The organism is bacterium (assembly GCA_039961635.1).
In the GTDB taxonomy this organism is placed as follows: Bacteria; 4484-113; 4484-113; order JAGGVC01; family JAGGVC01; genus JABRWB01.
The window spans coordinates 1-47,711 of record JABRWB010000019.1 but is presented as its reverse complement, the minus strand read 5'-3'; the positions used below and the strand labels follow the sequence as shown (position 1 = coordinate 47,711).

Sequence of the window (47,711 nt, the reverse complement as noted above, 5' to 3'; positions counted from 1 at the left end):
AATCCTGCATCTCGAACGGATCAATCAGGTCCCCGCCGTCCAGCCCTTCCCCGCCCCCTTCCGGCTCGTCGTCTCCGCCGAATCCGGGATCGATCGCCGGGGTGCGCTCCGAGCCGATCGAGCCGCCGGATTGGTTCGTGCCGCCCTCGCCCGCGTCCCGCGCGGACGCGGCGTACTGCTTCCCTTCGCCCCTGCCGCAGCTTGTGAAACTAGCCGCGATCATGGCGAGCACCGACAGGGAGAGGATTATGGCAATCCCAGCCCCCCCCCCATGACCAGATTTGTCAGCCGCTTAACCATTTGCGCTACCTCCAAGAATGTTGAGATTTGCTATCGAAACAGGGGCGCGAGGGTGCCTCCGTGAAACGGATCCTGTCCAAAAGCCCCTTATTCTTCGTGTCATTGCTTCCGCCTCCGGCGGATAGTCCGCGGCCGTCCGAAGCCGTTCGCGTGCATTATACCCCGATCCGCGGAAAAAATCACGCGCGGGGGGAAACAAGCGCGGGTGAAAAACACGCGCGGGTAAAATCACGCGCGCTGAAAAATCACTCGCACGGGAAGGTCACGCGCGGCGGAGTTTTTTGCGAAATCTCGCAATTATATCGGAATACAGGTGCGCAATTACCGGCATTTAACTGCCGGTGCCAAGGCGCTGGACCAGGCTATAATGCGCCGATCAGGCCGCGCTGCGGCATGCTTACCACTCGAAAACGACAGTATCGGCGAATATACCCGGCCGGCTATCCCCTCGCGGGCGCTTCCTTCGCGGCTTCCGCGGGCGGCGGTGCGGATTCCGCGGGGGGTGGGATGGGGGTTTCGCCCTCCGCCGGTGAGGCTTCGCCTTCCTTGGGCAGTTCCGGCATCTGCTGCACGTTCTGGCCGGGCATCAGGTCGTCGCCCCCGCTACCCTGGCGCTCGCTTTCGTAAAGCATAAGAATATTACCGCTGGCGTACTGGATAACGCGGTAAGGCTCGGCAAGCTCCACGAAATAATGCTCCTTGACGCGGTCGTCCTTGTTGACGTAGCCGAAGTCGAAAACGAGATGTGCGCAGGAGTATTTTTTAAAATCGGCGGCCTTCACTTCTACGTCATCCTCGCGCGTCACGCGCACCTGGTAGCTTTCTTCGAGCGTGGGCACGTTGACGCTCATAAGCCGCCAGCCGGAAAGCTGGCCGATGTCGATCTGCCGGACTATCCAGATGAGCTGGTCTATGTCGAAGCTCGCGGGCGGATTGGGAATCGCGTTGTGATAGAAAACGGTTTCGCCCTCGTTGCGCACGAATATCTGGTCGTAGTAATAGTCGGCGGTGAATTTTTTTTCCTCGTCCCCGAACTGGTAGGTCATCCAGCTGAACAAAGGAGTCGCGCCTTCCTTGCGGTAGGCCATCCGGATGACGCGCTGCGGCGGGAACATGTATTCCTTGTCCAACACCACAAGCCGCCCGAATCGCAGGTCGTCCGCCTCGAACTTTCGCACTATCATCCTGCCGCGAAATTCCCGGTCGGCGTCGAACACCTTGTACGTGTAAGTCCAGTTGGGCAGATTGCGGCCCTTGACGAACTCGACGCGGGAGTACGCAACGTCCGTGGAATCCGGGCCGGCGATGTCGTGCCGCGGCGCGGGCGCGATGGACAGGTCCACCGGCTCGTCCTTGCCGCCCTCGGCGACCGGGCCTCCCTTGGCGTTTCCGTCCTCGGGCGGCGCGGTTCCCTCGCTTTGGGCGAAAGCGGCGCCGATCGAGAGCGCAAAAATGAATGCGAAAACCGAAATTAAACGTGAAATCATCGTACCTCGCTATCCGGCGGGAATTCGAACCGCCGGACAATTGGAGAACAGGAGCAGAGTCCCGGCGATTATACCAGCCAGCATCACTATTTGCCAGAAAATGTTGGAGATCCGCTCGCCCACGCAAAGGAAGTCCGACGGGGCGCGGTCGCCGCGAAAGTCGATCGCGGCGAACGTTGCGCAGGGATTGAATTCCCCGGCGCGTTCGCCGCGTTTGACGGTAGGCGCCGCATCGTCCGCGCGGGCGCGCAATCCCGCGCCTGCCTGCTTTGCGGCCGCATCCCCGGCATACGCCGCGTCGTCCGCCGCCCTCTCGGGGCGCTCGGAGCTTCCGACTTCAAGGTAATGACGATCGTCCACCGACACAGGGCATCATTCCGACAGAAAAACCGTACCCGATGTTCAGCCGGAGGACGCATTATAAGCTGGTATACTCGTTTCGTGCACGGAGGAATCGGCTCCGCGCCGCCGGAAGGCGGTGTCGGGCTTCAAATTCTGCTGGCCCTGGTTCTGGTTTTAGGCTCCGCGTATTTCGTCGCGGCCGAGACCGCGCTCGTCGCGCTTCGCGGCAGCAGGCTGAAGCAGCTGGAGGAAATGGGGAATCCCCGCGACCGGTTTCTTTTGCGGCTTACGCGCAAACCCAGCGAATGGCTGGGCGCCGTCCAGCTCGGAATCACGATCGTCAACTTCGTCGGCGGCGCGGCGGTGATCGCTGTGATCGCGCCGATTATCGCGCCGGCCATCGAGAAAATCGCGCCCGGTTACGGGATGGCGATCAGCTACGTACTCGTCACCGTTGCACTGACCTACGTTTTTCTCGTTTTCGGCGAGCTGGTTCCCAAAATGCTTGCGATAGTGTTTCCGGAAAGGATTTCGCGCCTTTCCGCGCCGCTCCTGGTCTTTTTCATTTGGATTACCTATCCGTTCGTCTGGCTGATTTCGGTGTCCACGCTCCTTTTCAGCAGGCCGTTCACGAAAGGCAAGGTGACCCAAAGCGAAGTGACGGAGCAGGAAATCGAGCATATGATCCGCGGCCATGAAGCGATCCCGCATTTCGAAAAAGAACTGGCGCGCCGGATTTTCAAGTTCGGCGATACGCTGGCGCACGAGATAATGACGCCGCGTCCGGACGTCATCGCGGTCGGCGCGGACGCGACGCGCGCGGAGCTCTGCTCGGCGGCGCGCGCTTCGGGCAAAAGCCGCCTGCCGGTGTACAAAGGCAGCATCGACCAGATAATCGGCATCGTCGTGCTGAAAGACGCTTTGCTTGACCCGGAGGCGACGGACGATTCGCCGGTCACGCGCTGGCTTCGCCCTGATATTCCGTTTGTCCCCGAGACATTGCCGATTCTCAGCTTGTACAAGGAGCTCGAGCACGGACGCAATCACTTTGCGGTCGTTATTGACGAGCATGGCGGGACGGCCGGGATTGTTACACTTGAGGATGTGGTCGAGGAGGTTTTCGGCGACATCCAGGACGAGCATGATCCCGCAGGGCTGCTCTGGACGGAAAACGCGGACGGCAGCGTTATCGCGCAGGGAATCGCCGCGGTGCGCCATCTCAACCACGAGCTCGGATGCGGGCTGCCGGAGGGCGAGGGCTACGAGACCGTCGCCGGGCTGGTGATGGACGGGCTGGGCAGGCTGCCGTCTCCGGGCGATGTGCTCCGGCTGGACAATGCCGATATCGAGGTTACTGTCATGAAGGGTATGAGAATTTCAAAGGTGAAAATTACGCCGCGCGCGGGCGAGGCCGCGGGCGCGGCCGGGAGTGACAGGAAATGAGCTTTGCGATTTGCGTTTACGTTCCGGAAGCGATCGTCCTTGCGAGCGACAGCCGCCAGATGATGCAGCTCGAGCGCCGGCCGATAGTGCCGGAGCACGGCCAGGAGCCGAAGGAGCCGCCCCAGAGGATACTGACCGTTGCCACCGACACGGCGGAGAAAGTGTTCTCTTTCTACGACCGCGTGGGCGTGGCCGCGATTGGCGAGCACGTGGTGGACGGCCAGCCGCTCTCCTTCGAAATCCGCAACTGCGTTTACAACGACTGCACCGAGAAGTCGAGCGTCCAGGAAGTGGCGGAGGCGCTTAGAAAGCACTTTCACGACATCCATCCGAACGCGAAGGCGCAGTTTCTGGTGGCCGGATTCGAGGAAGGCGCGGGCACGCCGTTTCCGGAAGTTTACAGCGTGGTCACGCACCAGAACACGTCCAAGCAGATCAATTTCCACGACGGGAGGCTGATTTACGGCTGCCTTTGGATGGGCGACGGGGACATACTCTCGACGATGCTGTCGGCCACCGAAATCCGGGACGGCTCCGGCGCGCACCACAAAATCGCGCTCCCTTCGCTCGGGTTCGAGGGGATGACGCCGCAGGACGCGCGCGACTTCGCGCGTTTCGCGGTCGGCGTGACCCGCACGCTTCAGCGGTTCCAGCTGCGCCCGAAAACGGTCGGGGGCAAGACGCAGTGCCTGATGATTTTCCCGGACGGCCTTGACTGGGCGGACAAGTGGGATCAGGTCGTGGACGCGGAAACGGAGCAGTAAGCGGGGAATTTACAACCTGCGGAAGCCGCGGAAACGCGCACAAAAAGCGGGTTGGCGGGTATTTACTTTGCAGTTGCGGGAATGCAGTCCGGGTGCTTTATCCGGCCCGCGGTACCCGCGGCGCGTTCTATCAATAACGACATCGGGGTGGATTTGGAATGGCCGGTTTTAGGAATTCCCTTTTCGCGTTTCTGATCGCATTGCCGTTCGCGTTGCTCTCTTGCGGCCAGCCCAAAAGCCGCGTTCCCGAGGAAAAGCTGGAAGCACCCGCGGAGGGATTCACCGCGGAGATACTGGCCGAAATCGCTGCGTTCGAGCCGGCGGAAGATTTCCGCGGAGACAACTCCGTCTTGGAATTGTTAAAAAGCGAATTGGCCAGGCAGATTGGGTCGGGGAGGCTTTTGTCCGAAAGAAAAATCTCGAAAGCTCCGACCGGGGCCGCGGGGACCGTAACCGACCTCTCCGGGACGCAAGTTGGGGAAGGGTTCGAATTGACCTGGACTTATAAAAACACGGGCGATTATGACCAAAGCGGTGAAGTTTCTGTCGCCGATATCACGCCCATCGCGTTGCACTTTCTACACAACAACGGCGCGGGGGCGTTTCCAGACGCCGCCGACGTTTTGATAGACGGAGATGGAAACGGGGAGGTGGGGGTATCCGACGTGACCAGTATCGCGATAAATTATCTCGGCACGGTAAGCGGATACGACATCGAGTACAGCTACGACGGGATTGAATTCGACTGGATCGACTCGGCGTACTTCGACCCTTAATCGGCTCCCACCGGAGGGGGGGCTATTGTTTTCAGTCATTTGATTGCCGCGGCGAGCGACGGCCATTACCGCGTCGTTCCGTTCGACGAAAGCGACGACTCCTACGGAGGCCCAAGCAATGTAATTTCAAAAGGAATCGGAGGTACGCCGACCTCGTTGGGCGGATTCGCCAGCCTAGGCCCGGGGGGAGGGGGAGCGTCCTATTCGGCCGCGTTTCACAATACGAACTCCGATGTTTTTCTTGTGGGCCAGGATGTAGGCGGAATATTCAAAACGACCGACGGCGGGCAGACCTTCAGGCACGTAAACAGCGGTATCACCGGCCCGGATTTCACGACAAGCACATACGGCATTTCGGGCATCTTCGCTGATCCGCTTGACGACGCGGTCTTTTACGCTGCCGCTTGGAACGGGTTGTTCAGATCTGCGGATACGGGAGAAACCTGGACTGCCGTCGCGCCGGCCTTGCCGTGGAATCCCGCGGCGGGCGATGTGCCTTTCGACTGCGTCGCATCCTCCGCCCTTGATCCCAACCTTGTGGTCGCCGGCACCGGCGACTGGCACTATCCCGACACAGGCCAGGGAGTTTACCGTTCGACGAACAATGGAACGAGCTTCGAGCTTGCGGATGCGGTAGGGATAAACGAAGATGCGGTGATCAGCTCGCTCGCTTTCGATCCGGAAACCGGAGAGCTTTACGCGGCGACAAGTGCGGGATTGTTCAAGTCTTCGGACAACGGCGACACCTTTACTCCGGTCGGAGGGCCGTTTGCGCACGACCACGGACACTGGATTTCGATTACGGGAACCGGTTCCGCCAAGAATTTTTGGTACATCCTGCATGTGCTTGGCGACGACGGAGACGTTGCCAACTGGAGCGGAGGAATTTACCGTTCAACCGATGGCATTTCTTGGACGGAGGTGCCCGGAATACCAAAGGAAATCGAGGTTGGAGGGGGGGGAGCTGCTTCGGCCTCAGGGGGCGGCGCTGCATCCGCTGGACAGCTCGATTCTGTACCTGAATTTGCGAACGCACGAATTCCGCGGCGGAGTATGGAAATACGACGGCGCGTGGACGGACCTGACTTCAGGCTGGGTTAACGACACATACGCCACCGATTGGCAGATTTCGCCAGAGGGAATCGCGATATCAAAGTCCGATCCGGCGAAATTGATTTCGTGCAACGATGTTGCGGTTCTTTTGAGCGACGACGGCGGCGCGAGCTGGCGCCAGGCTTCCACAAAAAAGGTCGGTGACAGGTGGATGGGCACGGGAGCGGAGCTCGTTTACGCGTACGATATCGAGAGCGGCGGCGGCGCGCTCTACGGCGCGTTCGAGGACATAGGCCTTTGGCGCTCTGACGACCAGGGGCAGACATGGAAGCAAATCTGGTGGTACACGGACGACACCGGCCAGAGGGTTGACCCAGACAATGACGCGGGGGGCCGGGTGGTTGTCAATCCCGCCGATCCGTCGCGATTTTACTTCACGGCCACCTCATGGAGCGGCGGCATCAGAGAAACAGCAAATGCAAAGGTGTTTCACTCCGTTGACGGCGGAGAGACCGTAGTGGAGATAACTCCTCCATCGTCTGCAGACAATGCGGGTCGACCGGCGATTGATGTTGTTTGGGGGCCGACTCGGCAGTCCGACGTTGTTTATGTCGCGTTTCACGGCGACACGATTTACAAATCGGACGACGGCGGAACCGGTTGGACTGAAATCTCGACGGGAATTCCCGCGGAAAAAAAATCACTAGCGTTCGCGCTCAAGGCGAATCCGGAAAACCCCAGCGAAGTCTACGCGGGACTCTCGACTTGGTTCGGAGAATACGGAGCTTCTGCCGGGCTGTACCGCTCGTCGGACTCCGGCGCGACCTGGACGCAGGCGGCGGGATTCCCGGAAACCGACGTGGCTTCGATAGCCTTCGCGGGATCTCCCAGGCGCTTGTTCGTATCGGGCTGGACGTACGACGGCTCGATTTCGCAAGGCAGGCTTACCGTATCGGACGACGGGCAGGTCTTCACGGAAGTGCTTTCCCAGCCGTATGTAATGGACGTGACAGCTCTTCCGGCTGCGCCGTCCTCGCTTGTCGCGGCTTCAAGCTCGATGTACCAAGCCGGGTCGGGACAGGATGCGGGAATCTACTATTCCGGCGACAACGGCCAGACTTGGTCGAAACTCGGAGGCATGCTGACGCATTCAAGGATTTTCGCGCTGCATGTAATGCCAGAATTTCCAAGCCGTCTGCTGATGGCGACCAGCGGCGACGGCGTGGTGGCGGCTGTAATGAATTAGCAATCAGGGCAATCCTGGCATTTTATATTTGGTTGCAATTGCATGAGCGGCCCATGTAACCGTTCACCGGCCTATGGAGAACCCTGTGCTATCATTTTCAAGTGATTGCGACGGTCGCGCTGTTCGGCCTGCAGGTGGCCAAAGGTCCCAGAAAAGACATCCTTGACTGGGCCGCGGCATGCGCCCTTTCGGGCCGAAGTTCGCACGTCGTGACGCTGAACGCTGAAATGATCGTCCGCGGCGCGCAGGACGTCCGGTTTCGGATGCTTCTGGAGAGGGCGGAGCTGCTTATCGCGGACGGGCAAAGCATCGCAAGGAGCGCGCGGCGCATCGCGGGAGAAGCCGTGGAGGTTTATCCCGGCATCGAATTCGCGTTCGACCTCGTCCGCGAAAGCCGGGAGCGGGATTTCTCCGTCTTTCTGCTCGGCTCCAAGCCGGGCGTGGCGGACGCAGCCGCGGCGAAGCTGCGCGAAACGCTTCCGGGATGCCGCATAGCGGGCGCGCATCACGGCTATTTCCGCGGCTTTGACGAGAAGGTCGTGGAGCGGATAAACGCCAGCGGCGCGAAAGTGCTTCTTGCGGGAATGGGCAGCCCGTACCAAGAGCTTTGGCTGGACGAGTGGCGTCCGAAGCTGTCGGCCGGGCTGGTTGTGGGTGTGGGCGGCAGTTTCGAGGTGTGGAGCGGCGCTTTCCGCAGGGCGCCCGGATGGATTAACGCGGCCGGGCTGGAATGGCTGTACCGTGCGATGCTCGATCCGCGGCGGATCGCGCGGCTGGAGTTCATTCCGCACTATCTTTCGATGGAGCGGGACGAGGCGTTTCGGGCGAAGTTCGATGCGGGTGGAAAGCGGTGAACCGCAGGTGGATCCCCTGCGTCTTACCCTGCTCGCCAGGAACAAGAAATATTATGAATACGGTGTCAGGCAAATGATCAGGTTGGTCGAGGCCTGCCTTACTTACGGAAACATGGTCGGCTCCCTTCGGGAGGTCAATCTGCACATTCCGAAGCAGGACTTCGTCTTTATCGTCGGCCCGACCGGCGGCGGCAAATCGAGCGTGCTCAAGCTCGTTTACCGCGATGTGATCGCGACGTCAGGCAGCGTTTTCGTCTTCAACAAAGACGTGGCCAAGTTGCGGCCGCGCGAAATTCCATACTTCAGACGGCGTGTAGGGGTGATTTTCCAGGATTTTCTTTTGATGCCCAACAAGACCGCATGGGCAAACGTCGCGTTCGCGCTTCAGGTTCAGGGTATGGGCGCGCGGCAGCAGCGCTCGCTGGTTCCGGAGACTCTGGAGCTGGTCGGGCTGGGCGGCAAGTTCGAGCGCAAGCCGGCCGAGTTGTCGGGCGGCGAGCAGCAGCGCCTGTGCATCGCGCGCGCGCTTGTCGGAAGGCCGAGCCTTCTTCTGGCGGACGAGCCGACGGGAAATCTCGATCCGGACACCAGCATCGGCATCATGGAGTTGCTTTTGGACATCAACAGGCGCGGGACGACTGTCGTGGTCGCCACCCACGACGAAAAAATAGTGGACGTGCTGCGCAAGCGCGTCGTCAGAATCGAGCACGGGCGAATCGTAAGCGACACATCCGCGGGGGGCTACCACGATTAGGAGGGCGCGGAAATAGGCAACCTGGGATTCTATTTCGCGGAGTTCTTCTCCAGCCTGCGGGAAAACAGGTTCATCGTGCTCACCTACGGCTTGCAGGTGACCATTTCGCTTCTGGTTCTCGGATACTTCCTCGTTGTAATCGTCGGAATCAGCAATTTCATCGGCCGGCTGTCGAAAATGGTCGAGATTCATGCCTATCTGTCAAAAGATCTCGCGCCGGAGGATTTCCTGCGCATAGACAAGGAAATAAAGGCGCTCGAAGGAGTGGAAAAAGTCAAGTTCATAAGCGCCGAGGAAGCCGCCGAGAACTGGAACAAGACGACCGGAACCGACCTCGAAAGTCTGCTCGAATACAATCCTCTGCCCGCGAGCTACACGGTCAAAGCGAAGCGTTTGGACAAAGTGAAGGAGCTTGCGGAGCAGGTCAGGCGCATCAATGGAATTGACGATGTCCGCTACGGCCAGGATATCGTCGTCAAGCTCTCGCGCGCGTTGTTCGTCGCGCAGCTGATATTCGGCGTCACGATTCTTTTGCTGTTGGGAGCGAGCTTTTCTTCCATCAACAACATAGTCAGGCTTTCGATTTATTCGCGCCGGCGCGAAATCAGGATTATGCAGCTCGTCGGAGCAACCAAGTGGTTCATCCGCTGGCCGTTCCTGCTCGAGGGGATGCTGGTCGGGATGCTCGGCGGCGCCGTGTCGGCGGGGCTCGTATGGGCCAGCTACTACGGCCTGGCCAACCTGATAGGCGAGCTTAAAGTGCTTTCCGCGGGCGCGCAAATGGAGCCGGCCCGTTTAGAGTTCATAGTATTGGCGCTGGTCGCGCTCGGCTCGGCGGTCGGCCTGGCATCAAGCTTCAGCGCGCTCAACAGGTTCCTTTACGAGGACGAAAAGATGCTGATAGAGACCGCCAGAATCCGCCGCGAGCTGGAGGACAGGAAGTGAACGGCTTGAGTGTTATTATTAAAGGCGTGTTCAGGCGGCTGTTGGGAGGCCGGGCGGCGGCGGTTTTCGCCGCGCTGGCGCTTGTCATCGCTTTCGCGGGGCTCCAGGCGGCCCCCGCGTCGGCAGCACGCAGCTACAAATCCAGGCTGCAGGACATCCGCGAAAGGAAGAAGCGCATCGAGGCGGACATCCGCAAGCTGCGCGAGGAAAAAGGAAGCCTTTCGGAGGAGCTTCGCAAGCTGGACGGAGACCTTTTGAAGTCGCAGGAGGAGCTTGAAGGCGTTCGGGCGGAGCTGGCCGAGCAGGAAAAGGAAAAGGCGCGGCTTGAGGAAGAGCACGAGTCGGCCAAGGCGGACCTGGAAGACAAGCGCGGCCTTCTCGCCGACCGCAGCGTGGAAATCTACAAGCAGGGCGACATGACTTATCTGGACGTCGTCCTGGGCGCGCAAAGCTTCTCGGATTTCATCGACAGGCTGTTCTACCTGCAGGTGATAGTCGAGAACGACGGACAGCTTATCGAGCAGGTGGAGGACAAGATCGCCGAAGTGGTGATGATGCGTGTCGCGGTCGAGCAAAAGATCAACGAGGTGAAGGAGATAAAGGAGGAGATCGCTGCCCGAATAGAGGAGATAAAGGCAACGCGCAGCACCAAGCAGGACGCGATTAACGCGATTTCCAGGGACGAGGCGCTTTACCTGAAGCAGGTAAAGGAGCTGGAAGAAGAAAGCAAGCGGATTCAGGCGGACATCAGAAGGCTCACGTCGTCCGGTGGCGGTTACAAAGGAGAATGGAAGGGCAGCTTTCTGCGGCCTGCGCCGGGGCCGATTACTTCCGGCTTCGGATACCGCAGACATCCGATCTTCGGCGTGACGAAGATGCACACGGGGGTGGATATCGACGGCGAGACGGGCGATCCGATAAAGGCGGGAGGCGACGGGAAGGTTATCTGGGCGGACTGGCGCGGCGGATACGGCAAATGCATAATCATCGATCATGGCAAGGGCGTGAGCACGCTCTACGGTCACTTATCGGCATTTGGCGTGAAAACGGGCGATGTGGTGAAGGCGGGACAGGTTATCGGGCGGATGGGCTCGACCGGCTACTCGACGGGCAGCCATCTGCATTTCGAAGTGCGGATAAACGGAGACCCGGTGGATCCTATGCGCAAGTTGTAGATATGGAATACGGATTCATTTATTCTGCCAATTGAACGTTTGTACTAAACTCTCCGCTCCTGCGGGCTTCGGGAATCGCCTGATGTGCGGCTTTTAGCCGTTTCAATCGGATCGTTTGAGGATTGATGAATATGAATTTAAAATTCGAATCAAAATCGCGAAGCCAATACATATTGGACCGGGCGCTGTCCATCGCGATATTCGTATTGATCGCGGTGGTGGCATTCGGCGCGGGATATATGAAAGGCTCGAATCCCGGCCAGACCGCGTTCGGCGCCGACGAGCTGCAGGTCGGACTGATAGAAAAGACTTACGCGGAGCTGAACCGGAGATACGTCAAGCCGCTGAAGGATTACAAAAAAGACCTTTTGTACGGCGCAATGCGCGGAATGGTGGAGGTGCTCCACAGGGAACCTTTTCTCGATCCCTATTCTAGCTTTCTTGATCCTTCGGGATACCGCGGTTTGAACGCTGAAACTACGGGAAGCTACGCGGGCATCGGGGTGCGCATAGAGATCGATCCGGACAAGATGCTTCCGCGGATATCGAGCGTGTTTCGCGGCTCTCCGGCCGCCGATGCCGGGCTGAAGGTGAACGATTACATAACAATGATCGCCGGAGCGTCGACCGAGGGGCTGACATTGGATGAAATCGGAAAAAGGATCACCGGCAAAGAAGGCACGAAGGTCTCGCTCACCGTATCCGACGCGGTTACCCACATCACCCGCGATGTAGAAATAACGCGCAAGACTGTGACGATTCACAGCGTTGAGGATTCGCGGATAATCGCACCGCAAACAGGTTACATCCGCATCGCAAGCTTCAGCGAAAACACGACCAAAGAAACGCTTGAAGCTCTGCAGAACCTTGATAAGCTGGGGATGAAAAAGCTGATAATTGATTTGCGCGGCAACGGCGGAGGCACGCTGGACAACGCGATAGACATCGCCGGCATGTTTCTGCCGAAAGGCGCGGTGGTTACCAGGCTGGTTTACAGGAACGAGGCAAAAGAGCGAAAAGTCGAAAAGGATTTTCCCCGCTTCGAAATTCCCGTGATTATCCTTGTTGACATGAATACCGCGTCCGCAAGCGAGGTGCTTGCCGGCGCGCTGCGCGACCACGGCAAGGCCGTGCTGGTGGGCGAGAAAACTTTCGGAAAAGGAAAAGTGCAGGAAATCGTCGAGATAAAGAACGATGCCTCGCAGATGCGGCTTGAAGATTTCCGCGAGTCCGCAAACGTGATCGTATACGGGTACGAACTGCCGGACGGCTCGGTGCGGGCGACGGAAGTCAAGGCCGATCCGGATCCTGCGCGTGACACGGGCGAGGCGTCCGTCGAAGGCGCGATCACCGCACTCACCGACGACGGATTCAAGGTCGGGGACGTTCCCGTGCATGTTACGAATGCGACAAAGTTTTCCGGCGTGCAGTCCGACCAGCTTGCGATTGTGCTGACAGTTGCCACATACTTCACGCCGAACGGCCACGACATCGACGCGAACGGCGGACTCGAACCAGACGTGCAAATTTCGTTCGAGGAATACAAGAGCGAAATCCCGAGGCTGGCCGAAATCGAGGCCGAAGTGAACCAGATGCGCGACCGGATTATCAAGGCACGCCAGGAGTTTTTCGACAGCATGAGCGAGCGTGATGTGGTGTTGGGCAGGGTGCAGGACGCCTTCGACGATTATTTCGCGAAGGGTTCCGCCGCGCGCGATAAATCCGAAGCCGAGTTCGCGGCCAAACTGAAGGAGGACGCCGCCGAAAAGAATCCGTTGGAGCCGGAATCGGACGAAAACTCCACCAACCAGACACCCGGGGCGTCCGGCGGGTGATCCGGAGCGGTGCGGCCAAACGCCGCGCCAAATGCTTTCATCTCAAATTTCACAATTTTAAAAGGAGCTTAAAGGATGGAAAAAATCGTCAGCCCGTGGGACATGATGCTCGGACAGAGGGTGGCCGTGTTTATAGACGTGCAGAATATGTTTTACTCGGCCAAGCACCAGTACAATCGCAAGATAGACTTCGCGAAACTGCTTAATTTCATAGTCAACGGGCGCAACCTTACGCGGGCGATCGCGTACGTTATACAAGCGGGAGAAGTGGATCAAACGAGTTTTTTGAACTTTCTAAAGCTGAACGGCTTCGAAGTCAGATCGAAGGAGCTAAAAGTGAGGCCGGACGGAAGCTCGAAAGGCGACTGGGACATGGGGATGGCCTTGGACTGCCTGATGTTGTGCGACCGCGTCGACATAATCGCACTGGTCACCGGGGACGGAGACTTCTCCGAGCTTGTCAACGCCTTGAAGGCGCGCGGCTCGCGGGTCGAGGTGTACGGATTCCCGATGAACACTTCCGAGGAGCTTAAAAAGGCCGCAACCGAGTTCACCGCCTTGAACAGCGACGTTTTGCTATATGAGCAGTAGGATTTTTCTTTCGCTTTGCGGCATTTTCGCTTCGCTTATCGCAGGCGCGGCCGCGCAGGACGGTTCCGGAATCGCGGCCGGAGGCGCGTCCGCGTTTTCGGGGCCGATTAGGATAAGCGGGGGGGACTGGCGATGGGAGTTCGAGGGCGGCAAGGCGAAGGGGGTCGGCCGCGGCACAATCACGATCACTTGGGGAGAGCTGACCGCGAATGCCGAAAGCGTGACCTTGTCGAAACCCCCGGTGGTGGTCGAGTTGACGGGCGGAGTCAAAGCGCGCTGGCGGGATTCCGAGTTCCTGTGCGCGGAGCTGCGCGCGGACGAAGATGCGAACGCGGTTATGGCGCGCGATGTAGTCGCGGAGTTCGTCGAACCGGCGCTATCCGTGGCCGCGGACGAAGCTTCGCTTGCGGGCGCGTTTTCAAATAAAACGGAAAGGCGCGTGGCCGCGTTCAGAGGAAACGTCGAAATGAACGCGGCGGAATTCGGGAGTGTTGCAACCGGCGAGGCAAAATACTACCCCGACGAAGGCCTTGCGGAAATCCCGGAAGCCTTCTCCGGCGCGATTCCGATGTTTTTTGTTAAGGATCCCGAAAACCCGTTTTACGGCGAAACCGCATCCGTGTCGGGCGATTCGATTTCCGCGGTTATGGGGCCGGGCGGGGAAATTCTTGACGCCGCCTGCGAGCGAATCTCGATCGAGTCTCCTAGCGGCTCGCTATACGCGCCGACTCTCGCGCTTTCCACCGACAAAGGGCTCTTCGAGATTGTCGCGCGCGCTTCGCCTTCCGAAAAGATATCGGGTCATTTCATTGCCCCCGACGGCCGAAAGGCTGACTTTTCCTGCAGCAGGTTCTCTGCGCGGGAACGTTCGAGGCAGGTGTCGCTGTCGGGGCGAGTGGAAGTGACCGGGGAGGGAATTACGCTCCTTTCGGAATTCGTTTTGCTCGCCGCCGAAGGCGATGGTTTTCGCATTTTATCCACCGGCGGGAACAAGCTGTCGCTTGAGGATTTATTTATTGGGCAGGGCGCCTGAGCGCACGTGACGGCGACGAACGTGTGCTACAATTCTAGCCTGCTTTACTTCGGAGGTCCGCGATGGATGTTGATGTCCTTTTAAGATATATGGCTAGCAAAAACGCGTCCGACCTGCACCTAGGCGCGCGCAGGCCGCCGATTATCCGTGTGGACGGCGACCTCCAGTTCACGGACTTCCCCGTGCTGGACAACGAAACGCTTGAGAAGATCTGCAAGCAGCTGCTCACTCCGAAACGCGAGTATAAATTGGAGGAGCAGAACGAGATCGACTTCGCGTACCAGCTCGAAGGCGTCGGCCGCTTCCGTTGCAACATTTTCCGCAAGACCGGCGAGCTGGCCGCTGCGCTTCGTCTCATTCCCGACCGTATTCCCGGATTCGAGGAATTGAACCTGCCGTTGATACTGGAAGAGCTTTCGCTCGAACGGCGCGGCATTATCATCGTGACCGGCACCACCGGCTCCGGCAAGTCCACCACGCTCGCGTCGATGCTGGAATACGTCAACCACCGTCGTCCGGTTCACATCATCACGCTCGAAGACCCGATCGAATTCGTCCACCACGACAAGGAAGCGATCATCAACCAGCGTGAAGTCGGCGTGGACACCGACAATTTCATAGACGCCATCCGCGGCGCGATGCGTGAAGATCCGGACATCATCCTCGTAGGCGAGATGCGCGACCGCGAAACCGTCACAGCTACGTTCCAGGCCGCGCTCACCGGCCACCTCGTGCTGACCACCCTCCATACATTGGACGTAGTGCAGACCATAAACCGCGTCGTGGACTATTACCCTCACGACATGCAGAAGCAAGCCCGGCTTATGCTTTCGGAAACAATAAAGGCAATAATCTCGATGCGCTTGCTGCCGATGGTCGGCGGCGGCCGTATTCCGGCGATGGAGATTATGAAAACCACCGCCCGCATCCGCGAGTTCATCGAGGATCAAGAGCAGACCTACTCCATAAAGAACGCGATCGAAGAAGGCAACGCCGAAGGGATGATCACTTTCGACCAGTACCTGCTCATGCTCTATCACAAGGGCAAAATCACTTACGACACGGCGCTTAACGCGGCCACCTCTCCGCACGACTTCAAGCTGCTCGAACGTCAGGCGGCGGAGTACAAGGTGAAGGGCCAAAAGATTGAAGCGTACGAATCCGGCAGGCTCAAGAAAAGGGAAGATTTCGAGGCCGGAATCTGAATGCCTGCACTCCGTGTGCCGGTCTTGCTGCAAATGAGCCCCGAAGTCGCGCGCAAGCTCGCGATTGCCTCGCTTGCGGAGCCGCTCATTTACGCGGCTCTCGCGGTGTTCGGCTTGATTATGGGAAGCTTCGCCAACGTGCTGATATGGCGTCTTCCGCGCGGGGAAGAGGTGGTTCGCACTCCAAGCCACTGCCCGATATGCGGCAAGCCCGTCCGTTGGTACGACAACATCCCAGTGTTGTCGTGGTTGATTTTGGGCGGCAAGTGCCGGGATTGCCGCGGCGCTATCTCGGTTCGGTATCCGCTGGTGGAAGCCGGAACGATGCTGGTATGGCTCGGAACGTACCGGCTGGCGACCGGCGCCGGATATGAGCTTTTTCCCGCTTTGATAATCGCGGCTTGCGCCTTCGTCCTTTTCCTGGTTTTCGTCATCGATCTCGAAACCTATTTGATTCCCGACCAACTGGTCTGGTGGGGGATTGTACTTGCAGCCGCGTTGATTTTCTCCGGGGAAAGTCCTTCGGGAGGATGGATTTCAGCAATCATCGGCTATTTCGCGTTGTCGTTATTGCTTGTGATCATCGGAATGATCGGCAACGCTGTGGTTTTTCCGAAAACTTTCCGCGAAGAAGGCGGCCCGCTTGTGTTGCTCGCGTGGCTTTGGTACCTGGCGACGTTTCCGATCGCTTATCCGGTTAGGCATTTTCTCGGCAAAGACAACGCCGATAAAGACGAAGTGTTGGACGCGGAAAGCGCAACGGCAGAGCAATCCGCGATGGGCGGCGGGGACATCAAGCTAGCGACTTTCATGGGGCTTTTGCTAGGATGGAAGCTTCTGATCGCGGCGTTCGCGTACGCGGTGCTCGCGGGCGGGATCGTCGGAGCGGGATTGCTCGTCGCCAAGATGGCAACCGGACGGTACAAACGCGGGCTGAAGCTGCAGTTCGGCCCGTTCTTGGCGCTTGGATGCTTCGCCGCGATTTTCTGGGGCGCGGATTTGATAACGTGGTATTTGCGCTTTACGCACATCGCCGCCGCGCCTTGAGTTTGCAACAATCTTAATCGCTTTTCGGTGTTCGCGCGGGGTATCATGTTGTCCCGCCAAGGTTCAGGAGAAGTTGTATGAATTCACAATTCGAAATCAAAACTCTTGCGCAAGCCATCCCCGCCTATGATTGGTGCGCGGCTCGCACGGCGCAGGTGGTCGACAAAATCACGCCCGATATCGCGGACTGGAGCCCGCCAACACCCGACGGCAGCTATCATTTCAGGCTGAAGGACATCGTCGCGCACATCGGCGATTCGTATTTCCTAGGGCGCGGCCGGCTGGACGGCGTGTTTTCTTTCGAGAAGTTTTTCCTGCGCCCGCCGGAAAATTTCGTCGGACAGCACGTTACATGGACGCCCGTACTCGATTTCACTCTGAATGAGGCCAAGGCGCACCTGCAGGAAGCGCGCGATGTATGGGCCGAAGTTATGGCGCGACCGTTCGAGACCGCGCATGTTCCTTCGGATGGCGCGCTGCGCCAATTCGAGGAAATGAAAAAGCTGGTTGGCGAGGGCAAGATGCCGGAGCGATTCCTTTCATTCGGCGCGGCAAACGCGTTGCACGCGACCGCGTCGCTTATGGCGCATGAAACGGGACACAGAGGCACGCTCATCACGCTTCTTAGGCTTCATCACGGTGTTTCGTTCGCCGAAGATTAAGTTCCATCTTGGCGAACCGGATTTGTTGCAGTCCTTTTGCTCCCGCGGCTTTGGGGAATTGCTGCATAAATCTAATTTTGACGGAGGAATCATCATGGATTCGCAGGCTGCATCATCAAAAACAATCGCCAACGCGCTTCCGGCGTACAAATGGAACACCGAATTTACGGAAAAAGTGATAGCCAAGCTCACGCCGGAGCTTTTCGACTGGCGCCCCGAAACCAAGGACGGAAGTTGGCACTTTTCGCTCGGAGAGCTCGCGGCGCACATCGTGGACGCGGGATTGATGTTTTACGGCCAGCTTTCGGGCGACGAGTTTTCGGACGGCGACTGGTTCATGAAGCCGCCGGAAAACTTCGAGGGCGGTTCCGGCGAATGGATGCCTACGCGCGAGTTCACGCTGGAAGACGTCAAGGCCAAGTTCGCCGAAATGCGCGCCAAGTTCGCGGAAGTCCTGGCCTGGCCGATCGAGAAGGCGCACGAGCCCACTCCAGGCACCGAGAAGGCGTTCAAGGAATGGGAGAAACAGGTGGAGGAAGGCAAGTTCCCCAAGGAGTTTCTCGCGAACGGCCCGGCGACGCCGGTGCGCGTGATTGCCACGCTTATTTCGCATGAAGCCGCGCATCGCGGAACTTTGCTGACGCTGATGCGCGTTTTCCACGGGATTTCGTTCGCCGAGCGGGAATCGTAGTTTCCAGGCAGGCTGAATTGCCCCCAAGCCGCGCGACTTGGCCGAGACCGGAACTTTCGACGCGCGGAATGACGCGGTCGCAAGGCGGTTGCGCCCGGGTAGTATCATGCCCGCGTGCTTTGGATGATAGACAATCCTCTGGACGTAATTCCGCGGGTCGCCGGCCATCCGGCGATCGAGCGCTCGCTTGTTTCGTACTTCACAGCGAAGCACGAGGCGGGAGTTCCAATCGCGCTCGTGGACGATCCGCAAAATCCGCGCGTCCTTTTCGGACATCTGGGCGGATGGTGCAGGCTCGCGGCGAGCGATCCGTCGGTATGGCCGTCGGTGATGGAAGATCTTTTCCGCGAGCGCGTCGAACAATCCCCGCCGTGGCCGGACCCCGCGCTTGTGCATGACTGGGAGAATCCCCGCAACGACGGCGAAACCTCGAACGGCGAGCGCGGACTGTTTTTGGATCAGGCTCCGTTGCCCGCGTGGGAGGCGGCGATAGCCGCGGGATTCCAAGCCACCGGCGACGAGGAGGACAACAGGAACACCGCGCACATCTGGGCGATAACGGGCGAGCCGCGGTTCGCGCATTTGGTCAAGCATCCATGCCGCCTGGGAAAAGGACACGAGTTAAAAGAGCTGTTGATGCAGGGAATCCACTATGACGAGAAAGGAGAGTACACGGCGCGATGCCTTGACGCCGGCCCGTCGTTCGTGTGCGAGGTGGACGGACTGCCGGTCTGCTGGAGCTGCACGCATCTGTCCGGCGCGATGGGGATGATTTACACTCCGGAAGAGCACCGCAGAAAGGGCTATGCGCGTTCGCTCGCGGCGTTCCAAATCGACACGATGCTTGCGATGCACGGAATCGCGTTCTGCCACATCCTGGACTGGAACACGGCGTCGCAGGAACTGGTAAAGGGATTCGGCGCGGAGCCGAACGACGAGCCGCTCGTTTGGCGCGGCGTCGCGTGGCCGAAATAAAATTCACGAAAATCCTAGTGATGATGCTCCACCGGCGCGCCGGTGGCGATGTGGTAAATCGCGCGCGCGGTCAGCGCCGCGCCCAGAAGCGTGATTATCGAAGTGCTGATAACGGGCACGATCCGCGCCCACTTGCTTTCCGCGACCTTCGTTCCGATCAACCCCGCGGCCTTGACCAGCGCGATGCCGATCGCGACCATAACCGACGCCATCCCGATGCTGTGGATCACGACGAGAATCAATCCCTGGGCGAAACGCCCGTACGCGACGGCCGCCAGCAGCACCGTCATCGCGCCGGGGCAGGGGACGATTCCGCCCGACACTCCGAGCGCGACGAGCTGCGCGAAAAGCGGCTTCTGCGCGGCTGGAGCGGCTTTGGTGTTTTCGCTTGAAAGATCGTGTTGATGCTCGTGTTCACCCGCGTGGGGATGGCCGTGCTCATGCCCGTGCGGATGCGCGTGGCCGTGGTGATGATGCGCGTGCGCGGCGACGCCGGTTTTCGCTTCGCGAACGCGCACGCCGATCATCCATCCGCCGACGAAAAGAATCAGCAGCCCGGATATAAGCTCAAGCGCCCTCTGCACCGTATCCGGAACGAAAAACTCCGCGGCGACGGTCGCGAGCACGCCGAGGATAATCACGCTGCCCGTGTGGGTGATCGTCGCGACTATTCCGAGCACTACCGCGTCGTACACGCGCCCCTTCGTGCCGACAAGATACGCGGCGATTATCATCTTCCCGTGGCCGGGTTCCAACGCGTGCAGCGCCCCGAGCCAGAAAGATGTGACGGCGAGAATCGCAAATTCCACGGGCGGGATTGTAGCCGATGAAGGCAAAGCAACTTCGAATGGTCGGCCCGGGGTATAATAGGCTGGGGTGATTATATGAAACCCAGGCAGGAAATCGTGTTCAACGTCGAGGAAGCCGAAGAAGGCGGCTACATCGCGGAAGCGCTCGGCGAAGACATAATCACGGAGGCCGACACGCTTGAAGAACTCAGGGAGAACATGCGAGAGGCGGTTGTCTGCCATTTTAGCAATGTCGACTCGCTTTGGATTGTGGTTCGAAAGTGCTGAATTCCGCTATCCCGGAAATGGCCTATAATCTATACGTATGTTGGCATTGACAGGTTTTTTTTTTTCTGATAGTTTCCAATCCCGCCACAGTGACGGGAATACACTTAAGGAGATTTGTATGAAACAGCTTTTTACATTGCTTGCGGTTTGCACATTGGTTGCCGGTCTGGCGATGCCGGTGCACGCGGATGACCCGATTGGTTTTGCGGTATATACCAAACCGGGCTTTCAGTCAATTGTAATTCCCATTTACGACGGAGATGCGAATGCCGCTGGCTGGGCGCATTATTCGGGTTCAGGCTACGATGCATGGGTTTCCGTTTGGGGCGGCGATTGGGCTGACGTTCCCGCAAAAGCAACAGGTCACTATTACTGCGTGATTGATGAAGGACCGGGTTGCAGGTCAAGATGGGATTGTGGATCTGACTCAACAGGGACTTGCTCGCTTGAGGCTCCCAATTGTCATGCTAGCTCGACCTGCGCATAAATTCGGCTTTACGGTCATTGTGATGGAGGATAAAATGCGAACATTTCATCGCATACCTTTGTTCGCCCTGCTTGCATTGTTCTTTGCGCTGATATGCGCAGTCTCAGCACATGATACGACCGCAAGCACCGAGAATACAACCAGCACTCAAACTGGTTGTTGCGGAATCGGCGGAGCCTTGATTTGGGAAAGATGGGTTGGCGGAGAACTCAAGGACTACGGGAAATGGTATTACGGCAAAAATGTTGTCAGTTGGCTCGAGTTTCCTTCTTCAGAAGGCGGGATGCTGAAGCTGATTGCCATAAACTACCCGCTTAAAGAAGGCCAGGAATTTCCAAAGCTAGAGCAGGGCCACCTATGGTACAAGGTCATGAAACCCGGTGTGATGATGGTTCTTGCCGAACAAAAGACACCTGGCGAAGAGTGGATTTTTCGCAACGGCGCATGCGGATTGATAGCGGACACGCCATTCGATCCTGATGCTTACACCGACTACTCAATTCGTTATATCTGGAAGGATAAATGGGACAGGCAAGGCCAATTGAGCCTCGGGCATGGATTTTGGGCGTATTTCAAATCGGGTTTAATGCCGGAAGCAATGGTTTCGACTCCGGGAAGCTACCCGTTTGAATGCGATCCCGAATGGGCTAAACTGACTTGGGTCAACGTGCCGATCCCGCCTGAATATGGCAAATTTTACGGACGCGCGCATGCCGCCGGTGAAGTCTGGACAGTCACGATTAACGGAGTTGATTACAGCGCGACTGCAACAGAAGGCGACCCACTCATCGATCCGGACAGTTTGAAGTTTCAGTGTCCCAACCCAAACTACGAGCCTTAGCCCGATTAACCGCGTTTCAGCTTGAACGCGCCGACGGTTTGTTCAATCGTGAGCGCAAACTTCACCGCCGCGTTAGTATAGCCGTCGGATACGTATGCCGCGCCGTCGCGCACGAGTCCCGCGTCGTCCAAGTTGTGCACGCCCATGTCGCCGTCCGCCTCCGCGCGGATTCCCGCTCCTTCAGGGATCGCTAGCTTCACCTTTCCCGCGTTGTTCGACACGCTGACCGCGACTTCCGGTACGAGCGAGCCGAGTTTCGCCGACACTCCGCCCAGGCTGTTCTCGATAACGAGGCTGCGCACGCGGATATCGCGCAGATCCAGCTTCACCGCGCCCGCCCCAGTGTCAACTTCGACGTCGTAAAGTGCGCCCGGATGCAGCGTGCAATCGAGCGTTCCCGCCTCGGTTTCGAGCAAAAGCGTTCCCTTCGACGCGTCGTCCGCATCCGCATGGAACGAAATTCCGTCCGGCGCCACGCCCCTGCGCGTGCCCGACGCGAGCAGGTCAGGCGCATCGTGCGCGCCGCGGATCTTCACCGCTCCGACCTTGGCGGATACGATCACTCTCGCTTCGGCCAGGCCTTCCGGCAGCTTGACGCGGAAGTTTTTTTCGCTCGAATACGCGCTCACCACCTTGTCCTTGCCTTTCGCGAAAATGACCTTGCCCTTCACACCCGCGGCCTTCGCCGCCTCGGAGAGCGCGCCGTACACGTCCTTCATATTGCGCACGACCGCGTCGGGTAGCTCGCGGATGAACTCGCGGAATTCGCCCGCGCCCGCCGCGTCCGGCGATGGGTCTTCGTTGACCAGCTTCAGAAGCCGCTCGGCCTCCTCGACCGAAATCTTTCCGTCTTTCAAAAGGTTGAGAATCTTCACATGCGCACTGCCCATTTTTTCACCTCGATTAAGCGCGGCGTTAATGCCGCGGTTCCCGGTAGCTCAACTTCGCAATTCCGATAACCTTCGCTCGGCCTCTTCAGCGGTTATCTCGCCCGCCGCGAGCAAATCGAGAACCTCGTCGCGCCGCGCCGCAAGCTCGGCTTCCAGAGCGCCCCGCTCCGCCTTCCCCGCGCCCAGACCCAGCCGTACGATAAGGCGCTCCAGCCGGCCGCGCACAGTCGGATATGAGATTCCGAGAGCCGCTTCGACGTCCTTGATCACGCCGCGCGCCCGCAGGAACGCCCGCAGGAAGTCGAGATCCTCGCCCGAAAGCGAGGCGAACTCGCTCTGCCGGAACCTTCCCGACAGCTCCGAGCCGCACCCGTCGCACGAGAGCCGGGAGACCGCCATCGCCCCGCCGCACACCGGGCAGGGCCCGCCGAAATCGTAAGTCTTCTTCGCCATAACATTAAGGATTTTAACATAGATATTAAGATTGTCAAGTTGTTGTGCCTCGGCAATTATATATTGTAATTTAGTGTGCCGTTCCCAAAACGCCTGGATCGATCCCTTGCACTCTTGGTTGTAGCTTTTCTGCGGTGATTGTTTGACGAATGCGAACAATTGCCGTAAAATAGCTAATCGTCGGGTTGATGACCCGAATGTATGGATGTTCGAATGAGGCAAACTATGTCCGGAAACAATCTGCTCCGAGCCGGTTCTCGAATGGACCTCGTCAGATGCCTGGTGAGCGAAGGGGATCGCATATTCACTCTGGCGCGCGCCCGCGAGCTTGCCGGGGAAGCTGGGATTTCCGACGGCTATCTTCGGCAGGCGCTCCACCACCTGGCGAGGACGGGCTGGGTGATACGATTGCGCAAGGGCATTTACGCGATTTCGTCCGCCGTGCCTGGAAGCGCGCCGGTTCATGAGTTCGAAATCGCAATGTCTCTGGTAAAGCCGGCCGCCATCTCGCATTGGTCGGCATTGAGCCATCACGGCTTGACTGAACAGGTTCCGGGCATGGTATTCGTTCTAACGACGACCGATGCGTCGGTGCCGCGGTTGCGCGATGCGGAGGCCAAGCATGGCGGTGGAATTTTCGGCGTTGGTGACGTTTCTTTCCGTTTCGTACAGGTAAAGCCCGAACGTTTTTTTGGAACCGTGAATGCGTGGATCGGCGAAGCGCGAGTGAAAATTACGGATCCCGAGCGGACGCTGCTTGACGGACTTAATATGCCTCAATACTGCGGCGACTTTGCGAATGTGCTCCACGCGTTTCGAGTGCGCGGCGCAAGCCTCGATATAGAAAGAATCGTGGATTACGCGCTGAGGCTCGACGCCGCAACCGCCAAGCGGCTCGGCTGGGTGCTCGAAAAGCAGGGAATTGCGTACTCCAAGCTGAAACGGCTGGCCGCACTTCCGATAAAAGGCTACCGCAAGCTCGATCCGAAGGGGCCTCGCAGGGGACCCACCAACTCGCGCTGGATGATTCAGGAAAACCTCCCCGGAAAGGTGAATGCATGAAGCCGTTGCGCACGCGGCTCCAGGAAGCGCGAAAGCGTCTTGGGCTCCCCTGGGAGATATTGGAACGCGACTATCTGCTGTCTTGGATTCTGGCAGGTATCGGGCATGTCGAATCGCTTCGTGACACGCTTGTATTCAAAGGCGGCACGGCGCTAAGAAAATGCTACTTCGGTGACTACAGATTTTCGGAGGACCTGGATTTTTCAGCCCTTCCCGGCGTTCCAACTGGAGGCAAAATGGAGCATGCAATTCGCGATGCGTGCGATGCCGCGTCGTCTTTGCTTGACGAATATGCGCCGGTGGACATCGCCTGCGAGCGTTACACGGAGAAGGAACCGCATCCGGGCGGCCAGGAGGCGTTTATTATCAGGGCTCGATTCCATTGGCAAAGCCAGCCCAATACGCGCGTGCTGATCGAGACGACCATAGATGAAAGGGTTGTTATGCCCGCGCCAAAAAAGAAAATAATACATGAATATGGAGAACCGCTCGACGCGGAAATCCAGGTCTATGCGCTGGAGGAAATTGTTGCGGAAAAGCTCCGCGCGATTCTCCAGCATGCAGCGATGCTCGAAGAGAGGGGATGGAGCCGATCCCGCGCCCGGGATTTCTACGATATCTGGCGGGTGATCGAAACCTATGGAGGCTCGATGGACTTTGCCCATTTCCCGTCCTTGCTGAAGGAGAAGTGCGCAGCGCGAAAAATCTTTTTCAATGCTCCGGAGGACTTTTTCGAGGAGCGAATGCTTGCTTATGTCGAGAAAACGTGGGATCAGTTCCTTGGACCGTTGGTGCCTGAGTTGCCTGACTATCATACCGTCATTGGCGCATTGCGCCCGATAGTCAAATCAATCGTTTCTGCCGATAGGTGATTAGGCGAACTCACGAAAGATTTTTTCTCTTGGCTGCTGGTCTATCCCTACCCCCCTTCGTACGCCTTTTGGAGCTCGGCCATGTCGAGCTTGACCATTCCCATCACCGCCTCCATCACGCGCTCGGTTGCCTCGGGGCCGCCGGCGGTGAGCATCGTTTCGATGGACTCGGGATCGATCTGCCAGGAGAGCCCGTAGCGGTCTTTCAGCCAGCCGCACTGGATTTCCTCTCCGCCGTCCGTCAGTTTCTCCCAGATCCGGTCTATTTCCTCCTGCGTCTCGCAGTGGACCATGATCGAAACCGCCTGGTTGAACTTCTGCGACGGCCCGCCGCCCATCGCCATGAACTTCTGCCCGCACAGCTCGAAGCACACAAGCATTGCGCCGCCGGTCTCGCCCGGCACGTTTTTGGGCCTGCGCGCCACGGAGGTTATCCTCGAATCCGGAAAAATCGAAACGTAAAACTCCGCGGCCTCTTCCGCATCGGTGTCGAACCAAAGGAACGTCGTCATCCTCATCGCATACGCCTCGCTTTTCGCAATCGGGAAATTGGATTGGCGCGATTTGCGGCGCGCCCGCCAGAATTGGTACCTGCGCGGCGGGATTGTTATCTCGCCGTCAGGATTAGGCGCCGTATATCGGGGTAAATCTGTCTGCTCACTTTCGCACTTTCCGCATCCGGCTTGACTCATCCGCCCGCGCGGCGTACCTTCGAAGCGATTTCCTTTTAAGGAGGTCGTATGGCAGGCGCACCAAGGATTCTGGTTCTAAATATCGGCGGCACCTCGACGAAGGTAGCCATTTTTTCAGGCGAGCGGTGCCACGCCGAGGCGTCGGTGCCGTTCCATCCGGGAAAGCCGTACGCGAACCTTGCGGACGAGGTGCCGGATCGAACCGCGCAGGTGCGGGCGTTCCTTGCCGAGCAGGGCATAGGCGGGCAGGCTGCATCCGATCACGCGTCGTTCGCCGCCGCGTTCGACATCGTGGCGAGCCGGGGCGGGATTCTTTCGCCGCTTCCCGCAGGCGTGACGCGCGTGAACGAAGCGATGCTTTCCGACCTGCGCGAAAACAAATTCGGCGCGCACGCGAGCAATCTTTCAGCGCAGGTGGCGCATGCGCTGGTCGGCGACGAGGTGCCGATTGTTATTGTCGATCCGATAGTCGTGGACGAGTTCGACGACGTCGTGCGCATATCCGGCGTGCCGGGGATCGCGCGTGCGTCGCGGCTGCACACGCTCAACATCCGCGCGGTTGCCAAGCGCGCCGCATCCGAGCTGGGCAAGCCGTTCGCGGAATGCAGCTTCGCGGTGGCGCATTTGGGAAGCGGATTTTCGATCGCCGCGATAGAGCGCGGCCGCATAAAGGACGTGACCGACGCGCAGCTTGGCGAGGGGCCGTTCTCGGTCAACCGGGCTGGCGTCCTGCCGTTGCGCGGGCTGATGAAGCTGTGCTACTCGATGCCCGAAAACGAAGTGAAAGACCTTCTCTCGAACAAGTCCGGGTTCCAGGGCTACCTTGGGACGAGCGACTTCCGGGAGGTCGAAGCGCGCATCGACGCGGGCGACGCCGAGGCGAAACTGGTTTACGACGCGATGGTGTACCAGGTGGCGAAGAACGCGGGCGCGTACTGGACCGCGCTCAAAGGCAGGGGCGACGCGATACTTTTGACCGGCGGGATGACGAAGAGCGAGCGGCTCGTGCGCGACTTGCGGGAGTACCTCGATCCGCTTGCGCGCGTGATGGTTTTTCCGGGAGAGGACGAGATGGGCGCGCTGGCGCGGGGCGCGCTGGCCGCGCTATCGGGCGAGGAGCCGATACGCAAGTATCCCGGCGGCGAACCGGAGTAGCGGGTATAATCAAATGTGCCGCGAACCAATTGCTGGCGCGGAGCCGAAATGAAATACATCGTCACCTAAACGCCGGACGAGGACGGCGGATTCATCGCCGAGTGTCCGAACCTGCCCGGGTGCGTTTCGCACGGAGATACAAAAGAGGAAGCGAGGAAAAATATCCGCGAGGCCATCGAGCTGTGCCTCGAAGTGCGCCGCGAACTCGGTATGCCGGAGTACGTATAATTCGGAATTAAAGGCCTGCAATCGATTGCTTAAGGCCGCTTGCCCTTGAAAAACTCCCGAAGCAGCGCAGCGGATTCCTCCGCCAGTACGCCCTCCGATACTTCCCAATCCGCGAAAAACGGGTGCTCCTGCAGGCCGAACCTGCCGAACAGACCGCCGAACTTTTCGTCGCGGACGCCGAAGACGACGCGCCGGATGCGCGCGTGCGCGAGCGCGCCTAGGCACATCAGACACGGTTCGATTGTCGAGACGCATGCTACATGGCCGAGATGGTCGAGGCGGAAGTCGCCAGCCGCGCGCTCGGCCTCCCGCAGCGCGAGTATCTCGGCGTGCGCGGATGCGTCGCAAAGCTCGCGCGTGCGGTTGCCGGCACGTGCAAGAAGCAAGCCGCCGGGCTCGCCGTCCGGAAACGCAACCAGCGCCGCGCCGACGGGCACCTCCCCGCGGTCAGCCGCGCCGCGCGCTTCGTCAAGCGCGATTCGCATCCAGGCTGTCCAGTCGGGAGAAGGCATGTATGGATTTTACAGCAGGTGCAAATAGCCGTATAGCGGTTATGAATCAAGCATTTCGACTGCAGGCGGGGTAAACCCGCCCGTACTTTTTCTAATGCTTCATCCCGCTCTTGGTTTCGTAGGTTATTCCGAGTTTCAGCTCGATTATCCGCGCCCAGGCGTACAGCACCGGAATTACGATCAATACCAGCACGGTGCTTGAAAGCAACCCGCCGATAAGCGGCACGCAAATCGGTTTCATCACTTCGCTGCCCGTTCCGTGCGAGTACATTATCGGGAAGAGCGCGATGACCGACGTCGCCACCGTCATCAGCTTGGGGCGCAGCCGCAGCGCCGCGCCCTCGTACGCGGCCTTGAATATCAGCGCGGGCGTCATCACGCCGCCGTTCTGGTCGCGCACGCGCAAAAACGCTTCCTCCAGGTAGACGACCATCAGGACGCCGGTCGATACCGCCAGCCCGAACAGAGCGATGAATCCCACCCACACCGCGACGCTTATGTTCATGTTGTGCCAGGCCAACAGCCACACTCCGCCGATGAACGCGAAAGGTACCGACAGCATCACGATCATCGTGTCCGTGAAGTTGCCGAAAGTGAAATACAGAAGCACGAAAATTATGACGAGCGCGAACGGAAGGATTATCGCAAGCCGCGCCCGCGCGCGCACCAGGTTTTCCCACTGGCCGGAAAGCCGGTAGTAGTAGCCTTCCGGCAGTTCCAGGTTTTCGGACAGCGCTTTGTCCAGCGCGTTCACGGTGCTACCCATGTCGCGGCCGCGGATGTTCAGGTAAACGAGCGAGCGCAACATGCCGTTCTCGCTCGACACCATCGGCGGCCCGTCTTCGTAGTAGACGTCGGCAACCATCCGCAGCGGAATCTGCCCGCCGTCCATCGTCGGTACGAGCGTGTCCATAATCCGGTCGGTGTTGTCGCGGAAATCGCGCGCGTACCTGACGCGGATACCATAGCGCTCGCGGCCTTCCACCGTGGTCGTCTGCGCCATCCCTCCGAGCACGCTGTCAATCACCATCTGCACGTCGCCGACGTTCAGTCCGTAGCGCGCCGCCTTTTCGCGGTCGGGCTTGATGTTGATGTACCGTCCGCCCATGACGCGCTCGGCGAACACGTCCACCGCGCCGTTGACGCCCTTCGCGATTTTTTCGGCTTCCAGAGACAGGCGCGCCAGGGTGTCCAGGTCGTTTCCGTAGATTTTTATCCCGACATCGGTGCGCACGCCCGTCGCGAGCATCTGGATGCGGTTGATGATGGGCATCGTCCAGCCGTTCTGCAGGCCGGGCACTTTAAGCATCGCGTCCAGCTCGCTGCGGATGTCGTTTATCGTCTTGCCCTTCGGCCAGGTTTCCTCTGGCGTGAACTGGACAAACGTTTCGATCATGTTCATCGGCGCGGGGTCGGTTGCGGTCTCCGCGCGTCCGTCCTTGCCGAGTACCCGCGCGACCTGCGGATGCTGCATCATTATTTTGTCCGTGAGCTGCAAAAGCCGCTTTGCTTCTGTCGTCGTTATTCCGGGCATAGTAACCGGCATGTAAACAAGCTCGCCCTCGTTAAGATTCGGCATGAATTCGGTGCCGAGCTTTTTGTAAATCGGGTATGTGAGGGCGACGATCGCGAACGATGCCGCGATTACGAGCCAGCCGAACTTGAGAGCGCCGCGGACGAGGGGCGCGTAAAGCCAGTCGAAGAACCGCGTTATCGGATTCGCGCTGTCGGGACGCGCGCGCCGCCCCATAATGAATGTGAGCAGCACCGGCTTGAATGTGATTGCCAGAAACGCGGATGCAAGCATCAGCCCGCTTTTGGTGAGCGCCAGCGGAATGAACAGCTTTCCTTCCTGGCCGGTAAGGAGAAACACAGGAACGAAGCTTGTAAGCACGATGAGCGGCGTGAAGAGCAACGCCTTTCTTATCTGAATGCACGCGCCTCGAACCGCCTCGAATTTCTCCTTGTAGGTGAGAGTTCTTTTCCCGCCGTCGGACGCGTTCACGATCCACCTGTGCGCGTTTTCGACAAGCACGATTCCGTCGTCCACGATCACGCCTATAGTTATCGCGATGCCCATCAGGCTCATTATGTTCGCGTTCAGCCCGAACTGGCGGAGCACGATGAATCCCGCCAGCACCGCGAGCGGCATCGCGATAGTTATCACCAGGCTCCCGCGCCAGTCGAGAAGGAATACAAGTACGACGATTATGACGACGATTATTTCCTCGAACAGCGTGTGTTTGAGGTGGTCTATCGCCTTTTCGATGAGCGCGCTGCGGTCGTGCACGATCTCGATGGACATGCCTTCGGGCAGGCCGCGCTCGACTTCCTTGATTTTCTCCTTGACGCGGTCTATGACGGCCTTCGCGTTTTCGCCGAAACGCATCACGATAATTCCGCCGACGACCTCCTCCTCCCCGTTCAACTCCAGAAGACCGCGGCGCATGTCCGTGCCGAGCTGCACCTTCGCCACGTGCTTTACGAGCACCGGCACGCCGGTCATGGTCGCTTTGATTACTATGTTGCCGATGTCCTCGATGGATTCCACGTATCCGCGGCCGCGGATGTAGTACTCCTGGTCGCTTTGCTCGAGAACGCGAGCGCCGACTTCGCCGTTGCCCATCTTGATCGCGTTGACGACGTCGCTTGAAGTCACGCCGTACTTTCGCAGCAGGTCGGGGTCGAGATCCACCTGGTATTCGCGCACGAATCCGCCCACGCTTGCGCACTCGCTGACGCCGTCCACCGCCGCCAATTGATATCGGATGTAGTAGTCCTGGATGCTGCGCAAGTCGGCGAGCGATTTTCCTTCGCCCTTGATTATGTACCACAAAACGTGTCCTACGCCGGTACCGTCCGGGCCGAGCTGCGGCGTCACCCCGGGGGGGATAAGTCCCTGCGAGCTGGCGAGCCTTTCCAGAACGCGGCTTCGCGCCCAGTAGATGTCCACGCTGTCGTCGAAGATTACGTAAATCAGGCTGAATCCGTAAAAGCTCTGGCCGCGCACGTCCTTGACATGCGGCAGCCCCATCATCGCGGTTTCGAGCGGGTAGGTGACCTGGTCTTCGACAGTCAGCGGCGCCTGGCCCGCCCATGGCGTATAAATGATTACCTGATTGTCCGACAGGTCGGGCAGCGCGTCCACAGGCGTTTCGCGCAACGTAATCACGCCCCAGACGAAAAGCGCGACGGCGGCCAGGATCACGATGAACCTGTTCTTAAGGCAGTATTCGAGTACGCTTTCGATCATCGGATGTCGCTTGCAAAACGAATGCGGAATTCGCGGCTAATGCACGTGCCCGGGCGGATTATCTCCCCCCCCGTCTTTTTCTGACGGCCCGCCGGCCTCCGCCGCCGAGTCCGCGGCCGCGCCCACGTTCATCAGCTCGGCCTCGCTGTCGATGAGGAACACCGCGCCCGAAAGCACCGACTGGCCCTTTCGCAGCCCGTCCAGCACCTCGATCCACTCGCCGTTGTCGCCCAAAATACGGCCCGCCTTGATCTCTTTCGCGACGTAAGTGCCAGGCTCGTCCACGGTGGGTATCCACACCTTGGCGCCTTTGCCGCTCCACAGAACGCTGTCGCGCGGCACGACGAGCACTTTTTCGGACGTGCGCTTTTTGATTTTTCCTTCGACGAACATTCCGGGGCGAAGCGCGAGGCCGGGATTGTTGACTTCGGCGCGCACCATCAGCGTGCGCGATTCGCCCATCACTTCGGGAAGAAGCAGCGTAACCGGGCCGTTCAGTTTCACTTCCCCGCCGAGGCCGGTCGCGGTCAGCTCCACGCGGTCGCCCACGGCGACCCTGGGGATGTCCTGTTCGTAGACGTTAAGCTCCACCCAGATCGGCGAAAGGTTCGCGACTTCCAGGATTTCCCCCCCCTCCATCATGTACATCCCCTGGGTAGCCATCAGCCGCATCACGATTCCGCCGGCGCGCGCGTAAACCGTAACTTTATCCACGACGGTTCCGTCCGATTCTAGTTTCGCAATCTGCTTGTCGGTCATTCCCATAAGCGACAGCTTGCGCCGCCCGCTTTCGATAAGCTTGTCGGTGTTGCTGCCCAGGCTTTGGTTGCCGCTTTCCGCGAGCTTCTTTTTGGCGCGCACCGATACAAGGAACTCCTGCTGCGCCTCGACCAGCATCGGCGAATAAACGTCGATCAGCGGCGCGCCCTTTTTCAGGTAGACGCCGGTTTCCTGAACGTAGAATTTTTCGATGCGCCCCTCGACCCAGGTCGTCAGCACCTGGAAACCGGTTTCCGGAGCTACGGCGGTTCCGTAGGTCTTGATTTCGGGCGAAATCGTGATCTCTTCAACGCGGGAAACCTGCGCGTTGGACGTCAGCCGGTCTATGGGCGAGAGCGACACCTTGGCCACGCCGCTCTTGACGGCTTCCTGCATCTTCTTTGCGTCTTCGCCGGACACCTTGATAAGCTCCATCCCGCAGATGGGGCAAGTTCCGGGCTTGTCGCTGGTTATCCAAGGATGCATGGAGTCTATGTAAATGAAATCGCCCGACTCCCCCCCTCCTTCGCCGGAAGCAGGCATTACATAACCCGCCTCAAGCAGGCGATCAATCTGGCCGCGCTGAAAGTAGGCGAGATACGCCAGGATGACGATGCACCCGAAAAGAAAAACAAGTACGCCCAGATTGACTCTGACCATGATTGACCCTCGCGGCGATGCGCGCGGGCGCGGAGCGTTCCGCGCCCGCGTCAATGCTTAATGGTGATGCGCGTGCCCTTCGTCTTCTTCGTTTTCCTGGTAATCGAGAATCATTTCCTTCGCTTCGGCGAACGATATCACCTTGCTTCCCTTGGATTCGGCGAATTTCCTCGCCTTATCCTTTTCCGCGAACGCGGCCAGGTATGGCGGCATCGAAAACTTCAGCGCTTCTAGGGGCACGTAAAACGCCTTGTCCGCTTTTACCATTTTTTCCACGGCGCCGAGCGTGGAGTAGTCAAGAACGAGCGCCTTTTCAAAAGCGATCTTTTCGTTCTTGGCATAGTCTATCCAGCATTCGAGGCTGACGAAATCCACTTCGTCGTCCTCGCCGGCGATATAACGCACAAGCGTGGGCGTCTTTTCTGTGCTCATCGAGCACATCGGGCACTCGTCGTTCGCGACCTCGCGCGCTTGCGCGGAAGTTTCGGAGCTTGCCATTTCGGCCGACGCGACTTGCGAGCCTCCGTCGCCGCAGCAGCCTCCGCCGTCCATCCCGCATCCGTCGTCGCCGCTCGAGGCCGCAGCGTCGCCGTGCATCTCGCAATCGTCGCCGGACGCAGCCGCTGACGGTCCGTTTTGCGTTTCAGGAGATACGCGAGCAAATCCCGCGATCGCCATTTGAATCGCGAGGAGCCCCGCGACTATCAAAACTGCGTAAAACTTCGCCTTTTGCATTTCATTTCCTCCGTTGGGGTATATCCCGAAAACAGGCCTAGTGATGATGCCCCCCGCGGCCCGCATTCTTTTCTTCCTGTTCGTACTTGAAAACTTCAATCTGCACATCCCCGAAGCCCACGGCCTTGCTGTTGTGCTCCTTGGCGAACGCTTCGGCCTTGGCGAGATCCGAGAACGCTGCGAAGTACGGCGGCATCGAATATCTCAACGAGTCCAGTTGAACATAGAACATCGCGGAAACTGGCTCGAACCGCTCTTCCTTGCCGAGCGTGTCGTAGTCTACGATTTGCGCGGATTCGGGCGGCAGCTTGTTTTCCTCGGCGTATTCAAGCCAGCATTCCATGCTCGCAAAGTAGGTTTCTTTGCCCTCCGGGCCGTACTTGACAAGGGTCGGCGTTTTCAGCGTGCTCATCGAGCACATGGGGCATTTTTCGTTGGTCACCTGGCGATTTTTGGAAGCTGCGGGCGCAGCGAATCCTTTTTCCGGCGACTTGGCAGTTTCCCCATGCTCGTGTTCATGTCCGTCGCCGGATTCGGCGGCTTCGCCGTGCATCGGCTTTTCGGATTTAACCAATTCGACCGCGCCATTGAAATCCAAAACTTCCGATGCTTCCAGGTTGGCGGTCTCCGCGGCTTTCGCCTTGTCGCTGAAAGCCGCGAAAAACGGAGGCATCGAGCCGCGCATCAGCTTGACTTTGACAAAATTGGCGTCCGTGACCTTCATCATTTTTTCTTCCGCGCCCGAGGAAAGGTCAAGCACTTCGGCGTCGGTCAGGGTTTTGCCGTTTTCCTCCGCATAGGCCACCCAGCACGCGAGGCTGTCGAACATCCCGTCCGCCGTTTTGATCCGAGCGTTGCTGGCCAAAGCGTCCATTCCGCAATGCGGGCAGGAGGCCTTCTCTCCTTCCGCGCCGAGAATCGTTTGGTTGTCCGCGGTCGCGGCAGGCGGCGTGCCGGACTGCGCGCCTGTGTCGCCGCCGTTTTCCGTGCCGGATTCGGGACAACCGGCTAGAATCGCCGCAAACACAATCATTGACATCAAAACAAAAATGCGCATCATTCGAAACAACTCCTTTGCAAATTGGTGATAGAAACGGACCGGCGCGTCATCGCCGGATTCCCAGAAATACTCCCGCTACGAACGCGGCCGCCATAATGAATACAATGGCGAACGCGAGGATTTTCAACTGTCTGTCGGTAAGTGCAGCCATCAAAGCATCCCCTGTTCCAGCAGCCAATCACGTACGTATTTCTTCATTTCTTCGAAATCGGCGATTTTTCCGCCGAGGTCGCCCATCGCGGACTCCGCCGCGTCTTTCGTGGAGAAAGCAGCGACTCCGGGCGGCATCGAGCCGGGCGGGACGCCGTCGATACCAATCAGGTACACCGCGTCCTCTGCCGGGACCAGCTTCCTGTCAGCCGGTTCCTTGCGAAAAGTCGAGTAGTCGAGCACCTCGACAGCATGGGGCTTGTTTTTTTCGGCATATTGAAAAAAGCAAGCAAGCGAGACGAAGCCGACCCATCCGGAATCGAAGTGCGCCGCGACCATGCTGGACGACTTTTCCGGCGCCATCCCGCAGATAGGATCACCGCCGCCGGGGAAAGAAGCGAGCCGTGCGGAATACGAGCCGTCGTCCGCGGCGGGCGCTTTCATATCGGAAGTCTTCGCCGTTCCCGCCGGCGGTGGATTCGCCATCGCTTCGGCGGTTTTGTCGTTGCCCGCCGCCTTCGCCGCAGCTTCCGACGGGTTCGAATAGCCCGGATAAGGCGCCATCAACTTGGTGAAGAGCCATGCGATTACGCCAAGCGCCATAAGCGCGAAAAGCACGCCGACGAATCCCTGACCGGCGGTGCCGGATTCGACCTCGCGCGGAATCGGATGCGGCGCGTGCATGTCTTCCGCTCCCGAATCCGCGGCTGATTTCTTGTTATCCGTCATTCCGTATCGTCAACCTCCTCACGATTCGGCGCCATGGCATCCGCCACCGCGCCCAGCGTGATGTAATAAAGCTTCGAGCGCGCCCGCGCCCTTTCGACCAGCGCCAACCTGTGCTCCGTTTCGTAATCCACCAGATCGATCTGCGTCATTAACAAATCCGCGAACATCGCCTTGCCGACTTGATAGCCCGCAAGCGTAGCGTCGAACGAGGTTTCGGCAAGAGGAATCAGCTCGTTTTTGTACCGGTCTATCCGCGCGCCGATAAGCCGCAGCCTGGCAAGCTCCGCGCCGCCGTCGCGCCTGATGCGGTTCAGCAATGCCTGCTCTTTTAAAGGAACTTGCTCGCGCATCGCGGCCGCTTCCTTGAACGCCGCGTCCTGCTTGTCGCGCTGGTATATGGGCAGATTGAACATGACTCCCAAAGAAAACATGTCGGCGAAATTCTGGCGGAATCCGTATCCAGCTTCGATCGTGTAATCGGGGTGGTAGTTTTTTTCCGCCAGCTTTTCCTTTTCGGCAAGCTGCGCGTCCCATACCGTCAACCAGGCAAGCTCCGGGTGAAGCTTGTAAGCTTCGAACCACAGCGATTCCGCGTCGGCATCGGCGGCAAACGCATCGCCCTCCGCCGCCTCAAGCTCCAATTCGAGCTCGCCATCCGGAATCCCGATCATTCCGGCAAGCTTTGCGGTCATCGTCCCGCGCATCTCTTCCATCTCCGCGCGCATCGCATCCACCATCGAGATCATCTTCTGAGTGGAAAGCACGTCGCTCATCGGCGCCAAGCCCAATTCGTAACGCGCGCGAGCGATTTCGAGCATTATTTCAAGCAGAGCCTTGCGCTTGTCCAGCATTTCGATGTTGACGGCGTTCGCAAGCAAGTCGTAGTACATGTCTATTACGTCGCCCGACATGTTGTATTCCGCTTCCTTCACCGCGATTTCCGCAAGCTTCACGTCGTAGCCCGCGATCTTTTTCATCGAAGATCGCTTGCCGTAGCTCATGAAGCTCTGCTGGAATTTGAGCTCCTGCATGGTCATCGGCTCCATCTGTTCCCACGGCCACTGGACCATCATGTTTCCCAGCATCAAACCGACCATCGGGTCCATATACGCCCCCATCTGCCGCGCCTGCTCTTCCATCACGGCCACGTCGCTGCGCATAAGCGCGAGCTCCGGATTTTTGGCGACGGTCATCGCCATCAACTTGCCGAGCGGTGAGGGAATGTAAACGCCGGACGGATCCGAAACCAGAAAGCCCGGCCTCTCCAGGATTTCGCGAACGCGGCCGCGCGCTTCTTCTTCAAGCGCGGCCAGCTTGCCCACGGGCGCGCCCTGTCCCGAAAACGCGTTTCGAATCTCCCGGCCGGCTCTCTCGATCCTGACCGCTTCGCCCGCTACAGCCGGACGCGCGCAAAGAGCCGCCGAATAGACGGCTGCAAACGCGCAAATGGCCGTCATAAGCGCGCGACGCTTCGTGCGAAAGCCCGGTTTTCCTCCGAATGGAGCCAAAGCGGAGGCATTTTACTAGATTGCTTAGTAGTTTGTCAAGAGGTTGGAGCCCTGTTGAAAAAAAAATTTATTTTCCAGAACTATAGCCGATTTTGTTGCTATGCGCCATAGTTTCAGGGTATATTCATTTGGCCGTTAATTCTATGGCGGCTAGTAATTGAGGTGATCGGATTGAACGACCTTGGGCCATTGCAAGGCAAGATAATGGAAGTGCTCTGGCGGATGCGCAGGGGCAGCGTCCAGGCCGTGCTTGACGAAATAAACAAGGAGCGCGCCGAGCCGCTGGCATATACAACGGTGCTGACCGTTATGAGCCAGCTATGGGAGCGCGGAATGCTGTCGCGCAGAAAAAACGGCCGCTCATATATATACAGGCCGACTTCCGACAAACGGGGGTATAAAGTGGAGCGGATCAGGAACTTTTTCGTCTCACTCTTCGGTACGGAAGAGAAGGTGGTGGCAAGCCACCTCCTCGATGCCTTGGAGGACGAGGATCCGTCCCGGATCGACGAGCTGGTCCGCGAGCTCAAGGAACGGAAGTACATTTAGTGTTCGAGCAGGCTTTAAAGATCGCAGCGCTTTTCTTTCTGGTTCAGGCGATTCTCGTTTACATCGCATCGGCTTCGGTCGAGCGTCTACTTGCGGGGATCGCGCCGCCGGGACGCGCGCGTTTTGCGTTTTTCTCGCTCATCGCCGCGGTATTGGCCGCTGCCGGATTCACAACGCTTATGGCTGCGCTTGCCCGCACCGGCGCGATCGGGATGGTCACGCCCTATTTTCACGGATTGATGCACGGCGGCGGGGAGCTTGCCATCCTTCTTTCCGGCACTGCGGGTATGGCGCTTTCGCTTTTGACCAGCTATCTGTTCGTGCGGGGCGGCGGCGCGGGAATCCGCGGGGCGCGTCCTGCCGAGAATTATTGCGGCCTGCCCGTCGCAACAACTGCAGTCATCAGGGGAGCCGCGCTCGTCGGCGCAATCCGGCCTTTTATAGCCGTATCCGATTCGCTTGCGGGGGAATCGCGCGATATCGCACTCGCGCATGAGCATGCTCATTATATTTTGGGGCACAATTGGATGAAGCTGGGAATGCGGGCGCTGCTTCGACTGAACATGATGAATCTGCCGCTTCACCGGCTCGCGCGCGTATTTCCGCTTTTGTGCGAGTACGAATGCGACGCCGCGGTTGCGAAATCCGTCGGCGAGGAAGCCTACAAAATCGGGCTGACGGAATTGTGTGCCGGCGAGATTGATTCCGCATTCCAGGGGGAGCGACTGGCCGCACTGGGAGTTTGCCCAACTCCCGCTGCAAACAAAGGCTTTGGCACGCTTGCGCTGTCATACGGAATCGCCTTCGCAGCCGTGCTGATTCCGGTGGCAGCAATGCTCGTCGCGTCGGTGCCGCGCTGCGCCGTGATTTGCTTCCTGGGATATTAAATCCAATCATCGGCGTTTTCGGCGATCCGGGCGCGCGCCTGCGGTTCGGGTTCGACCGAACGGCCGATTTCCTTAACAAACGTGGCGTTTTTGCGCTCGCTCAACCGGCTAAATCCTACCATTTGAGTATGAATCCAAAATGAACCGATATTTTGCCCTTCCGAAATTTCGCCGAGACGGGCGGGAATTCTTCCCCTCGAATGCATTCAAAAGCCCCGAAAACCCGCTCCGGCATTGACCATTTGCGTCCCGTCCACCGTATCGCCTGCGCGTTTTTCCGCCAACTGGACTCCAAACATATAATTCCGACTGGATATGTACAATATGCTGGATTCCCCGGTATAAGGTTTGTGGATACCAGCGGGTGTCCAATTTGAAAACCGAGTTCCGTTTGCTGGGCGGGAAGGAGCGCCGGGCGCAAGCCCAAATCTCCAAGTCGAAGCGCTCCTCCCCGCTCTTCCCGTATTTCGAGCGGAATCGCTTGAAAAACAACCAAGATGCACATCGAACTAGACAAAACGCAGAGCAGGTCGCTTTACCGGCAAATCCGGGACCAGATCCGCCGTATGGTGGACGAGGGTACCCTGAAGGCCGGCACCCGGCTGCCCGGAACCCGGGAGCTTGCGGACCAGCTCGGCGTTTCCCGAAAGACCGTACTCACGGCTTACACGGAGCTGGAAGCCGAAGCATATATAGAGACGAGGCCGCAGAGCGGGACATACGTCCGCAACCGCGGCACTTTGGCGACGCACGGCGTGGGCGCAAGCTCCCAGCCCGAAGTCCCGAACGGCGTGGCGTTGATGGATTGGTCGCCTTACGCGGTTCCGGGCGACTTTTTCGCCATGCCGCCTCGCGAGCGCAGGAACGGCGACGACGCGCCCGTAAGCTTCACAAAGGCGCTGCCGGACGACAGGCTGTTTCCGTTCGAGCAGATAAAGCAGATCACTTCAACCCTCCTTTGGTATCCGAAAGAGTTCTTTTTCAATTACGGCAATCCCCAGGGCTACCAGCCGCTAGTCGAATATATCGAGCAGCAGATGGCGCTCGAGGGCGTCGTGATGAAGGAGGGCGCGCCGGGCACGAACCATGTGATAATCACGAACGGCTTCCAAAACGCGCTTAACCTTTTAACCGGAATGCTAATCCGGAACGGCGAGACCGTCGTCGTGGAGAATCCCACTTACGCCGGCATTCTGAACCTGCTCATCGGCAAGCGTATCAAATACGTCGGCGTTCCCGTGGACGAAAACGGAATGATGGTGAGCAAGCTCGCCGCGATTCTGAAGGAAGAGCGCGTCGGGATGATCGTGACGATACCGACCTATCACAACCCGACGGGCACGACAATGTCGCTCGAACGCAGACACGCTCTGTTGAAGCTGGCCGAGCAATACTCGGTTCCGGTAATCGAGGACGCGCACGCAAACCGGCTTCGCTACGGCGGCGAGGTAATGCCCACGCTCAAGGCGCTGGACAGAGGCGGACACGTGATCCAGGTCGGCAGCTTCTCGAAAACTCTTCTTCCGGGATTGCGGCTCGGCTGGATGACGCTGCCGGAGGATGCGGCCGTCCACGCTTTTCATTTGAAGCGTGCATGCGACAAGAGCGACAGCTTTTTCCTCCAGGTGATCCTGCACGAGTTCATCAAGAAGGGACACTTCGAGAACCATATCAAGCGCACGGCGCGCATCTACCGCGCCAGGCGCGACGCGATGCTGGCCGCGATGGAGCGGCACTTCCCGGACTGCGTCAGCTGGAACGCGCCCGACGGCGGCCTGTCGCTTTGGGTAAAGCTCCCCCCCCGCTGGAAGAGCCTTCCCGTTTTCGTGATGGCGCGCGAGCGCGGCGTGGAATTCGCGGTGGCAAACTTTTTCTGGAGCGGGAAGGAAGACGCGAACGGTTTCCGCTTGAGTTTTTCCCAAGTTGACGAATCGGAGATCGAGAAGGGTATCGAAAGGCTCGGCTCGGTCTTGAACGATATAGCCGCGCGCCCCGCCGTACTGAACGGCGCATACGGGCGCGACGGCGAACTTTAGCTGCGGAGGTCTGCTGAGATGATTCTCAGATTGTTTTTGATTGCGGTTGCTGCTGTGTTTTTCCTAACCTCCTGCGGAGGGGGGGGCGGCGCGCCGGTTCCGAATCCGGGCGGCGATCCGCCGGCAGTGGATCCCCCGGTCGTCAATCCCCCGGTGGTCAATCCCCCCGCCGGAACGACCGGAGCCATCGAGGGCGTGCTCGACGTCAACGGAATCCCGGTGAGCGACGAGTCGGGAGCGCCGGCCGACGTCACCCGCGCCACGCTTAAAGTGATCGATCCCAGCGAGGAAATCGGATTCATCGCGGCCACCAATCCGGGGGCAACCGGCCAGTTCGCTGTCGGCAATCTCCAGCCCAGCAAGGTCAACTATCTTAATGTCAACTTCGCAACTCCGGTGGATTTGAAAGGCACGGGAGCGGTCGCGACGCCGATTGCGGTCAACATTCCGGTACAGATCGCGGCAAGCGCCAAAACTTCGCTGGACGTTTCGGTGAAACTCTGGGGAATCGCCGGAACTGCGTCGCTTCGCAAACCTTCCTCGGACGATTCGGGCAAGGTCGAAATCGAATACCACTATTCCGGGCCGGACGGCGAGCGCACCGTAAGGTACGTTATCGATTTCAGAATGAACACGACGACGTTCGACGCGAATCTTGACGGAAGCTTCGACGACGACTCCGGGCACGCTGACGACGACAACGACGGCATCGAGGACGAACGCGAAGAAGAGGACGAGCACCACGACGACTTTGTGGAGGTCGAGGAGAAGGGCGTAATTCAGTCCAAAACCGAAAATTCCATAACTGTAAACGGCGTTACGTTCACTCTGGACACGCGCACTTCGTACGAGGACGGCGCGTCCCGCACGGGATTGCAGCCGGGCGATCTTGTCGAGGTGAAGGGCTACACGACGCCGCTGGGAAACACCTACGCGGAAAAAGTGAAGCTCGAATCCGGCGACGACGAAGTAAGCGGTGTCGGCGGCGAAGACGGCTCGGATGATGATAGGTCGGACGACGGTTCCGATGACGATGGCTCTGACGATGGCTCTGGCGACGACGGCTCGGACGACGGCTCCGGCGATGACGGAACTGGTGACGACGGTTCCGGCGACGATTCCGGCGATGACGGATCGGATGACGGCCAAATAGACGATCCGGGTGACGATGGTTCGGGTGACGGGGATTCGGGCGACGAGCCGGAGGATCCCGAGGATCCTGAAGATCCCGGCGATGACGGCGGCGATGGCGGTTCGGAGCTTTAGGCCTGCAATTAAATAGGTATCAATCGGCCGCTGGGCCGGATACACCCCGAGTTCTGCGGGGTTACGGGAAAGCAACGGGCAGTTCTGGTTTAAGAAGGAGATTTGAGATGAAGTCGTTTGGAATTTTCAGAAGTTTGTATATGGCGGTTTTGGTTGCGGCGGCTCTGTTTGCAGTGGCGGCCTGCGGCGGCGGCGGCGGAAACTCCATCGTCCCCGGCCCGGGGAATCCGCCCGCGGATCAGACGCAGTACGGCACGGTTCAGGGCAAGCTCACGGATGCGGGCCTTGCATTCCGCGGCACCAGCCAGGCGGAAGATCCCGCTCCCTTGTCGGGTGTGATCGTCCAGCTTGTAGAGAAGCTCACCGGACGGGTCATCGGCGAAACGTTGACCGACGCGAACGGCGAGTTCAAGTTCGAGATGGTTCCCGCGGGCGAGCAGTATCAAGTAAAGGTGAAACTTGAGCTTGAATTCGACCTCAACGGCGACGGCACTCCCGACAAGGTCGAATTGAGCTTCGAAGTGATGGTCACGCCCGGCCAGGCGACAGAGCTGATCCAGATGCTCGGGCTTGCGGACGCGGACGGCGACGGGATTCCCGACAGCATCGACGTCGAGACCGAGCTGCGCGACGGCGACGGCGTCCATCAGGAGCGCACCCGCCACCGCCAGCGCGACGGCGAAACCCAGATTGACTCGAACGGCGATGGCACGTTCGACGATTCGGTCAGCGACGACGATGCGGACGGCATCGCCAACGAGCACGATTCCGATGACGACAACGATGGAATCAGGGACGAAGGCGACGACGATCAGAACGGAGACGGGATGGAAGACAACGTGGAGTTCGAATTGACCGGCACTATCGATGCTGTCGGCGAAGGCACGCTTACGGTTGACGGCGTTGAATATGCGTTTGACCAGAACACCCGCTTCCTGAACGATACGGGCGAGCCGGTGACGCTTGCCGAATTTCCGGCGGGAACGTTTGTCGAAATAGAGGGCTGGATTCTGGAGGACGGCTCGATGTATCTGAAAAAGGTCAAGATCGAGGACGAGTCCGAGGTTGAAGGCGGTGACGACAACGGCACCGCGTTCGAATTCAAAGGAACAATCGAGGCAGTCGGAGACGGCGCAATCACGGTGGACGGCCAGGTTTATACTTTCGACGAATTTACGAAATTCCTCAATGACTCCGGCAACCTGATAACTCTCGCCGAGCTGGCTGTTGGAATGTTCGTCGAGATCGAAGGTTGGACACTCGAAAACGGCTCGATGTACCTGAAGAAGCTCAAGATCGAGGACGAAACCGAAGACGGAATCGGCGATGACAACGGCGGCAACGGCGACGACGACGGCGAGGAAACCGGCGACGACCACGGCGGCAACGGCGGCGATGACGACGGCGAGGAAACCGGTGACGACAACGGCGGCAACGGCGGCGATGACGACGGCGAGGAAACCGGTGACGACAACGGCGGCAACGGCGACGACGACGGCGAGGAAACCGGTGACGACAACGGCGGCAACGGCGATGACGACGGCGAGGAAACCGGCGACGACAACGGCGGAAACGGCGACGACGACGGCGAGGAAACCGGTGACGACAACGGTGGCAACGGCGACGACAACGGCGGTGATGGTGAAGACGGCGAGGAAGAGGACGATAACTAAGCCGTAACTATCCGAAAACACGCCCGGCTCTTTTCAGGGTCCGGGTTTATTGAGATGCCGGGGCATTCCCAAGCCGGGGATGCCCCGCTTTTTTTTGCGCGGACACTGAACAATTAGGTTCTTAAATCGTCATTTTCAGGTTGATTTTCGGGCGGAACGGGGTATTATCCGTCCCGTCCGCATTTGCTCGGCCGGCGCAACTCCCGCCGGCCGCATTGGTTAATTTATCTCCGGCGGGACTTACATTGCCCGCCGGCGGAGCGAAAAATGATCGAGGTAGAAGGACTTTCGAAGCATTTCGGAGAAGTGAAAGCCGTGGACGGCATCACGTTCAAGGTGGGCGACGGCGAGATCGTGGGATTTCTCGGCCCGAACGGCGCTGGCAAAACCACCACGATGAAGGTGATCACCTGCTTTCATTCTCCCACGGGCGGTCGGGTCAAAGTGAACGGCTACGACGTCGAAGGCGACCCGGTCGCGGTTCGCAAAAGCATCGGCTACCTGCCGGAGAACAATCCCCTGTACCACGATATGGGCGTGCTGGATTACCTGTCCTTCATCGCGGGGATCCGGGGGATCGACCCGTCCAAAAGGAAAGCCCGGCTGGACGAAATCGTCGAGGTCACATCGCTGGGCTCGATGGCGCACAAGGACATCGGCCAGCTTTCCCGCGGCTTCCGTCAGCGCGTCGGGCTGGCGCAGGCGCTGATCCACGATCCGCCGGTGCTGATTCTGGACGAGCCTACAAGCGGCCTCGATCCTATCCAGATTCAGGAAATCCGCACGCTCATCCGGAACATAGGGCGGCAGAAGACGGTGATTTTCAGCACGCATATATTGCCGGAGGCGCAGTCCGTTTCCGACCGGATTTTGATAATAAGCGACGGCAAGCTGGCGGGCGAGGGCACTCCGGAGGAGTTGTCCGCGATGGCCGCCGGAGACGCTATAACGCACGTGTCGGTGAAGGGCGACGGGGAGAGGGCGAAGGAGCTGCTTGAAGCGGCGGCGGCGGGCGCGCGGATCGAGCCGGTACAGGGCGGGGGCGGCGCGGCTTCGTTCAGAATTACCGGAGGCGGAGAGGACGTTTGCGAGCGGATTTTCGACGCATTTTCCGGCTCCGGGCTGAAGGTGGTGGAGCTGTACCGGGAGAAGGCGAGCCTGGAAGACGTGTTCAACCGCCTCACCAGGCGGATCCAGCACGGCGGAATTGAAGGAGAGGCGTGATGCAGAATTCGATGACGATATTGCGGAAGGAGTTTCGGCAGTATTTCGATTCGCCGATCGGCTACATTTTTATCACGGTATTTCTGGTGACGGCGTCTTGGCTGTTTTTCAGGACGTTCTTTCTGGTCGAGGAAGTTACGGTGCGGCCGATGTTTTTGTTTATCCCGTGGCTGTTTCTTTTCTTCGTTCCCGCCGTGACGATGCGGTTGTGGGCGGAGGAGAAAAAGGCCGGGACGCTTGAGGTGCTGATGACGCTGCCGGTGCGGGACTGGGAGGTCGTCGCCGGCAAGTTCGGCGCGAGCCTGCTGTTTTTGGTGTTGTCGCTTGCGCTTACGTTTTCGATTCCGCTGACGGCGTATTTGCTCGCCGAAAAGAAGGATTTGGTTGACTGGGGGCCGATCCTGACGAGCTATCTCGGTGCCGTGCTTCTGGGAGCGGCGTTCCTTGCGATCGGGATTTGGGTGTCGAGCCTGACCGAAAACCAAATTGTTGCGTTTATCCTTGGCATTGCGGCCAGCTTCGTGCTGATGATTCTGGGCGAGCGGATTGTGACTGCGTTCCTGCCGGGGCTGCTCGCCCCGTGGATCGAATATCTGGGGCTGAACAAGCACTTCAACAGCATCGCGCGGGGAGTGATTGATTCCCGCGACATTGTCTATTACCTGAGCGTAATCGGCCTGTTTCTCTATCTCACCGTCCGCTCGGTCGAAAGCAGGAAGTGGAGGTAAACGGGATGAAAGGGCACGGAGCAAAACGGATGGTTATGGTTGCCGAGGTGGCGGTGGTTCTGCTCATCCTCGCACTGGTCAATTTCCTCGCGACGAGGCTGTTCGCCCGCGCGGATTTGACGAAGGACAAAATGTACACGCTTGCGCCCGCATCCCGCGAAGTGGTGCGGACGCTGCCGGACGTATTGAACGTGGGCGTTTACATTTCGAGCAAGGTTCCGGCGCAGGTGCTTCCGCTGGTGAACGACACGCGCGACCTGCTGGCCGAATACGAAGCGTACGGGAACGCGAATTTCCGCGTCAAATATTACGACCCGACGGTAGACCAGAAAGCGCTCGAACGGGCGAAGGGACTCGGCATCCAGGAAATCCAGGTGCAGGTCATCGAAAAAGAAGGATTCAACGTCCAGAAGGCCTGGCTGGGCATTTCGGTGGAGTATGGCGACAAAAAAGAAGTGATTCCGTCCGTCACCGCGGTGGACAATCTCGAATACGAGCTTACAAGCGCCATCGTCAAGGTGACGAACGAAAAGCTTCCCAAAATCGGCATACTGGAAATCCGCGGGCCCCAGATGCAGGGCCAGCAGCCCAACCGCTACAATTCGCTGCGCAGCCTGCTTTCCTCCCAGTTCGATGTGGTGTCTGTCAACTTCGACGCCGAAGAAAAAATCCCGGAAGACGTTACCGTCCTGTTTATCAGCGACACGTGGGGGATAAGCGAATTCGGAAAATATTTGATCGACCAGTTTCTGATGCGCGGCGGCAAAATCGTCTGGCTGATTGACGGGATAACCATCGGCCAGGGGCTTCAGGCGTATCCCAGCCTCCCGGGAATCGAAGAGATGATGCGCAAGTGGGGAGTGGACTTGGACCGCAGGCTGCTGCTTGACGTTCAGTGCGACCGGCCGCAGATACCCACCGGTCCGGGGATGGTGGTGATGCTTCCTTATTATCCTTGGATCAAAATTCTGGCCGCGAACATGAGCGACGATTTCCCTCCCACCGCGCAGCTTGAAGGCGCGACGTTCTACTGGGCGTCTCCTATAAAGCCGAATCCGCCGGCGGACGCGCAGTTCAAGGTGAGCACGATAATGTCCACTACCGAGGATTCCTGGTTGATGGAAAGTCCCTACAACCTCGATCCGCTTCAGTCGTGGGAAGGAACCGAGCGGAAGGAATTGGGAAGGCACAGCGTCGCCGTTTATTCGAGCGGAATTTTTCCCAGCTTCTTCGCCGGGCAGGAAGCGCCCGCGCCGGTCAAGCCTTCGGAAGGCGAGGGCGACGACCTCGTCCCGCCGGTCGAGATTCCGGAAAAAGTTGACCTTTCCATCGAAGAAGGCGCAATCGTCGCCATCGGCAACGCGCGTTTCGCCAGCGATGAGTATCTCCAGCAGGACAGAGGCGAAAACTCCATACTGCTGCTCAACATCGCGGATTTTCTGGGTTACGGCGACAAGCTTATAGGCATTCGCAGCCGCGGAACCACCACGCTCAAAATGATGCCCGGAATCAGTCCCGCCACCAGGAACGTCATCAAAACCGCGAATTTGATACTCGTTCCGCTTCTTGTAATCCTATACGGAATCGCGCGGTTTTTCATGAAACGCGCGTCGAGGGCTCGTATCGCGGCCCGTTATGCCCCGGCAGGTGATGCGAAATGAAAAGGCTGATAGTGCTGCTCGTCATTCTGTTGCTTTTGGCGGCGGCGGTGTTTGTCGTTCAAAAGCCGCGCATCGAACAGGAAAGGCGGATTCGCGAGGGCGCTTCAAGCGCGCCCAACCTGTTTCCCTCCCTCGACGTGGACAAAGTGAACAAGATTTTCATAGACGACGGAATAGACAAGCGCACGCTCGAAAAAACCGGCGACGGCTGGCTTGTGTCATCCGACGGAGCAAAATTTTTCCCCGCGGACAAGACCAAGGTGGACGAGGTTCTCGACTGCATGAAACAGGACTTGACCGAAGACAACGTCGCGTCGAGCCTCAAGGAAAAGCACGCGCAGTTCGAGGTGGACGAAAAGACCGGCACGCAGGTTGCCGTTTACGCGGGAGGCGAAGAACCGGCCGCGAAGTTCATCATCGGAAAGCAGGGCCCCGATTATTCCTCCACATTCGTCCGCAAGGACGGAGACGACCGCACGTTTTTGATCGCCCGGCAGTTGAGCGCCGTTTTCAACCGCGACTTGAACGGATGGCGCGACAAGCACGTTATGAAATTCGACCCCGCTCTCGTCACCGAAGCGTACTTCGATTTCGACGGCCAGAAGTACCGCGTGAAAAAAGAAGACAAGGGCTGGATGCTGCTCGAGCCGGAGGAGTCGCCCGCGAACGGCATCAAAATCGAAGCGGAGTTGAAATCGCTTTCCGAGCTTGAAGCGACCGGATTCGAGGACAAGCCGATTGAGGAGGCCGGGCTGTCCAAGCCCGCAAGCGAAGTGCTGCTCACGTTCGCGGACGGCACCAAGCTGCGGGCGCTTTTCGCCGCGGAAGACGCGGGATACGTGAACGCGTACATAGAGGGCAAATCCGACACGATATTCAAAATCGGCAGCGTAAGCTTCTCTCCTCTCAAGATAACCGCGCTGTCCCAGCTCAAGATGGAAGAAAAGCAAGAGGAAGCGGCGTCTTCCGAATCCGGCGGCGAGGCGGAGGGTAAATCCGCGGATTCCGAAAAAAGCGGCGCGAACGGCGGCGGCGACGCGGAAAAGCCCGGCGGGTAGGGCAGGCCGGTTTGGCCGATTTCGAATTCCCTTTCCCGCAGCCGGCAAACCGCGGCCGCGGAATTTACCCGCCTGTTGCCATTCCGCGCGCCGGCGGATTTTCTTGACACGGGCGCGCGCCGCCCGTATACTTTAATCGCGGGGTGGAGCGGTGGTAGCTCGTCGGGCTCATAACCCGAAGGTCGTGGGTTCAAATCCCACCCCCGCAACTTCGGAATCACACGCGGGATTCGGCAAGCCGCCGGAGCGTGCGGAGCGGACGGTTTTCGTCTTCCAGCCGGCTTCCGTAACCTCGAAAACGGCGAAAACCGGGGGAGGTTACACCAAAA

General features: G+C 58.9%; 44 protein-coding genes, 1 tRNA gene and 1 pseudogene. 32 read left to right on the top strand and 14 right to left on the bottom strand.

Annotated features, from left to right (window positions below):
- From HRF49_03330 to HRF49_03320, 3 genes are all read right to left on the bottom strand, one after another.
- A partial coding sequence (locus HRF49_03330) for a hypothetical protein (protein MEP0813682.1) occupies positions 1–223 on the bottom strand: 223 nt, incomplete at its 3' end.
- A gap of 517 nt (positions 224–740) precedes the next feature.
- Entirely contained in the window at positions 741–1,787 is a 1,047-nt protein-coding gene (locus tag HRF49_03325) for a hypothetical protein (GenBank protein MEP0813681.1), read from the bottom strand.
- Between the two features lie 9 nt (positions 1,788–1,796).
- Positions 1,797–2,147: a hypothetical protein gene (locus HRF49_03320; GenBank protein MEP0813680.1), complete on the bottom strand. Its 351-nt coding sequence runs from the start codon at positions 2,145–2,147 to the stop codon at positions 1,797–1,799.
- A gap of 81 nt (positions 2,148–2,228) precedes the next feature.
- On the opposite strand from HRF49_03320, the gene HRF49_03315 reads away from it, so the two are divergent.
- The 16 genes from HRF49_03315 to HRF49_03240 all read left to right on the top strand — a co-directional run bounded on the left by HRF49_03315 (position 2,229) and on the right by HRF49_03240 (position 19,178).
- Positions 2,229–3,572: an HlyC/CorC family transporter gene (locus HRF49_03315; protein MEP0813679.1), complete on the top strand. Its 1,344-nt coding sequence runs from the start codon at positions 2,229–2,231 to the stop codon at positions 3,570–3,572.
- Positions 3,569–4,336 (top strand): hypothetical protein, encoded by a 768-nt coding sequence (locus HRF49_03310; GenBank protein MEP0813678.1) that lies wholly within the window; start codon positions 3,569–3,571, stop codon positions 4,334–4,336. Before HRF49_03315 ends, HRF49_03310 begins: the two co-directional genes overlap by 4 nt.
- A 158-nt stretch (positions 4,337–4,494) precedes the next feature.
- Positions 4,495–5,112: a hypothetical protein gene (locus tag HRF49_03305; GenBank protein ID MEP0813677.1), complete on the top strand. Its 618-nt coding sequence runs from the start codon at positions 4,495–4,497 to the stop codon at positions 5,110–5,112.
- A gap of 949 nt (positions 5,113–6,061) precedes the next feature.
- A complete protein-coding gene (locus HRF49_03300; GenBank protein MEP0813676.1) occupies positions 6,062–7,411 on the top strand; it encodes a hypothetical protein in 1,350 nt (449 codons plus the stop codon).
- Between the two features lie 101 nt (positions 7,412–7,512).
- Positions 7,513–8,265, top strand: coding sequence for a WecB/TagA/CpsF family glycosyltransferase (locus tag HRF49_03295; protein ID MEP0813675.1), 753 nt, complete (start codon positions 7,513–7,515; stop codon positions 8,263–8,265).
- A gap of 73 nt (positions 8,266–8,338) precedes the next feature.
- On the top strand, positions 8,339–9,019 hold the full coding sequence (locus HRF49_03290) for an ATP-binding cassette domain-containing protein (protein MEP0813674.1): 681 nt from the start codon (positions 8,339–8,341) through the stop codon (positions 9,017–9,019).
- 75 nt (positions 9,020–9,094) lie between these two features.
- A complete protein-coding gene (locus HRF49_03285; GenBank protein ID MEP0813673.1) occupies positions 9,095–9,964 on the top strand; it encodes an ABC transporter permease in 870 nt (289 codons plus the stop codon).
- Entirely contained in the window at positions 9,961–11,139 is a 1,179-nt protein-coding gene (locus HRF49_03280) for a peptidoglycan DD-metalloendopeptidase family protein (protein MEP0813672.1), read from the top strand. Before HRF49_03285 ends, HRF49_03280 begins: the two co-directional genes overlap by 4 nt.
- Positions 11,140–11,270: 131 nt before the next feature.
- Positions 11,271–12,974 carry a S41 family peptidase gene (locus HRF49_03275; protein ID MEP0813671.1) on the top strand — a complete coding sequence of 568 codons (1,704 nt, stop codon included), beginning with the start codon at positions 11,271–11,273 and terminating at the stop codon, positions 12,972–12,974.
- 102 nt (positions 12,975–13,076) lie between these two features.
- On the top strand, positions 13,077–13,565 hold the full coding sequence (locus HRF49_03270) for an NYN domain-containing protein (GenBank protein ID MEP0813670.1): 489 nt from the start codon (positions 13,077–13,079) through the stop codon (positions 13,563–13,565).
- The gene (locus HRF49_03265; protein ID MEP0813669.1) at positions 13,555–14,598 is read left to right on the top strand and encodes a hypothetical protein; all 1,044 of its coding nucleotides are present in this window, start codon (positions 13,555–13,557) and stop codon (positions 14,596–14,598) included. The genes HRF49_03270 and HRF49_03265 overlap by 11 nt, the downstream gene beginning before the upstream one ends.
- A 62-nt stretch (positions 14,599–14,660) precedes the next feature.
- Positions 14,661–15,803 carry a PilT/PilU family type 4a pilus ATPase gene (locus HRF49_03260; protein ID MEP0813668.1) on the top strand — a complete coding sequence of 381 codons (1,143 nt, stop codon included), beginning with the start codon at positions 14,661–14,663 and terminating at the stop codon, positions 15,801–15,803.
- Positions 15,804–16,850 carry a prepilin peptidase gene (locus HRF49_03255; protein MEP0813667.1) on the top strand — a complete coding sequence of 349 codons (1,047 nt, stop codon included), beginning with the start codon at positions 15,804–15,806 and terminating at the stop codon, positions 16,848–16,850.
- 77 nt (positions 16,851–16,927) lie between these two features.
- Positions 16,928–17,512: a DinB family protein gene (locus HRF49_03250; protein ID MEP0813666.1), complete on the top strand. Its 585-nt coding sequence runs from the start codon at positions 16,928–16,930 to the stop codon at positions 17,510–17,512.
- 94 nt (positions 17,513–17,606) lie between these two features.
- Complete coding sequence (locus HRF49_03245) at positions 17,607–18,203, top strand: DinB family protein (GenBank protein MEP0813665.1); 597 nt, start codon at positions 17,607–17,609, stop codon at positions 18,201–18,203.
- 123 nt (positions 18,204–18,326) lie between these two features.
- Positions 18,327–19,178: a hypothetical protein gene (locus HRF49_03240; protein ID MEP0813664.1), complete on the top strand. Its 852-nt coding sequence runs from the start codon at positions 18,327–18,329 to the stop codon at positions 19,176–19,178.
- A 14-nt stretch (positions 19,179–19,192) separates the two neighbouring features.
- Here the strand turns inward: HRF49_03240 and HRF49_03235 are convergent, their stop codons facing one another.
- Positions 19,193–20,014 (bottom strand): hypothetical protein, encoded by an 822-nt coding sequence (locus tag HRF49_03235; protein ID MEP0813663.1) that lies wholly within the window; start codon positions 20,012–20,014, stop codon positions 19,193–19,195.
- A 48-nt stretch (positions 20,015–20,062) separates the two neighbouring features.
- On the opposite strand from HRF49_03235, the gene HRF49_03230 reads away from it, so the two are divergent.
- Positions 20,063–20,254, top strand: coding sequence for a 2-oxoisovalerate dehydrogenase (locus HRF49_03230; protein MEP0813662.1), 192 nt, complete (start codon positions 20,063–20,065; stop codon positions 20,252–20,254).
- A 383-nt stretch (positions 20,255–20,637) separates the two neighbouring features.
- Positions 20,638–21,582 (top strand): hypothetical protein, encoded by a 945-nt coding sequence (locus HRF49_03225; protein ID MEP0813661.1) that lies wholly within the window; start codon positions 20,638–20,640, stop codon positions 21,580–21,582.
- A gap of 5 nt (positions 21,583–21,587) precedes the next feature.
- On the opposite strand, the gene HRF49_03220 is transcribed toward HRF49_03225, so the two are convergent.
- Complete coding sequence (locus tag HRF49_03220) at positions 21,588–22,472, bottom strand: hypothetical protein (GenBank protein MEP0813660.1); 885 nt, start codon at positions 22,470–22,472, stop codon at positions 21,588–21,590.
- Between the two features lie 48 nt (positions 22,473–22,520).
- Complete coding sequence (locus HRF49_03215; protein ID MEP0813659.1) at positions 22,521–22,925, bottom strand: DUF2089 domain-containing protein; 405 nt, start codon at positions 22,923–22,925, stop codon at positions 22,521–22,523.
- 213 nt (positions 22,926–23,138) lie between these two features.
- Between HRF49_03215 and HRF49_03210 the strand changes: the two genes are divergently transcribed.
- Together HRF49_03210 and HRF49_03205 are read left to right on the top strand one after the other, a co-directional pair.
- Positions 23,139–23,987, top strand: coding sequence for a type IV toxin-antitoxin system AbiEi family antitoxin domain-containing protein (locus HRF49_03210; protein MEP0813658.1), 849 nt, complete (start codon positions 23,139–23,141; stop codon positions 23,985–23,987).
- The gene (locus tag HRF49_03205) at positions 23,984–24,859 is read left to right on the top strand and encodes a nucleotidyl transferase AbiEii/AbiGii toxin family protein (GenBank protein ID MEP0813657.1); all 876 of its coding nucleotides are present in this window, start codon (positions 23,984–23,986) and stop codon (positions 24,857–24,859) included. Before HRF49_03210 ends, HRF49_03205 begins: the two co-directional genes overlap by 4 nt.
- A 47-nt stretch (positions 24,860–24,906) precedes the next feature.
- Here HRF49_03205 and HRF49_03200 read toward each other — a convergent pair whose 3' ends face one another.
- Positions 24,907–25,377 carry a VOC family protein gene (locus tag HRF49_03200; protein MEP0813656.1) on the bottom strand — a complete coding sequence of 157 codons (471 nt, stop codon included), beginning with the start codon at positions 25,375–25,377 and terminating at the stop codon, positions 24,907–24,909.
- Between the two features lie 222 nt (positions 25,378–25,599).
- On the opposite strand from HRF49_03200, the gene buk reads away from it, so the two are divergent.
- Together buk and HRF49_03190 are read left to right on the top strand one after the other, a co-directional pair.
- Entirely contained in the window at positions 25,600–26,706 is a 1,107-nt protein-coding gene (buk, locus tag HRF49_03195; GenBank protein ID MEP0813655.1) for a butyrate kinase, read from the top strand.
- Positions 26,707–26,754: 48 nt separating this feature from the next.
- Positions 26,755–26,934: pseudogene (locus tag HRF49_03190) on the top strand (type II toxin-antitoxin system HicB family antitoxin).
- Between the two features lie 29 nt (positions 26,935–26,963).
- Here the strand turns inward: HRF49_03190 and HRF49_03185 are convergent.
- The 7 genes from HRF49_03185 to HRF49_03155 form a co-directional block, all read right to left on the bottom strand.
- On the bottom strand, positions 26,964–27,446 hold the full coding sequence (locus tag HRF49_03185; protein ID MEP0813654.1) for a nucleoside deaminase: 483 nt from the start codon (positions 27,444–27,446) through the stop codon (positions 26,964–26,966).
- 91 nt (positions 27,447–27,537) lie between these two features.
- Positions 27,538–30,699: an efflux RND transporter permease subunit gene (locus HRF49_03180; protein MEP0813653.1), complete on the bottom strand. Its 3,162-nt coding sequence runs from the start codon at positions 30,697–30,699 to the stop codon at positions 27,538–27,540.
- A gap of 36 nt (positions 30,700–30,735) precedes the next feature.
- On the bottom strand, positions 30,736–32,118 hold the full coding sequence (locus HRF49_03175; GenBank protein ID MEP0813652.1) for an efflux RND transporter periplasmic adaptor subunit: 1,383 nt from the start codon (positions 32,116–32,118) through the stop codon (positions 30,736–30,738).
- Between the two features lie 57 nt (positions 32,119–32,175).
- The gene (locus HRF49_03170) at positions 32,176–32,853 is read right to left on the bottom strand and encodes a nitrous oxide reductase accessory protein NosL (protein MEP0813651.1); all 678 of its coding nucleotides are present in this window, start codon (positions 32,851–32,853) and stop codon (positions 32,176–32,178) included.
- Positions 32,854–32,890: 37 nt separating this feature from the next.
- Positions 32,891–33,913, bottom strand: coding sequence for a nitrous oxide reductase accessory protein NosL (locus HRF49_03165; protein MEP0813650.1), 1,023 nt, complete (start codon positions 33,911–33,913; stop codon positions 32,891–32,893).
- Between the two features lie 150 nt (positions 33,914–34,063).
- Positions 34,064–34,792, bottom strand: coding sequence for a nitrous oxide reductase accessory protein NosL (locus tag HRF49_03160; protein MEP0813649.1), 729 nt, complete (start codon positions 34,790–34,792; stop codon positions 34,064–34,066).
- Positions 34,789–36,249, bottom strand: a complete 1,461-nt coding sequence (locus tag HRF49_03155; GenBank protein ID MEP0813648.1) for a TolC family protein — start codon at positions 36,247–36,249, stop codon at positions 34,789–34,791. The genes HRF49_03160 and HRF49_03155 overlap by 4 nt, the downstream gene beginning before the upstream one ends.
- A 222-nt stretch (positions 36,250–36,471) precedes the next feature.
- Between HRF49_03155 and HRF49_03150 the strand changes: the two genes are divergently transcribed.
- The 10 genes from HRF49_03150 to HRF49_03105 all read left to right on the top strand — a co-directional run bounded on the left by HRF49_03150 (position 36,472) and on the right by HRF49_03105 (position 47,591).
- Complete coding sequence (locus tag HRF49_03150; GenBank protein MEP0813647.1) at positions 36,472–36,849, top strand: BlaI/MecI/CopY family transcriptional regulator; 378 nt, start codon at positions 36,472–36,474, stop codon at positions 36,847–36,849.
- Positions 36,849–37,736 carry a hypothetical protein gene (locus HRF49_03145; GenBank protein ID MEP0813646.1) on the top strand — a complete coding sequence of 296 codons (888 nt, stop codon included), beginning with the start codon at positions 36,849–36,851 and terminating at the stop codon, positions 37,734–37,736. The genes HRF49_03150 and HRF49_03145 overlap by 1 nt, the downstream gene beginning before the upstream one ends.
- Before the next feature lie 497 nt (positions 37,737–38,233).
- Positions 38,234–39,772, top strand: coding sequence for a PLP-dependent aminotransferase family protein (locus HRF49_03140; protein ID MEP0813645.1), 1,539 nt, complete (start codon positions 38,234–38,236; stop codon positions 39,770–39,772).
- Positions 39,773–39,790: 18 nt separating this feature from the next.
- Positions 39,791–41,038, top strand: coding sequence for a hypothetical protein (locus HRF49_03135; protein ID MEP0813644.1), 1,248 nt, complete (start codon positions 39,791–39,793; stop codon positions 41,036–41,038).
- Between the two features lie 107 nt (positions 41,039–41,145).
- Positions 41,146–42,711 (top strand): carboxypeptidase regulatory-like domain-containing protein, encoded by a 1,566-nt coding sequence (locus HRF49_03130; protein ID MEP0813643.1) that lies wholly within the window; start codon positions 41,146–41,148, stop codon positions 42,709–42,711.
- Positions 42,712–42,978: 267 nt separating this feature from the next.
- Positions 42,979–43,935 carry an ATP-binding cassette domain-containing protein gene (locus HRF49_03125; protein MEP0813642.1) on the top strand — a complete coding sequence of 319 codons (957 nt, stop codon included), beginning with the start codon at positions 42,979–42,981 and terminating at the stop codon, positions 43,933–43,935.
- Positions 43,935–44,663: an ABC transporter permease subunit gene (locus HRF49_03120; GenBank protein ID MEP0813641.1), complete on the top strand. Its 729-nt coding sequence runs from the start codon at positions 43,935–43,937 to the stop codon at positions 44,661–44,663. The genes HRF49_03125 and HRF49_03120 overlap by 1 nt, the downstream gene beginning before the upstream one ends.
- Before the next feature lie 5 nt (positions 44,664–44,668).
- Positions 44,669–46,324, top strand: a complete 1,656-nt coding sequence (locus HRF49_03115; protein MEP0813640.1) for a GldG family protein — start codon at positions 44,669–44,671, stop codon at positions 46,322–46,324.
- Positions 46,321–47,382 (top strand): DUF4340 domain-containing protein, encoded by a 1,062-nt coding sequence (locus HRF49_03110; protein ID MEP0813639.1) that lies wholly within the window; start codon positions 46,321–46,323, stop codon positions 47,380–47,382. The genes HRF49_03115 and HRF49_03110 overlap by 4 nt, the downstream gene beginning before the upstream one ends.
- 137 nt (positions 47,383–47,519) lie before the next feature.
- Positions 47,520–47,591, top strand: a tRNA-Met gene (locus HRF49_03105).
- Positions 47,592–47,711: the final 120 nt, after the last annotated feature.

What these genes read in the sequence shown, in the direction of transcription:
- HRF49_03245 (MEP0813665.1), top strand. Translation starts at nt 17,607, where the DNA reads ATGGATTCGCAGGCTGCATCATCAAAAACAATCGCCAACGCGCTTCCG.
- HRF49_03210 (MEP0813658.1), top strand. Translation starts at nt 23,139, where the DNA reads ATGAGGCAAACTATGTCCGGAAACAATCTGCTCCGAGCCGGTTCTCGA.
- HRF49_03140 (MEP0813645.1), top strand. Translation starts at nt 38,234, where the DNA reads ATGCACATCGAACTAGACAAAACGCAGAGCAGGTCGCTTTACCGGCAA.
- HRF49_03230 (MEP0813662.1), top strand. Translation starts at nt 20,063, where the DNA reads ATGAAACCCAGGCAGGAAATCGTGTTCAACGTCGAGGAAGCCGAAGAA.
- HRF49_03160 (MEP0813649.1), bottom strand. Translation starts at nt 34,792, where the DNA reads ATGACGGATAACAAGAAATCAGCCGCGGATTCGGGAGCGGAAGACATG.
- HRF49_03125 (MEP0813642.1), top strand. Translation starts at nt 42,979, where the DNA reads ATGATCGAGGTAGAAGGACTTTCGAAGCATTTCGGAGAAGTGAAAGCC.
- HRF49_03255 (MEP0813667.1), top strand. Translation starts at nt 15,804, where the DNA reads ATGCCTGCACTCCGTGTGCCGGTCTTGCTGCAAATGAGCCCCGAAGTC.
- HRF49_03165 (MEP0813650.1), bottom strand. Translation starts at nt 33,913, where the DNA reads ATGATGCGCATTTTTGTTTTGATGTCAATGATTGTGTTTGCGGCGATT.
- HRF49_03250 (MEP0813666.1), top strand. Translation starts at nt 16,928, where the DNA reads ATGAATTCACAATTCGAAATCAAAACTCTTGCGCAAGCCATCCCCGCC.
- HRF49_03115 (MEP0813640.1), top strand. Translation starts at nt 44,669, where the DNA reads ATGAAAGGGCACGGAGCAAAACGGATGGTTATGGTTGCCGAGGTGGCG.
- HRF49_03110 (MEP0813639.1), top strand. Translation starts at nt 46,321, where the DNA reads ATGAAAAGGCTGATAGTGCTGCTCGTCATTCTGTTGCTTTTGGCGGCG.
- HRF49_03260 (MEP0813668.1), top strand. Translation starts at nt 14,661, where the DNA reads ATGGATGTTGATGTCCTTTTAAGATATATGGCTAGCAAAAACGCGTCC.
- HRF49_03240 (MEP0813664.1), top strand. Translation starts at nt 18,327, where the DNA reads ATGATAGACAATCCTCTGGACGTAATTCCGCGGGTCGCCGGCCATCCG.
- HRF49_03185 (MEP0813654.1), bottom strand. Translation starts at nt 27,446, where the DNA reads ATGCCTTCTCCCGACTGGACAGCCTGGATGCGAATCGCGCTTGACGAA.
- HRF49_03225 (MEP0813661.1), top strand. Translation starts at nt 20,638, where the DNA reads ATGAAGGACCGGGTTGCAGGTCAAGATGGGATTGTGGATCTGACTCAA.
- HRF49_03155 (MEP0813648.1), bottom strand. Translation starts at nt 36,249, where the DNA reads ATGACGGCCATTTGCGCGTTTGCAGCCGTCTATTCGGCGGCTCTTTGC.
- HRF49_03325 (MEP0813681.1), bottom strand. Translation starts at nt 1,787, where the DNA reads ATGATTTCACGTTTAATTTCGGTTTTCGCATTCATTTTTGCGCTCTCG.
- HRF49_03170 (MEP0813651.1), bottom strand. Translation starts at nt 32,853, where the DNA reads ATGCAAAAGGCGAAGTTTTACGCAGTTTTGATAGTCGCGGGGCTCCTC.
- HRF49_03175 (MEP0813652.1), bottom strand. Translation starts at nt 32,118, where the DNA reads ATGGTCAGAGTCAATCTGGGCGTACTTGTTTTTCTTTTCGGGTGCATC.
- HRF49_03270 (MEP0813670.1), top strand. Translation starts at nt 13,077, where the DNA reads ATGATGCTCGGACAGAGGGTGGCCGTGTTTATAGACGTGCAGAATATG.
- HRF49_03135 (MEP0813644.1), top strand. Translation starts at nt 39,791, where the DNA reads ATGATTCTCAGATTGTTTTTGATTGCGGTTGCTGCTGTGTTTTTCCTA.
- HRF49_03290 (MEP0813674.1), top strand. Translation starts at nt 8,339, where the DNA reads ATGATCAGGTTGGTCGAGGCCTGCCTTACTTACGGAAACATGGTCGGC.
- HRF49_03305 (MEP0813677.1), top strand. Translation starts at nt 4,495, where the DNA reads ATGGCCGGTTTTAGGAATTCCCTTTTCGCGTTTCTGATCGCATTGCCG.
- HRF49_03205 (MEP0813657.1), top strand. Translation starts at nt 23,984, where the DNA reads ATGAAGCCGTTGCGCACGCGGCTCCAGGAAGCGCGAAAGCGTCTTGGG.
- HRF49_03265 (MEP0813669.1), top strand. Translation starts at nt 13,555, where the DNA reads ATGAGCAGTAGGATTTTTCTTTCGCTTTGCGGCATTTTCGCTTCGCTT.
- HRF49_03275 (MEP0813671.1), top strand. Translation starts at nt 11,271, where the DNA reads ATGAATTTAAAATTCGAATCAAAATCGCGAAGCCAATACATATTGGAC.
- HRF49_03180 (MEP0813653.1), bottom strand. Translation starts at nt 30,699, where the DNA reads ATGATCGAAAGCGTACTCGAATACTGCCTTAAGAACAGGTTCATCGTG.
- HRF49_03200 (MEP0813656.1), bottom strand. Translation starts at nt 25,377, where the DNA reads ATGAGGATGACGACGTTCCTTTGGTTCGACACCGATGCGGAAGAGGCC.
- HRF49_03220 (MEP0813660.1), bottom strand. Translation starts at nt 22,472, where the DNA reads ATGGGCAGTGCGCATGTGAAGATTCTCAACCTTTTGAAAGACGGAAAG.
- HRF49_03215 (MEP0813659.1), bottom strand. Translation starts at nt 22,925, where the DNA reads ATGGCGAAGAAGACTTACGATTTCGGCGGGCCCTGCCCGGTGTGCGGC.
- HRF49_03310 (MEP0813678.1), top strand. Translation starts at nt 3,569, where the DNA reads ATGAGCTTTGCGATTTGCGTTTACGTTCCGGAAGCGATCGTCCTTGCG.
- buk (MEP0813655.1), top strand. Translation starts at nt 25,600, where the DNA reads ATGGCAGGCGCACCAAGGATTCTGGTTCTAAATATCGGCGGCACCTCG.
- HRF49_03120 (MEP0813641.1), top strand. Translation starts at nt 43,935, where the DNA reads ATGCAGAATTCGATGACGATATTGCGGAAGGAGTTTCGGCAGTATTTC.
- HRF49_03130 (MEP0813643.1), top strand. Translation starts at nt 41,146, where the DNA reads ATGAAGTCGTTTGGAATTTTCAGAAGTTTGTATATGGCGGTTTTGGTT.